The following is a 57,194-nucleotide window of genomic DNA, read 5'->3' on the forward strand; positions in this document are numbered from 1 at the left end:
CAGTGCCGGCGGACAAGCCACAAGAAACGCACCACAAAAAGTACATCAACACACTATCGAGTTCTCACACAACACAAGCACGCCGGTAGCCACCGTCTCCTGGACGGTCACTGCCTTGCGGCCCGGATCCTGGAGTGTACGCTCGGGCTCGACTCGAAGTCAACCCGGTGTCTCTCCCCGGTCACTGCGGGCCCCGGAATAACCGCGGCCCCGGCGACGAGGTGATAAGTTACCCACCTCCGTCGCCGGGGCCAAATCGGCTGGTCAGAGCGCTAGACTCGACGCACTCCCGCGAAGTTCTTCTTGCCGCGGCGCAGCACCAGCCAGCGCCCGTGCAGGAAGTCCTCGGCGGCCGGCTCCCAGTCCTCGCTCTCGACGCGCACGTTGTTCACGTACGCACCGCCCTCCTTGATCGCGCGGCGCGCAGCGCCGCGGGAGGCGACGAGCCCGGACTCGACGAACAGATCCACCGCCGTGCGGGGCGCGGCGTCGTCAAGCTCGAGCACCTCGGTCTCTCCGACCGCAGACGCGAGCGTCGCCTCGTCGAGGTCGGCGAGCTCGGCGCGGCCGAAGAGCGCCTGGCTGGCCAGCTCCACCGCCTTGGTCGCCTCCTCGCCGTGGACGAGGTTGGTCATCTCGCGGGCGAGGGTGCGCTGGGCGACGCGCTTGTGCGGGTTCTCCTCGACCTCGCGCTCGAGCTCGGCGAGCTCCTCGCGGCCGAGGAAGGTGAACCAGCGCAGGTAGCGGATCACGTCGGCGTCGGCGGTGTTGATGAAGTACTGGTACCAGCGGTACGGGCTGGTCATCTCGGGGTCCAGCCACAGCGAGCCGCCGCCGGTGGACTTGCCGAACTTCTTGCCCTCGGAGTCGGTGACCAGCGGCACGGTCAGCGCATGCACCGTGGTGCCGTCGACGCGGCGCACGTAGTCGACGCCGGCGACGAGGTTGCCCCACTGGTCGCCGCCGCCGACCTGCAGGGTGCAGCCGAAGCGGTGGTTGAGCTCACGGTAGTCGTTGGCCTGCAGCAGCATGTAGGAGAACTCGGTGTAGGAGATGCCGTCGTTCTCCAGGCGGCGCTTAACCGTGTCGCGGGCGAGCATCGTGTTCAGCGAGAAGTGCTTGCCCACGTCCCGCAGGAACGGGATGACGTTGAGCTCGTTGGTCCACTCCGCGTTGTTGACCAGCTTCGCGGCGTGCTCGCCCTCGAAGGTGACGAAGCGCTTGAGCTGGCCGGAGATGCGGCCGGCCCAGTCCGCGACCGTCTCGGCGGAGTTCATCGAACGCTCGCCGACGTCGCGCGGGTCGCCGATCATCCCGGTCGCGCCACCGGCGAGCACCAGCGGGTTGTGACCGGCGCGCTGGAAACGCGCCAGCATCAGCAGCGGCACCAGGTGGCCGGCGTGCAGCGAGGGGCCGGTCGGATCGAAGCCGCAGTACAGGGTGACGGGGCCGGCCTCGGTCGCCTTGCGCAGCTCGTCGAGGTCGGTGGACTGGTTGATCAGCCCGCGCCAGGACAGTTCGTCGATGATGTTCTCGGTCATGTCTTCTCTAGTCGTCTCTTCCCGTGGTCAAACGTCGGTCAGGTGCTCGCGTCTACTCCCCCGCCGTGTCCGGCGGCCAGGCCTCGGCCTCGTCGACGAGCAGGACGGGGATGCCCTCGTCGATGCGATAGGCGATCCCGAGGCGCTCGTTGACCAGACGCTGCTCCTTCTCCAGATAGACCAGCGGGCCCTTGTCCTTCGGGCACACCAGCACGTCCAACAACTTCGGGTCCAGGCTCATGAGCCCAGATACTACCCGTGGCCCCGGCCCGGGGCGGGTCAGGGTGACCGGCGCGGCGGGGCTCACCGGCCCCGCGGCAGCCGGCCGAAGCGCAACCGCAGCGCCTCGGCGTGACTGCTCAGCTCCGTCAGGCTGTTCTCGAGGACCGCGGCGCGGATCTTCTCGCTCTCCTCGCGCAGGACCGCGGCGGACTCGACGGTCTCCTCCACCGCTCTCGGGTGGCGCAGGTCCGGCACCTCGAGGTAGCCGGAGATGACGGCGGGCAGGTGCTCTTCGGCGATCTCCCGGACGGTCAGCTGCTGCTCGGGGACCTCGGCCAGCTCGTCCCACTGTGTCAGGGTGCTGCGCAGCGACGTGCCCAGTGCGGCGACGGCCCGCTGGACCTCGGGCGCGGCGCCGTTGGCGTAGGCCAGGCGCTGCTCCTCCCGGCGGGTGGCCGCCGCCAACGCCTGGGGGTCGCCGGCGCGCGGGTGTGACCAGGGCGCCGCCGAAGTAGGCGCCGACGACGAAGAAGGGCACGCCGGGCCGAGACCGACGACGACGTGCAGGACGAGCACGACGAGCGCCAGCACGGTGGCGACGATGTTCTTGCGCGAGCCGAGCCAGTCCGCGACCGCCCCGCCGGCGCCCCGGTCACTGGTAGGCACGGATCTCCTTGAAGACCTCGCCGATGCCGTCCTCGCGGGCGTCGAAGACCTTGCCGCCGGTCAGCTCGGCCAGACGGGTCATCTCGTCCTCGTCGGCGGCGCCGTAGAGCACGGTGAACACCGGCACCTTCCGCGCCTCCGGGCTCAGGCCCTCGCGGAAACGGACGAAGTCCTCGTAGCGCGGTTCGACCACCCCGTCGGTGAGCACGACGATCGTGGCGATGCGGTTGTCCTCCGGGTCCTCGCCCCTGCGGTCCTCGATGTCGCGGTAGGCATCCTCGAGCGCCGGGTAGAGGTCGGTCCCACCCCCGGCCTGGAGCTCGTCGATCCGGCTCTCGAGCTGCGCGCGGCCCTTGCCGCCGGTCTCCGCGAGGTCGGTCTGCGCCGGTTCCTGCGGGGCGGTGTTGAAGGGACGAAGCGTCACGAACTCCTGGTCGCGCAGGCCGACCTCGCCGGTGGTGGTGCGGGCGCTGCCGTCGATCAGCGAGCTCATCGTCGACTTCAGCTCGTCGAGCGGCCCGCCGCTCATGGAGCCGGAGACGTCCAGGATGAACGTGGTGTCGCCCCGTGGGCGCCAGCGGTTGAGGTAGCTGTCGATGAGCTGGTCGGTCACCGCCAGGTCCCCCGGGAAGGGCGCCTCGACGAGCAGCTGGTCCGAGAGTTCCTCGGGCACCTGGGCGGTGGCGTCCACCGGGCGGCGGTGGGTCTCGTTGACGCGGTCCTGGTTCTCGAGCAGCCACTCGGCCAGCTGGGCGGTCTGCTCGGCGGTCGCGGCGTCCCCGGGCGCGGCGAGCTCGGAGAGCGGGTAGTCGGCGGTGACCACGCCGTCGGCGGGCAGGATGACCTCGAGGTCGGCGCCGTCCTCGGCGCGAATGCCGTGCAGGACCGACTCGTAGTTGACCACGGCGTCGGCACGCTCGGGCTGGTTGAGGAAGGTATCGCGCAGCCAGCCCGAGGAGCCCGAGCTCATCGTTTGCCCGGCGAAGAACTCCTCGAGGCGCGGCCCGATCTGCTCGAGATCCCCGGTGGTCAGCGCCTGGCCGGTGCCGGCGAAGGCGGTGGCCACAGACACCAGCGCGGAGAACCCGGAGTTGGACGACGACGGGTCGGTCATGCCGTAGGTCAGCTCGCGGTCGGCGGCCGCGGTGCCGATCTCCTCCCAGGTCGGCTGGTGGTCGGTCCAGCCCAGTTCCCGGGCCTTCTCCGTGCTGACGCCGAAGGCGACCGGCGAATTGGCCACGGAGGTCTGCTCCCCCAGCTTGTCGCCGGCGCCGATGAGCTCGACGTAGCGGTTGGTGGCGAACCAGGTGGCGTCGTACTGGCCGTCCATCTTCCCGGCCTTGAGCGCCTGGCTGTTTTCCACGGTGCCGCCCGGGTAGTGCATCTCGATGTCGAAGCCGAGGTCGGCCTGGGCGTCCTCGAGCACCGGGGCGAGGTCCTCGAGTTCGGTGGCCGCGGCGATGGTCGGCGTGCCCTGGTCCCCGGGCTTGAGCGCGTCACCGGTCGGGTCGGAGGACCCGCCGCCGGTCTCGACGCAGGCGGTGAGCAGCAGGCCGCCGAGGGCGGCGGTGGTCACGGTCGCGGCGGCGCGGGTGAATCTGTTCATTCCTCGTGCTCCCCCTCGGGCGGCTCCGGGCTGGTGTAGTGCGAACCGACGGTCTCGATGAGTGTCTCGAGCAGGTGGTAGTCCGGCGGGTCGACGGAGTCGATGAACTCCGGCAGTCCGGCGTCCTGGTAGCGCTCGGTGAACACGGCCGGGTCCGAGGTGCGGAAGCCGTGCTCGGCGGCCAGGCGCTGCAACTCGGCGTCGTTCTCTAGCAGCCGGCCCAGCTCGGCGCCGCCGTCGGAGAGGGCGACGACGGTGTGGTCGCTGAGCACGGTCGGCTCCGGGTAGGCGAGCACCATGTCGTCGCGGAGACGGGGCTGCTCCCGGTTGAGCTTGCCGAGGAACTGGGCCTCGTAGACCATCACCATCGGCTTGGCGCCCATGCCCTTGGACAGGTAGTCGGCGAAGGGGCCGGCGGAGCTGGACTCGGTGTAGCCCTGGCCGTAGAAGAGCGGGGTGAGGCCGTCAGCGACGCGTCGCGCCTCGTCCTCGGTGCTGACCTGGTTGCCCTCGGAGGCGACCCAGCACATCAGCGCCAGGTACATCGCCGCCGAGTTGGAGGTGCGCACGTCCGTCGTCGAGATCTGCACGGTGCGCTGGCTGGGCAGGGCGTCGCCCAGGTCGCGCCACCGGGTGTCCTCACGGGTCAGGTCCAGGTAGGCCTGCATGTCGATCCACCAGGTGCCGCCCTCCTCGCGGGTGACCCCGCGTGCGGCGAGCTCCTCCATGACCGGCTGGAAGGACGCGACGGCCATCGGCGAGTAGAACGGCGTGAAGATCCCCTTCGAGTCCGCCTGCTCGGCCACCGAGCGTGCGGCCGGTGCCGAGGAGGGGAAGGCGAAGTCGTAGGCGCTCAAGTCCGTGTCGGTGGCGATGTGCCTCGAGCCGGCGGTCTTCACGGTGACGGTGTAGCCCAACTCGTCGAGGCGGTCGATGACGGCCGGGTCCTCGAAGAAGTCGCGCTTCTCGGAGCCGATGACCCCCGTGAGCTCCGTGATGCCGCCACGGCCGCCCAGACCACCTGATCCGTCGCCGCCGTCGCCGTCTCCCCCGCCGAAGCCGAATCCCCCGAAGCGCACGACCACGATGCCGATGACCACGGCGGCGAGCAGGAGGGCCCGATCACCGTCGTGGCGCGCCGGGACCCGGTGCCGGTGGCACCGGTGGCAGCATTCATGACCGAAAGATTATGAGGCCCGTACCGGTCCTGCAACAGGAACGCCGGAAACGACGGAGAGGGTGCCCCCCGGTTCGGGGGCACCCTCTCAGGCCCGGCACCCAAGCGCGCGCTGATCAGCGCTCAGGCGCCTCAGGCGCAGGTCACTTCCCGGCGGGGATGACCGGCGTTTCGGCCCAGGTGCGGGCCTTCGCGTTGGCGGCGTCGACGCGCTCGCGCTGCTCGGCGACCCGCACGCCGGCGGTGCCGCCGTGGGTCGAGCGGGAGGCGACCGCACCGTCGATGGTCAGCACCTCGCGGACCTCCGGGGTCAGGCGGGTGTCCACGCCCGCGAGCTCCTCGTCGGTCAGGTCGACCAGGTCGACCCCGCGGGACTCGGCGATGCGCACGCACTGCCCGGAGGCCTCGTGGGCCTCGCGGAAGGGCACGCCCTGGCGGACCATCCACTCGGCCAGGTCGGTGGCCAGGGTGAAGCCGCGCGGGGCGAGCTCGCGCATGCGGTCCTCGTGGAAGGTCAGCGTGCCCACCAGGCCCGTCATCGCGGGCAGCAGCAGGTTGAGCTGGGCGACGGCGTCGATGACCGGCTCCTTGTCCTCCTGCAGGTCGCGGTTGTAGGCCAGCGGCTGCGCCTTGCAGGTCGCCATCAGGCCGGTCAGGTCGCCGATCAGGCGTCCGGTCTTGCCGCGCGTGAGCTCGGCGACGTCCGGGTTCTTCTTCTGCGGCATGATCGAGGACCCGGTCGACCACTCGTCGGCCAGCGTGACGTAGCCGAACTCGGGGGTGGACCAGGCGATGATCTCCTCGGCCAGACGCGACATGTCGACGGCGATCTGGGCGAGCACGTACGCGGCCTCGGTGGCGAAGTCGCGCGACGCGGTGGCGTCCAGCGAGTTCTCCGCCGCCGACTCGAAGCCGAGCTCCTCGGCGATCGCGTCCGGGTCGAGGTGCAGCGAGCTGCCGGCCAGCGCGCCGGAGCCGTAGGGCGACACCGCCAGGCGGTCGTCCAGGTCCCGGATGCGGTCCAGGTCGCGCAGCAGCGGCTGGGCGTGCGCCAGCAGCGAGTGCGCCAGCAGAATCGGCTGGGCGGCCTGGAAGTGGGTCTTGCCCGGCATGATCACGTCCGGGTGGGCTTTGGCCTGCGCAGACAGCGCCGCGACCAGGTCGGTAACCTGGACGGCGACGTCACGCATGGCGTCGCGGAGCCACATGCGGAACAGCGTGGCCACCTGGTCGTTGCGCGAACGCCCGGCACGCAGCCGGCCGCCGACCTCGGGGCCGACGCGGTCGATCAGGCCGCGCTCCATGGCGCCGTGGACGTCCTCGTCGGTCGGCTCGGGGCCGAAGGTGCCGTCGGCGACGTCCCGGCCGAGCCGGTCGAGGCCGTCGAGCATCGTGGCGAAGTCGTCGTCGGTCAGCAGCCGGGCGTTGTTCAGCACGCGCGCGTGCGCCTTGGAGGCGAGCACGTCGTAGGGCGCGAGCACCCAGTCGAAGTGGGTGGACACGCTCAGTGCGCTCATCGCCTCGGTGGGGCCGCCGGAGAAGCGGCCGCCCCACAAGGCTCCCTGGTTGGTTCCGTGCTTGGCCGGCACTCTAGCGGGCCTCGCGGTCGCGACGGTTGGCGATCTTGCTGGACAGGCCGTGCAGCTGGACGAAGCCCTTGGCCAGGGTTTGGTCGAAGGTGTCGCCGGTGTCGTAGGTCGCCAGGTTGAAGTCGTAGAGCGAGTGGCTCGAGCGGCGGCCGTTGACGGTGACCTTGCCAGCGTGCAGGACCATGCGGATGTCGCCGGTGACGTGCTCCTGGGTGGACTCGATGAAGGCGTCCAGGGAGCGCTTGAGCGGGCCGAACCAGAGGCCGTCGTAGACCTCCTCGGACCAGCGGGCCTCGACAAGGCGCTTGTAGCGGGCCAGCTCGCGCTCGAGGGTGACGTCCTCGAGGGCCTCGTGGGCGGCGATCAGGGCGATGGCACCCGGAGCCTCGTAGACCTCGCGGGACTTGATGCCGACGAGGCGGTCCTCGACCATGTCGAGGCGGCCGATGCCCTGGGCGCCGGCGCGGCGGTTGAGCTCCTCGATGGCCTGCAGCATGGTGACCTTGCGGCCGTCGATGGCGACCGGGCGGCCGGCCTCGAAGGAGATGATCAGCTCGTCCGGGGCGGCGGACAGCGACGGGTCCTCGGTGTAGGAGTAGAGGTCCTTCGTCGGCGGGTTCCACAGGTCCTCGAGGAAGCCGGTCTCCACGGCGCGGCCCCAGACGTTCTGGTCGATGGAGAACGGGGATTGCTCGGACTGCTCGATCGGGAGCTTGACCTCCTCGGCGAAGGCGATGGCCTTGTCGCGGGTCCAGGCGTAGTCACGCGCCGGGGCGACGATCTCAAGGTCCGGGGCGGTGTCCATGAAGCCGACCTCGAAGCGGACCTGGTCGTTGCCCTTGCCGGTGCAGCCGTGGGCTACGTGCGTGCCGCCATGCTCCTTGGCCGCCTGGACCAGGTGGTTGACGATCAGCGGGCGCGAGATCGCGGAGACCAGCGGGTACTGCTTCATGTACATGCCGTTGGCCTTGACGGTCGGCAGGCAGTACTCCTCGGCGAACTCGTCCTTGGCGTCGACGACGACGGCCTCGACCGCGCCGCAGTCCAGGGCGCGCTGGCGCACGGAGTCCATGTCCTCGCCGCCCTGGCCCAGGTCCAGGGAGACGGCGACCACGTCGGCGTCGAGCATCTTGCCCAGGTACGGGATGGCCACGGAGGTGTCCAGGCCTCCGGAGTAGGCCAGAACCACGCGATTCTTCATGTCTTTCGTCTCTTTCCTTAACGTGTGGACAATGTTTTCAAAGTGCCTGCGGCGACCGCTGCCATTCTAGCGACGGCCGTCCGCTCCCCCGGCGAGGAGGTCGCCGAGCTCGGCGCCCGAGACGGGTTCGCGGGCGAGCACGAAGACCGTGTCGTCGCCGGCGATGCAGCCGACGACCTCGGGCATGCCGACGCGGTCGATGAAGCTGGCCAGGTACTGCGCCGCCCCGGGCGGGGTGCGCAGCACGGCCGTCTGGCCGGAGTGGTCGACGCCGGCGACGAGCTCGTCGAGCATCCGTCGCAGCTTCTGCCGGGGCCCGGCCGGCCCCGCCACGGCCCCGTCGGCGGTCCCGCCGACGGCGTAGTGGGCGCGGCCGCCCTCGGGCGGGCGCACCTTGCGCGCGCCGAGTTCGTCGAGGTCGCGCGAGAGGGTCGCCTGCGTGATGTCGATGCCCTCGTCGAGCAGCAGCTCGGAGAGCTGCACCTGGCTGTGCACGCGGGTGCGCCCCAGGATCTCGAGGATGCGCGCCTGGCGGGCGGTGCGCGTCACCGGCGTGCTCACGCCTGCTCCCCCGCCGCCGGCTGGTGCTCGAGTAGCCAGACCAGCAGTGCCTTCTGGGCGTGCAGGCGGTTCTCCGCCTCGTCGAACACGACGGACTGCGGGCCGTCGATGACCCCGGAGGTGACCTCCTTGCCGCGGTAGGCCGGCAGGCAGTGCAGGAAGATGGCGTCGTCGGCGGCGGTGGCCATCAGCTCCTCGGTCACGCGGTAATCGACGAAGGCCTCCTCGCGGTTGAGCCCGTCGTTCTCCTGTCCCATCGACACCCAGGTGTCGGTGATGACGACGTCGGCGCCGGCCACGCAGCCGGTGTCGGCGGTCACGGCGACGGTCGCGCCGGTCTCGGCGGCGCGCTTCTCGGCGCGGGCGACGAACTCCTCGGCCGGGTGGAAGCCCTCCGGGGCGCAGACGGTGATGTCCATGCCCGCGGTGGCGAAGCCGATCAGGTAGGAGTTGGCCATGTTGTTGGCGCCGTCGCCGAGGTAGACCGCGCGGCGTCCCTTCAGTCCGGCCGGGCCCTGCTCAGGGCAGAGCTTCTCCACGCACGTCTGCAGGTCGGCGAGGATCTGGCCGGGGTGCAGGTCATCGGTCAGCGCGTTGACGATCGGCACCCGCGAGGTCTCGGCCATGTCGACGAGGTTCTGCTGGGCGTAGGTGCGCCACACGATCGCGGAGACGAACCGGGAGAGCACCGCGGCGGTGTCCTGCAGGGTCTCGCCCTTGCCGATCTGCGCGTTCTTCGTCTCGACGACGATCGCGTGCCCGCCCAGCTGCGCCACCCCGGCGTCGAAGGAGAAGCGGGTGCGCGTGGAGGTCTTGTCGAAGAGCACGGCGACGGACTGCGGTCCGGCGAAGGTCTGCTTCGAGTAGGGCTCCGCCTTCAGCGCGGCGGCGAGCTCGAGGACCTCGGCCTGCTCGGCCGGGGTGAGGTCGTCGTCTGCCAGGAAGTGCCTGACGGCGGCGGTCTCGGTGCTGTTCTGTGTCATGTGTATCTGTTCCTTCCCGGTCCTGCTCAGTTCTTCCGGTCCGTCTCGCCGGCCTCCGCGACGGCGGCGGCGATCGCGGCGGCCGTGGCCTTCACCCCGGCGTCGATCTCGGCGTCGGTGACCACCAGCGGCGGCACGAAGCGCAGCACGCCTGCACCGCAGGCGTTGAGGACGACGCCGTGCTCACGTCCCAGTTCCACGGTTCGCTTGGCGACGTCGCGTTCGAGGACGACGGCGCGCATCAGTCCGCGTCCGCGCACCGACGCCACGCCCTCGACCTGCCCGAGGGCGGCGGCGAGGCGCTCGCCGCGGGCGCGGACCTGGGCGAGGAAGTCGTCGTCGACGGTCTCGAGGACGACGCGCGCCGCGGCGCAGGCGACGGGGTTGCCGCCGAAGGTGGTGCCGTGGTCGCCGGGCCGGAAGAGCTCGGCGGCCTCACCCGCGGCGAGCACCGCGCCGATCGGCAGGCCGGCGCCCAGTCCCTTGGCCATGGTGACCACGTCGGGGACCACGCCCGAGTCCTCGAAGGCGAAGAAGGTGCCGGTCCGGCCCACACCGGTCTGCACCTCGTCGACGATCATCAGCAGGTCGAACTCGTCGCAGAGCTCACGCACGCCGCTGAGGAAGCCCTCGGGGGCGGGCACCACGCCGGTCTCACCCTGGACGGGCTCGAGGATGACCGCGGCGGTGTCACCCGGGTCCATCTCGATGAGCTTGCGCAGGTAGTCGAGGTCGCCGTAGGGGTAAAACTCGGCGCCTCCCGGCAGCGGGGCGAAGATGTCGCGCTTGGCCGGCTGGCCCGTGATCGACAGCGCGCCCATGGTGCGCCCGTGGAAGCCGTGGTGGGCCGCCAGGATGCGGGTCTTCCCTGTCTTGCGGGCGATCTTGAACGCGGCCTCGTTGGCCTCGGTGCCGGAGTTGCAGAAGAAGGCGCGGGTCGCACCGGGCTCGGCCGGGGCACCGGCGGCCACGAAGCGCTCGACCAGGCCGCGGGCGACGTCGACGACCGGCCGGCTGCCCAGCAGGTTGGAGACGTGGGTGAAGTGCCCGGCCTGCTCGGTGACGGCCGCCACGAGGCGGGGGTCGCCGTAGCCCAGCGAGTTGACGGCGATGCCGCCGAGGAAGTCGACCAGCTCCTTGCCGTCGGCGGTGGTCACGGTCGCGCCGTGGCCGTCGACGATCTCGACGGGCGGGACCGGGTAGGTGTGCATGAGGTAGCGGTCCCAGCCGGCGAGAGTGGTGTCGGGGGTGTCGGTCATGAGTTGTCGTCCTTCCTGAAGACCTTGCCGTCGGGGTAGTCGGCGGCGTCGTAGCCGTCGGGCAGCACCATGGTGCCCACGCCGCCCATGGTCAGAAGCTCGAGGAGCACCGAGTGCGGCACGCGGCCGTCGATGACGTGGGCGGCGTTGACGCCGGACTCCACGGCCCGCAGGCAGGCCTCCATCTTCGGGATCATCCCGGAGTCGAGCTTCGGCAGCGTCTCGCGCAGCTCGGAGACCAGGATCTTGGAGACCAGCGACTCGTGGTCGGGCCAGTCGGTGTAGAGGCCCTCGACGTTGGTGAGAACGAGGATGCGCTCGGCGTCCAGGGCGGCGGCCAGGGCCCCGGCGGCGGTGTCCGCGTTGACGTTGTAGACCTCGCCGTGCTCGCCGGGGGCGATCGTGGAGACCACGGGGATGCGCCCGGCGTCGATGAGGTCCATCAGCGAGGAGGCGTCGACGTCGACGATGTCGCCGACCAGGCCGATGTCGGTGGGCGTGCCGCCGACGTTGACCAGGCGCTTGCGCGCGGAGAACAGCCCGGCGTCCTCGCCCGAGGTGCCCACGGCGTAGGGGGCGTGGGAGTTGATGCGCCCTACCAGGTCGCGGCCGACGTGGCCGAAGAGGACCATGCGGGCGATCTCCATGACCTCGGGCGTGGTCACGCGGAAGCCGCCCTTGAACTCGGGCTCGAGGCCGACGCGGGTGAGCATGTCCGAGATCTGCGGTCCCCCGCCGTGCACGACGACGGGCTTGGCGCCGACGGTGCGCAGGAAGACCATGTCCTCGGCGAAGGCGTCCTTGAGGGCGTCGTCGACCATGGCGTTGCCGCCGTACTTGACCACGACGATCTTGTCGCGGAAGAACTGCAGCCACGGCAGGGCCTCGGCGAGCACCGCGGCGCGGTCCGCCGAGCTCAGCGCCGCGCGCCGGCTCGCGGCGGGTTGCGCGCCCGCCGCCGAATCAGTTGCTGGTGTCATCTGTCTGCTCCGTGTTCCCTGTCCGCTAGCTGCTGTAGGCGGAGTTGATCTCGACGTAGGCGTGCGAGAGGTCCGTGGTGCGCACGGTGCCGTGGCCGTGGCCGCCGAGGCCCAGGTCGACCTGGACGTCGATGTCGGCGCCGCTGAGGTCCACGTCGCGGGCGCCGGGCGCACCGGCGGAGTCGACGCAGACCGGGGTGCCGTTGAAGGTCACGGTGATGTGGTCGGGGTCCATCTCCACCGGGGCCATGCCGACGGCGGCGAGCACGCGGCCCCAGTTCGGGTCGGATCCGAACATGGCGCACTTGACCAGGTTGTCGCGCCCGATCACGCGCGCGGCGGTGCGGGCCTGGTCGTCGTCGACGGCGCCGGTGACGGTGATGGCCACGCGCTTGGTCACGCCCTCGGCGTCGGCCTGCAGCTGGGCTGCCAGGTCGCGGCAGGCGGCCAGCACGGCGGCGTCGAAGGTCTCGGCGTCGGGGGTGATCCCGGAGGCGCCGGAGGCCATGGCGACCACGGTGTCGTTGGTGGAGGTCGAGCCGTCGACGTCGAGGGTGTCGAAGGTGACCTCGGCGGCGGCGCGCAGGGCGGCGTCGAGCCGGGCGGCGGGCACGTCGGCGTCGGTGGTCAGGCAGACGAGCATGGTCGCCAGGGACGGCGCCATCATGCCCACGCCCTTGGCCATGCCGCCGACGGACCAGCCGTCGCCGGAGACGAGGACCTCCTTGCTGCAGGTGTCGGTGGTCAGGATCGCGCCGGCGGCGGCCGCGCCGTGCTCGGCGTCGGCGCCCAGCCCGGCGGCCAGCGCGTCGACGCCGGAGCGGACCTCGGCCATGGGCAGCGGCTCGCCGATCAGCCCGGTCGAGCACACGCCGACCTCGGCGGGCTCGAGCTCGAGCGCGGCGGCGGCGCGGGACTGGATCTCCTCGGCGTCACGGTCGCCGGCCACGCCGTTGCAGGCGTTGGCGTTGCCGGAGGTGTAGACCACGGCGCGCAGCGTGCCGTCGGCGACGGCGGCACGGGTGACCTTGACCGGGGCGGCGACGACCTTGTTGCGGGTGAACAGCGCGGCGGCGGCGGAGCCTACGGTGTTGACCACCAGCGCCATGTCCGGGTTGCCGGAGGGCTTGATGCCGGCGGTGACGGCGGCGGCCGAGAAGCCGGCCGGCGAGGTGACGTGACCGTCGCGGGTGACGGTGAGATCCATGGGGATTAAAGTCCTTTCGGGAAAAGTGGGGCGGGCGGGGGTGCGCCGGAGAAGGCGGGACGGCGCTAGGGGGCGACGGCGGTGGTCGGCAGCCCGGCGGTCTCGGGCAGGCCGAGCGCGAGGTTCATGCACTGCACGCCGGCGCCGGCGGTGCCCTTGGTCAGGTTGTCGATGGCGCTGGTGGCCAGCAGGCGCCCGGAGGCGGCGTCCACCTCGACCTGCACGTGGCAGGTGTTGGCGCCGAGCACCCACTGGGTCTGCGGCTGCACGCCCTCGGCGAGCAGGGTGACGAACGGCTCGTCGGCGTAGAACTTCTCGTAGGCGGCCCGCGCTGCGGCGGTGTCGGTGGCGCTGTCCGCCAGGGGCGCGGAGGCGACGGTGAGGATGCCGCGCGGCAGGGGTGCCAGCACCGGGGTGAAGCTCACCGAGACAGGCTGACCGGAGTACTCGCCGAGGTTCTGGGCGATCTCCGGGGTGTGGCGGTGGCGCCCGGCGGTGTTGTAGGCGCGCAGCGAGCCCATCGTCTCGGCGCCGAGGTTGGCCACCAGCGGCTTCTTGCCGGCGCCGCTGACTCCGGAGACGGAGGTGACCGCCACCTCGGGGGCCACCAGCCCGGCGGCGACGGCGGGCAGAAGGGCGAGGGTCGCGCCCGTCGGAAAGCAACCGGGAAGGGCAATGCGCGTGGCACCGGCGAGGGCCTCGCGGTGGCCGGGCATCTCGGGGATGCCGTAGGGCCAGGAGCCGGAGTACTCGCCGCCGTACCAGTGGGCCCAGTCCCCGGCGTCGGTCAGACGGTGGTCGGCGGCGCAGTCGATGACGGCGGTGTCCTCGGGCAGCTGCGCGGCGATCTCGGCGGAATGGCCGTGCGGCAGGGCGAGGAAGACGACGTCGTGGCCGGCAAGGTGCTCGGCGTCGGTGGGCTCGATGGTGCGGCCGAAGAGCTCGGGGGCGTGCGGCAGCGCCACGGAGACGGGGGTGCCCGCGGAGCTGGCGCCGGTCAGCGCGCCGATCTGGAGGTTCCCGGCGAGGTGCTCGGGGTGGCCGAGCAGGAGGCGGACGAGTTCGCCGCCCGCGTATCCTGTGGCGCCGGCGATTGCTACGGAGACTGTCATGTGGGTCACCCTACACTCTATGCAGGCCCTTGCAAATTATTCATTAACGACGGCGCGTCGGTTCCACCCCCGGTCCCCACCCGCGACGGCGCCTGCGGCGCCGTCGCCGAAAGAAGACGCGACGCCTGTGGTACCGCACCCAGGGAAGACGAGACCGCCGGACGGAAGAACCCCGCACCCGGGGTGTCCGGGTGCGGGGTCAGGTGAGCGGGCGGTCAGGCACGCAGCTCGGCGCCGAGGCGTTCCTTGGCCAGCGCGGCGGCGGCCAGGCGGGCCTCGTTGGCCTCCTCGTCGGTCAACGTGCGGTCGGCGGCGCGGAAGTGCAGCGAGAACGCCAGCGACTTCAGCCCCTCCCCCAGGCGCCCGCCGCGGAAGACGTCGAAGAGGACGGCCTCCTCGAGCAGCGGACCGGCGCCCTCGACGATGACGCGGCGGACGTCCTCGGCCGGCGTGTCCTCGGCGACGACCAGGGCGATGTCCTGGTGCAGCAGCGGGAAGGCGGAGAGCACCGGGGCGGGCAGCTCGCCGGTGATTGGCAGCGCGTCCAGGTTGATCTCCATCGCGCAGGTGCGCGCCGGAAGACCGGCGGCCTCGAGCAGCTGCGGGTGCAGCTCGCCGGCGTGGCCGACGATCTCGCCGGCCACGCGCAGCTCGGCGCAGCGGCCCGGGTGGAACGGCAGGTACTCGGCGTTGGCGACCTCGAGTTCCACGCCCGCGGTCCGCGCGACGGTGCGGGCGGCCTCCACGGCGTCGGCCCAGCCGTAGGCGCGGCCCTCGCCCCAGGTGCCGGTGGTGTCCAGCTCGCCGACGCCGACGGCGGCCACGTGCAGCGGCTGGGCGGGCAGCGAGTCGAGGACCTGGGAGACCTCGTCGTCGGAGGGTCGGCGGCTCACGTCCAGCATCGGGGTGTGCTCGGCGCGGGCGAAGGAGACCTGCTGCAGGCCGAAGACCTGCAGGTCCACGCGGCCGCGGGCGACGTTGCGGGCCACCGCGTCGAGCAGGCCCGGGATCAGCGTCGTGGCGATCAGGTGGCGCTCGGACTCCAGCGGGTTGCGCACCGTGACCGCGCGGCGGCGCGGGTCGTCGGCGGCCAGGCCCCAGTCGTCGGCCTGGGTGCCGCGCATGAACGGGTCGGGAAGGACCTCGGTGTAGCCGGAGTAGGCCAGGGCGTGGCCGACGGCGCGGCGACGGCGCTGGCGCGGGGAGAGCCCGCGGCCGCCGCGCGGGGTCGGCAGCACGGTCGGGATGTCCTCGAGGCCCTCCAGGCGCAGCACCTCCTCGACCAGGTCGACGCCCATGGACAGGTCGCCGCGCCAGCTCGGGGCGGTCACGGTCAGGGTCTCGTCGCCGGTGACGGTGCAGCCGACCTCCCCGAGGCGGGCGACGACGGTCTCGCGGGCGTAGTCGACGCCGGCGATGCGGGAAGGCATGCCGGCGGGCATCTCGATGACGGTGGGGGCGGGCACCTCGCCGACGATGGTGCGCCGGGGGTCGACCTCGCCGCCGCCGAGGGTGGCCAGCAGGTGGGCGGCCAGGTCCAGGGCGGGCTCGACCAGCGCCGGGTCCACGCCGCGCTCGAAGCGGCGGGAGGACTCGCTGGAGAGCTTGTGGCGGCGCGAGGTGCGCGCGACGGTCAGGGTGTGCCAGGTGGCGGCCTCGAGGTAGACCTCGGTGGTCTCGTCCGAGATCTCGGAGGTGGAGCCGCCCATCACGCCGGCCATCGACTGGATGCCGTTGTCGTCGCAGATGACGACGTCCTCGGCGGAGAGCTCGCGGTCGACGTGGTCGAGGGTGGTCAGCTTCTCGCCGTCGGCGGCCAGGCGGATCTTCAGGTCGCCGGAGATGACGCCGGCGTCGAAGGCGTGCATCGGCTGGCCGAGCAGGAACATCACGTAGTTGATCACGTCGGTGGCCAGGTTGACCGGGCGCGCGCCGCACAGCAGCAGCTCGCGCTGCATCCAGAACGGGCTCTGCACGCTCGGGTCGATGCCGGTGACCTTGCGCAGGCCGAACCGCCCGGCGCGGGTGGCCGGGTCCAGCGAGATGTCCATCAGCTCGCCGGAGACCGCCGGCACGCTCTCCGAGACCTCGTGGCCGGCGGCCTCGGGGTGGGCGGCCAGGTCCTCGAAGGTGATGTCGAAGGCGCTGGCCAGCTCGCGGGTCAGGCCGCGCGCGGAGAGCGCGTAGCCGCGGTCCGGGGTGATGTTGACCTCGAAGACGGTGTCGTTAAGCCCCAGCACCGGGCGGGCGTCGTCGCCGGGCACGGCGCCGATGGCGTCGGTCGAGCGGCCCAGGTTGATGATGCCGGAGTTCTGCTGCTCGCACATGCCCAGCTCGGCGGCCGAGCAGATCATTCCGGCGGAGATGTGGTCGTAGGTCTTGCGGGCGGAGATCTCGAAGCAGCCGGGCAGCACGGCGCCGGGCAGGGAGACGGCGACGAGGTCGCCCTCGGCGAAGTTGCGCGCGCCGCAGATGATGCCCTGCTTCTCGCCGGTGCCGTTGGCCTCGCCGACGTCGACCTGGCAGTAGCGGATCGGCTTCTTGAAGCCGGTCAGCTCCTCGATCTCGTCGACGCGGCCGACCACCAGCGGGCCGGTCGTCTCAGGGATGGCGGAGTAGCCCTCGGTCTCGAAGCCGACGCGGACGAAGCCGCCGTCGAGCTCGGCGTCGCTCACCTCCCAGCCGGGGTTGGCGTGGTCGAGGATGCCGGTGAGCCAGTTCTGCGAGATGAACACGGGAGTTCGTGGAACCTTTCGGAAAAAGCGGGGGTGACGGGGCGTCGGAAAGCGTGGCGGCGGTCTAGGCGTGGACGCCGAAAGGCAGCGTGAAGCGCACGTCGCCCTCAACCATGTCGCGCATGTCGGACAGGCCGTTGCGGAACTGCAGGGTGCGCTCGAGGCCCATGCCGAAGGCGAAGCCGGTGTACTCCTCCGGGTCGACGCCCACGGCGCGCAGGACGTTGGGGTTGACCATGCCGCAGCCGCCCCACTCGATCCAGCCGGCACCGCCCTTCTTGCCGGGGAACCAGACGTCGACCTCGGCGGAGGGCTCGGTGAACGGGAAGTAGTTGGTGCGCATGCGGGTGCGCGTCTCCGGGCCGAAGAGCACCTTGGCCAGGTGGTCCAGGGTGCCACGCAGGTGGGCCATGGTCAGGCCTTTGTCGACGGCCAGGCCCTCGACCTGGTGGAAGACCGGGGTGTGGGTGGCGTCGAGCTCGTCGGTGCGGAAGACACGGCCCGGGCAGGCGATGTAGAGCGGCACGTCGCGCGAGAGCATCGTGCGCACCTGGACCGGGGAGGTGTGGGTGCGCATCAGCTGACCGGAGTCCTCGGTGCCGACGTAGAAGGTGTCCTGCAGGGTGCGCGCGGGGTGGTCCGGGATGAAGTTGAGGGCGTCGAAGTTGAAGTACTCCGCCTCGATCTCGGGGCCGTCGGCGATCTCCCAGCCCATGCCGAGGAAGATGTCCGCGATCTGCTCCGAGAGCGCGGTGATCGGGTGCAGCGCGCCGGTCTGGCGGCGGGTGGTCGGCACGGTGACGTCGACGCGCTCGGCGGCGAGGACCTCGCGTACGCGGCGGGCCTCGAGCTCCTTCTTCACGCCGGCGTAGTGCTTCTCGACGCGACCACGTGCCTGGTTGACGATCTTGCCGGCGTTCTTGCGCTCGGTCTTGGGCAGCGAGCCGATGCCCTGGCGGGCACGGGCGATCACGGAGGCGTCGCCCAGGTGGGTGCGACGGGCCTCGGCGAGATCCTCGAGCGAGTCGGCGGCGTCGAAGGCCGCCACGGCGGCATCGGCCGCCGCGTTCATCGCCTCGTCGGTGATCTCCGGGACCTCAGCTGCCCCGTCCTTGTCTTGCGCCACGGCACTCCCCTGTTCTCGACGGAAAATAGATTGCGACGTAGACAGGGTACACCGCGGCGGATCGCTCTCTAGTCGACGGCCACCATGGCGCTGGACGCCTTGATCACGGCGGTGGCCCGGGAGCCGACCGTCAGGCCGAGCTCGTGGACCGAGTCCATGGTGATCGACGAGGAGACGACGACGTCGGTGCCGTCGAGACGGATCTTGACCACGGCGTTGACCGCGCCCTCCTCGATCTCGACGACCTCACCGGCGAGCTGGTTGCGGGCGGAAATGCGCATGACGGAGTCCTCCTTGGGTGAAACGGGTGTTGCGGTCCAGGTCACGGCGCAGGTGTCGCCGGGGACCGGCCGGCCCGCTCTACCCGCGCAGGTCAGTCCAGGCCGTGCACGCGCTGGGCGCGGGCGGACTCCCAGAGGCAGATCGAGGCGGCCGTGGCGAGGTTCAGCGACTCGGCGCGCCCGGCGATGGGGATGGCCACCCGGTGGTCGGCGGCCTGCTGCAGCTCGGCGGGCAGCCCGTGGGCCTCGTTGCCGAAGAGCCAGGCGGTCGGTCGGGTAAAGAAGTCCGGCTCGGGCGGGGCTGCCAGGTCCACCTCGCCGTCGGCGGCGGTGGCCAGGATCTGCAGGCCGCGGGCGCGCAGCGAGTCGATCACCGACTGCGGGTCGCGCTCGCGCGCCACCGGCACGTGGAAGAGCGAACCGGCCGAGGCGCGCACCACCTTGCCGCCCTGCGGGTCCACGGAGTCGCCGGCGAAGACGACGGCGTCGGCGCCGAGGGCGTCGGCGACACGGATGAGCGTGCCGGCGTTGCCGGGCTCGCGGGTCTCCACCGGCACCGAGACCAGCGTCGGGCCGGCTGCCAGGGCCTTCTTCAGCGGCCAGGTCACCGGGCGGCACACGGCGAAGATTCCGGTGGTGGTCACGGTCTCGGCCAGCGACTCGGCGGCCCGGTCGGTGACCGGGTGGAGGTAGACGCCGAGGTTGACCGCGGCCGAGAGCAGCTCGCCGAAGCGGCCGGCCGCCGCCTCGGTGACGAAGACGTCGGTGGCCGCGCCGGTGGCCACCGCGGCCTCCACGGAGTTCTCCCCCTCCGCGAGGAAGACACCGGCCTTGCGGCGGGCCGCCGCGCGGTGCAGCTTGGCCGCGTGCACCACGCGCGGGGTGCGCTCGGTCAGGGGCTCCGAGAAGTCGAGGTGGTCGGGGGTGCGCGGACTCATGAAAACGGCCTTCCGGTGGCGTCGTGGGCGTACATGCCCCAGACATGCACGCGGGCCCCGTTCGGGCCCGTGCCCCACACTTTACCGACGGGGCCAACCGGGAAGCACCGGCCTGGTCAGACCAGTGGGACGCCGTCCGCGTCCCGCTGGTAGCTGTCCGCTCCGGCGAGGATCATGATGCCCTCGATCAGGCCCCAGATCGCCGTGACGGCGACCATCAGGAATCCGATGAGGATGATCATCGTGACGTAGCCGATGATTGTGATGACCAACTGGGTGATCGCACGCTGCTTGTAGCCGAGGTAGAAGTTGTGGACGCCGTACTCCCCCAGGAAGATGCCGAGCAGGCCGGCCGCGACCTTGCTCTTGGGCGCCGGCGGGAACCCCTTGGACGCGTAACCGTACTGCTGCCCCGCGTAGCCCGCCTGGTCGCCGTACCCCTGCTGCCCGTAGGAGCAGTAGGGGTCATCGGACCCGTAACCGCCGCCCTGCCCGCCGTGGAAACCGTCGGGCCCGTAGCCGCCGTTTCCGGGGTTGTGCGTCATCGTAATGAACCTTTCGTTGTGGATGCGCCGCGCGGGACCACCTGGTGTCACGCGCGACGTCGTCAATCTATTGCCCGCAAAGCATACGACCGCAACGGTCGGGCCACACCTGCACCGGGCGAAATAGGTCAAGACAGAGGCAGGCCTTTCTCGTCGACGCCGTAACGGCCCTTGCGCATGAGGATCAGGACGAACTCCACCAGGGCCCAGACGCAGACGCCCATTATCAGCAGAAAGCAGACGGCGGTGACGACGAATCCCAGGATCGCCCCGATGACCCCGTCGGCATTGGTGGCGATGAGGCCGGCGAACATGCCGACGAACACCAGGACGAACCCGCCCACGACCGCCGCGAACTTGATCAGCCCCTGCCTCGTCTGACCGAGGTAGAAGTTGTGCACGCCGAAGGCGCCCAGGAACCAGGCGAGGACGGCGGCCAGGACCATGGACTTGTTGCTGACCGGCCCTCCCGGGCCGTGGCCCGGTGGCGTGGCCTGGCCCTGATGGAACTGGCCTTCCGGTGCCGTGTACGGACCGGGGCCGGAGGTGTAGTTGGACATCGGTTCCCCTTCGAGGTCTCGGATCGGGCGCTCACCGTAGCTAGACCAAATGAGCGTGTACGAAGAATAACCGAGATCGCACGCGGGGCAGCCGGAAACGGGCGAATTCCCGCGGAACCTGTGTCCGGTTTCCCGCGCACGGACGGGCACCCCGACCTAGCTCAGGCGGAGGCCGTGCTCGTCGACGCCGAAGCGGCCCTTGCGCATCAGGATCAGGATGAACTCGACGAAGGCCCATACGGCGTTTCCGATCACGGCGAGCAGCCCCACGCAGTAGATGCACACCCCGACGATCGCGGCAGTCTCACTGACGAATTCCGAGGAGAAACCGGCGACCACGCCGCCGGCGAACGCGAGGAGGAAACCTCCCGTGCCGAGCACGAGCTTGACCACCCCGAGCAGCATCTGGCCCAGATAGAAGTTGTGCACGCCGTAGCTGCCGAGGAGGAACGCCAGGACCGCGGCGATGACCACCGACTTCGGGCTGGCCGTCACCCAGTGGTCCGGTCCCGGGTCGGCGTAAACGGTGTTCGCGCCGTGCGGGGTGGCGGGACCACCGGCCGGCCCCGGGAACGGACATTGAACCTCCCTCGGGTGGTGCACCACTGCCCGGCGGTGGGTCAGCTCAGGGGAAGACCGTGCTCGTCGACGCCGTAGCTGTCCTTACGGATCAGGATCAGAATGAACTCCACGAAGGCCCAGATGCCGTTGACGGCGCTGACCACGGCACCGAGAACGTAGATGATGCCGCCGACCGCGGCGCCGGAACCGCCGTCCAACGCGGCCCCGACGGCGATCATGCCGATGAACACGAGTATCAGGGCGACGACGACCATGCCGATGTGGATGAGGCCCTTCTGCTTCTGGCCCAGGTAGAAGTTGTGCACGCCGATGCCGCCGAGGAAGAAGGCGAGGACGGCGGCCAGGACCATGGACTTCTCGCTGACGGGGCCGCCGGGGCCGGGGCGGCCCTGCTGCGCGCCGTAGCCGAGCTGGGAACCGTACCCGGGCTGTCCGCCGTAGCCGGGCTGAGAACCGTACCCGGACTGGGAGCCGTAGTCGGGCTGTCCGCCGTAGCCGGGCTGAGAACCGTACCCGGGCTGTCCGCCGTAGCCGGGCTGAGAACCGTACCCGGACTGGGAGCCGTAGTCGGGCTGAGAACCGTACCCGGACTGGGAGCCGTAGTCGGGCTGACCACCGGTGTGGCCCTGCTGGTCGCCGTAGCCGTACTGGCCGTTGTGGCCTTCCTCGGGACGCTGGTTCGGGTCGGAGATGGGGCTCGACATCGGGAATCCCTTCGGTTGCGGCGCCGGCGAGCGCCGGAACCTGCCAATAACTTGTTGCGCATAGATTAACCCCGACACAGCCACGCGCAAGCCGAAATGAAGAGAACCCGCAGCGCACTCCCCGAGGTGCGCCTCCGTTGAAGCCGTCCCTAGTCAGCGCAGCGGTCGTCCCTGTGCGTCGAGGCCGTAGCGGCCATTGCGCATCAGAATCAGGATGAACTCGACGAAGGACCAGACACCGATGGCGAAGCAGATGAGCAGCGTCACGATCACGGTCAACACGCTGAGATAGAAGAACGTGTCGGACACGTAGGAACCCTCATCCACGAGATCGAGCGCGCCGTTCACCATGAAGAAGCTGAAGAGGAAGACGACCAGGGCATCGGATAGACCACCACCTTGGCCACCCCGCGCTTAGTCTGGCCGAGATAGAAGTTGTGCACGCCGATCTGCCCGAGGAAGAACGCGACCAAGGCCGCCACCAGCATCGACTTTTCGCTCGGCGCCGCGGACTGCCTGGGAAGGCCGCCGCCGGGCTACTGGCCGTAGCCCTGGTACCCGTAGGCGTTCTGCTGCCCTGACCCCGGATGGTTCTGCTCCCCCGTACCCGGGGTTGCCGGCGGGCTGCCCCGCTCCGTCGTCGGCGTTCGTCACAGTGGTCTTCCTTTCACAGACGGCGTCGACGTCTGATGGCTCTCACGAAAAGTTCCCGCTCTGCGTACCGCGACACCGTCCCGGGGTGCCCACCCATGGGGACCAGTCCCCGCCGCACAGGCTCCTCCCCGCCAACCCGGCCACGCCCGAGCCCCGCGCACCCACCGGACACGAAAGACCCGCCGCACCAGAAACGGTGCGGCGGGTCATTTCTTCCGCGCGGGTGTGAGTCCGCGCGGGCTCCCGAAGGTCTTAGGCGACGGCCTTGGGGGCGTTGACGTCCTCCGGCAGGGCGGCCTTGGCGGCCTCGCACACGGCGGAGAAGGCGTCGAAATCGCTGACGGCCAGCTCGGCCAGGATCTTGCGGTCGACGTCGATCTCGGCCAGGCGCAGGCCCTGGATCAGACGGTTGTAGGTGATGCCGTTCATGCGGGCGGCGGCGTTGATGCGCTGGATCCACAGCTTCCGGAACTCGCGCTTGCGGGCGCGACGATCGCGGTAGGAGTAGGTCATGGAGTGCAGCCACTGCTCCTTGGCCTTGCGGTAAAGGCGGGAGCGCTGGCCGCGGTAGCCCTTCGCGGACTTGAGGATCTCGCGACGCTTCTTCTTGGCGTTCAGGGAGCGCTTGACACGTGCCACAGTGGAACTTCCTTACTTATTCATTCGGGGGATGAGTGTTTGGCGGCGGTTCTGACGCTTCGTGTCAGGCGCGGCCGAGGAGGCGCTTGACGCGCTTCTGATCCGACTTGTGCACGTCCACGGTGCCCTTGAGCCGGCGGGTGCGCTTGGAGGGCTTGCTCTCCATCAGGTGGCGGCGGTTGACCTGCTCGCGACGCAGCTTGCCGGAGCCGGTGACCTTCACGCGCTTGGCCATCCCCTTGTGGGTCTTCTGCTTCATGGCTTCGTCCTCGTCAATCCCTGTTGCGGTTTACTTCTTCTTGTTGTTCTTCTTGCGAACTGGCCCGAAGACCATCGTCATGTTGCGGCCGTCCTGGCGCGGACGGGACTCGACGACGCCGTACTCGGCGATGTCATCGGCCAGCCGCTCCAGCAGGCGGTAGCCCAGCTCGGGGCGGGACTGCTCGCGACCGCGGAACATGATGGTGACCTTGACCTTGGAGCCCTTCTCGAGGAAGCGCACCACGTTGCCCTTTTTCGTCTCGTAATCGTGCTCGTCGATCTTGGGACGGAACTTCTGCTCTTTGACCACAGTCCGCTGCTGGTTCCGGCGAGCTTCACGGGCCTTCTGGTCCTGCTCGTACCGGTACTTTCCGTAGTCCATGATCTTGCAGACCGGGGGCTTCGCCTTGGGGGCCACCTCGACCAGGTCGAGGTCGGCGTCGTAGGCGAGCTTGCGGGCGTCGTCGGTACGGACGACGCCGACCTGCTCGCCACTGGGTCCTACCAGGCGAACTTCGGGAACTCGGATTCGCTCATTGATGCGAGCTTCAGCGCTGATGTGTACTCCTCAAATAGCAGGGTAGATAGGGTCTGTACCGCGCCACTTGAGGGATCCCCCAACAAAAATCCTGCGCCACGCGGTACGTGACACAGGAGATGCGTTGCGCTCCGCGGCCCGGCACGCCGTGCCGCGGGGTGTGGACCTGTGACCAGCCGGTCGCCCGGCGGCTGAAGGTGGGATGATCTCCTCTTGTGGCCCAGGACCGTCAGGTGGACGGTCTCGGGCGGTAGTGGCACGTACGTTACATGCACCGCCGTGTGCGTCCAAATCGGCGCGCGTGGCGCCCCCTTTCAATTGACGACGCCCGCGCCTACCGCGCGCGCAGCGCCACCACCGCGCCCGTGTCGTTGCGGCAGTCCATCGCGCCGTTACCGGCCGGCGTGCACTGCATGGTGTAGGTCTCGCCGGTCACGGGGCTGACGGCCTCGAACTGGGCGGTGTCGCCGTTGCCGGCGCGCAACGCGACGTTCTGGGCGAACGGGCAACTGGTCGCCTCTGAGGCGGCGTAGACGGACCAGCGCCCGCTGGCACCGCAGGAGCGCGCACCCTCGGGCGCCGGCTCGGCGCTGGTGGTCGTCGAGGTCGTCGGCTCGGAGCTCGATGTCGTCGTGCTCGTCGTGCTGCTCGAGCTGGTCGTCGTCGAGGACCGCGTGGTCGAGCTCGGCGTCTTCGACGTCGTGGTCGTCGACCGGCTGGTGGTGGTCAGCGACTGGCTCGTGGAGGTCTGCGGGGCCGCGGCGCGGTCCTCGTGGGAGCGGTTCGGACCGATGAAGACGACGTAGAGGAAGGCCCCGAGGATCATCACGCAGACCAGCAGGGCGGCGAAGATCGCGACGGCGGCCCACGGGTGGCGCTCGTCCGCGCGCGGCACGCGGTAGGAGTCGCGCGTGCCGGAGTAATAGCGCGGCCCGCCGCGTCGGGGCGAGGCCTCGCGGCCGTCGTCGTCGACGCGCGACAGGTCGGCGATGTCGTCGTCGCGGGGGTCCATGGTCCGCGTGATCCTCCGATCTCTCGGACGTGGCGGTCGTCGACCGCCAGGTGAAATCGGCACCATCTTAACCGCACCACCCCCGTCGCCCTGATTCCCCGTCCGCCGGGACGCCGGGGTCGGGGCCGGCAACTAAACTTTGGCCCATGACACCACCGCCGAAGACCAGCGACGCCGCCGGTGCCGGGGAGCCGCCACGCCCCGAGCTCACCGACCTGGTGCGGCGCCTGGCGGAGCTCAACGCAGAGACCGCCCGCCTCAGCAACGACCTGCTGGACTACCTGAGCTCCGTGGACGAGGACGCGCGCCCCGCCCGTCCCGCCGTCTCCGGGGAGCCCGAGGCCACGGAGTCGGGTGTCGGACCGGAGCCGCAGCCGCACCCGGATGTCGCGGCCGGGGCGGTCGCGCCTGCGCCGCGCCCCCGTCCGGGCGCACCCGTCGCTCCCCGCCCGGCCCCGCGTCCTCGCGGGGCCGGTGCCCCGGTGCCATCCGGTGCCGCGGTTCCGCGTCCCGATGCGCACCAGGGGCCGCCCGCACCGCCCGGCCCTCCCGCACCACCCGGACCTCCGGGGCCGACCGGTCCCCCGCCGCGCGGGCCCAAGCCCCCTCGCCCGCCGCTCGACGCCAGGACGATCCGCGCCTCGGCTCCTGCGGGGCAGCGCCCGTGGGCGGCCTCCCGGCCCGCCGGTCCGCCGAAGCCGCCGCTGACGACCGAGCAGATCGTCATGCGTGTCGCCGCGGTCACCGGCGGCCTGATCGTCATCGCGGGTCTGGTGTTGCTGCTCGCGCTCGCCATCCAGCGCGGCTGGCTCGGCCCGCTGGGACGCGTCATCCTCGCCTACTTCGCCGCCCTGGCACTGCTGCCCGCGGCCGTCGCCGTCGACCGGCGCAACCGGGACGGTGAGAAGGACACGGCCGTCGCCGCGCTGTCGATCACTTCTTACGGGGGCGTGCAGGTCACCACGATCGGAGTGCTGACCTGGCTCGACTGGTGGCCGGACGCCGTGGGTGGCCTGGTCGCGGTGGTCACCTTCACCGCCTACCTCGTCATCGCCGTGCGGCTGCGGTGGCCCCGCCTGCTCGTCGCGATGGCCGTCATCGCTCCCCCGCTCGCCTGGATCCTCGGCAGCACCGCCAACTTCCTCCTGCCGCTGCTGTGGCTCCAGGGCGCCGCGCTTTTCCTCGTCTCCGTGTTCATCCCGCGCTTCGACCGCCCGCTGCACGCGGCCGCCGCGGCCTCGACCGTGCTCTGCCTGGTGCCCTTCCGGGCCGTGACCGCCAACGCCCTCTACCCCCTCTGGGTCCCGGTGGTCGTCATCCTCGGCCTCGGCCTGGCGTTCCTGACGCTGCGTCGTCGGCCCGCCAATGGCGCGGGTCCGGGCGGCGGGGTGTCCGTCTGGTCGTTCTCGGCGCCCCTGGCCCTGCTGGGGATGGGGCTCATGCCACCGGGCTCCACGGTCCCGTCCGCGCTGGTGGTGCTCACCGTTCTGGTCCCGCTCACGCTGTTCGGGGTCCACCTGTTAGCCCGCCCGGCGCTGCCGGAGCGCCACGCCTTCCTGCTCGGCGTGATCACCCTGGTGCTGATCCCCCTGAGCGCGGCCGTGGCCGCGCACAACATCGCGGACCTCGGCTTCTCGCCGCTGGACCGGCCGCTGGCCGACGGCCTGCGCGACCTCGCCGTCCACCTGGTCGTCGCCGTGTGCGTGGTGTTGGCCGCGCGGACCTTCCAGATCTACCCGCCGGCCCCGACACCGGGGCCGGACCTCGACCCGGAGAACCGCCACACCACCGGATCCGTCCCGTGGTGGGTCTGGCTGGCGCTGGTCTCCGTGCTGGCCGCCGTCCCGACGGCGGACGCCCTCGATCCTCTGCGCCCGGACCGGCTCGGCGACGCCTACCATGTCCTCACCGTGCTCGGCCTCATCGCGGTGACCGTCGCCGTCCTCACCCAGGCGCGCCGACTGACCGGCCTGCCGGTCGCGATCCGCTGGGTCGCCGCGCTCATCGTGCTGGGCCTGAGCATGACCGTGACCGTGACGCTGATCTGCGCCGCGGTCTTCGCCCTCGCCCCCGCCGCGGTCTCGACGGCGTTCCTCGTCGCCCACGGCCTCGTCTCCGTGACCTGGATGGCCCTGGGCGCCTGGATCCTGATCGTCGGCCCGCGGATGAGCGACAACGTCTCGCTGACCGTCGGCGGGGTCATCGCCGGCGCCGCGGTGGTCAAGCTGATCATCTACGACCTCTCCGCGATCAGCGGCCTGCCGCGCGCCCTCGCCTTCATCGCCTGCGGCCTCATTCTCCTCGGCGTGGTGGCCCTGCGCCGCAGCTACGCCGATCACCGCAACGCCGGACGGCCCGCGGAGGCTCAGGACCCCGCGGACCGAGAGATCCCGGACCACCCCACCAAGGGGTGGGGCGCACCCGCGGCGACCGACGCGACGTCGTCAATCGAGGCCGGCGAGGCGGCGCCGGAGTCCGGGTGGGGCACTCCCCCGCGCGACTGACTCCGCCCGGCCGGGTCAGTTCTTCGCGGCCCTCTTCACACCGAGGACGTCTGCGAGGAACTTGCCGGTGTAGGAGCCCTCGACCGTGGCCACCTGCTCCGGGGTGCTCTGCGCGACGACCATGCCGCCGCCGTCGCCGCCCTCGGGGCCCATGTCGATGATCCAGTCCGCGGACTTGATCACGTCGAGGTTGTGCTCGATGACCACCACTGAGTTGCCCTTCTCCACCAGCTCCTGGATGACCAGCAGCAGCTTGCGGATGTCCTCGAAGTGCAGGCCCGTGGTCGGCTCGTCGAGGATGTAGATCGTGCGGCCGTTGGAGCGCTTCTGCAGCTCGGCGGCGAGCTTGACGCGCTGCGCCTCGCCGCCCGAGAGCGTCGTGGCCGCCTGGCCCAGGCGCACGTAGCCGAGGCCGACGTCGACGAGCGTGTTGAGGTAGCGGTGGATCGAGGTGATCGACTCGAAGAAGCCGGCGGCCTCGTCGATGGGCATGTCGAGGACCTCGGCGATGTTCTTGCCCTTGTAGGTCACCTCGAGGGTCTCGCGGTTGTAGCGGGCGCCGTGGCAGACCTCGCAGGGCACGTAGACGTCCGGCAGGAAGTTCATCTCGATCTTGATCGTGCCGTCGCCGTGGCAGGCCTCGCAGCGGCCGCCCTTGACGTTGAAGGAGAAGCGGCCCGGCTTGTAGCCGCGCACCTTCGCCTCCGGGGTCTCGGCGAAGATCGTGCGGATCTTGTCGAAGACGCCGGTGTAGGTCGCCGGGTTCGAGCGCGGGGTGCGCCCGATCGGCGACTGGTCGACCTGGACCAGCTTGTCCAGCAGGTCGACGTTCTCCACGCGGCGCACCCGACCCGGCACCTGGCGGGCTCGGTTGAGCTCGTTGGCGAGCACCTTGGCCAGGATCTCGTTGACCAAGGTCGACTTTCCGGAGCCGGAGACACCCGTGACACAGGTGAACAGGCCCAGCGGGAACTCGACGTCGATGCCCTTGAGATTGTTCTCGCGGGCGCCGACCACGCGCAGCTTGCGGTCCGGGTCGACCGGGCGGCGCTCGGCGGGCACCGTGATCTCGCGGCGGCCGGCCAGGTAGGCGCCGGTCAGCGAGTTCTCGGCGGTGAGGATGCCCTTCGGCTCGCCCTGGTAGACGATTTCGCCGCCGTACTCGCCGGCGCGCGGGCCGACGTCGACGATCCAGTCCGCGGCCCGGATGGTGTCCTCGTCGTGCTCGACGACGATGAGCGTGTTGCCCAGCTCGCGCAGGTTCTCCAGGGTGGCGATCAGGCGCTGGTTGTCGCGTTGGTGCAGGCCGATGGACGGCTCGTCGAGGACGTAGAGCACGCCCGCCAGGCCCGAGCCGATCTGGGTGGCCAGGCGGATGCGCTGGGCCTCGCCGCCGGAGAGCGAACCGGCGGAGCGGTCCAGGGTCAGGTAGTTCAGGCCGACGTCGAGCAGGAAGTGCAGGCGGGCCTGGATCTCCTTGAGCACCGCGCCGGCGATCTTCTCCTCGCGGTAGCCCAGCTTGAGGTCGTCGAGGAAGGCCGAGGCCGCCTCGATGGACAGCTCGGTCAGCCCCGCGATCGAGAGCTCGGTCCCGCCGCCGGCCAGGCGCACGGCGAGGATCTCCGGGCGCAGGCGCGCGCCCCCACAGGTCGGGCAGGCGACCTGGCGGGTGTAGGCGAGGAAGCGTTCCTTCTGGTGCTCGCTCTCCGCCTGGTCGAGCTTGCGGTGCAGGTAGCCGCGCACGCCCTCGAAGGGGGCGGTCCAGCTGCGCATGCGGCCGAAGCGGTTGCGGTAGCGCACGGAGACCTCGGCGTCGCTGCCGTCGATCACGGCGCGCTGCTGGGCGTGGGTCAGCTCGTTGAAGGGCGTCTTCGGGTCGAAGCCCAGCGCCTTGGCCAGGCCCTCGATGAGTTTGACGAAGTACTTCTTGTTCGGGCTGGAGTGCCACGGCTGCACGGCGTCGACGACCGGGGCCTCCGGGTCCGGGATCAGCAGGTCCTCGTCGACCTCGGTGCGCGTTCCCAGGCCGTCGCAGGCCGGGCAGGCGCCGTAGGGGCTGTTGAAGGAGAAGGCGCGCGGCTCGAGCTCCTCGACGTCGATGTGGTGGCCGTTGGGGCAGGCGAGGTTCTCGGAGAAGCCGCGGGTCAGCGACTCATCGTCGATGAACTCCGCGATGACCAGGCCGTCGGCCAGGCGCAGGGCGGTCTCCACGGAGTCGGTGAGGCGCTGCTTCTGGCTGGCCTTGACCTGCAGGCGGTCGACCACGACGTCGATGTCGTGCTTGACCTGCTTCTTCAGCTTCGGCGGGTTACTCAGCTGGTGGACCTCGCCGTCGACACGCACGCGCACGAAGCCCTGGGCGGAGAGGTCCTCGAAGAGGTCCACGAACTCGCCCTTGCGGGTGCGCACCACCGGGGCGAGCACCTGGAACTTCGCCTTCTCCGGGCCGGAGAGGATCTGGTCGACGATCTGCTGCGGGGTCTGGCGCTCGATGACGGCGTCACAGACCGGGCAGTGCGCGGTGCCGGCGCGCGAGAAGAGCAGGCGCAGGTAGTCGTAGATCTCCGTGATCGTGCCGACCGTCGAGCGCGGGTTGCGGTTGGTGGACTTCTGGTCGATGGAGACCGCCGGCGAGAGCCCCTCGATGAAGTCGACGTCGGGCTTGTCCATTTGCCCGAGGAACATCCGTGCGTAGCTGGACAGCGACTCGATGTAGCGGCGCTGCCCCTCCGCGAAGATGGTGTCGAAGGCCAGCGAGGACTTGCCCGAGCCGGACAGTCCGCTGAAGACCACCAGCGAGTCGCGGGGCAGGTCGACGTCGACGCCCTTGAGGTTGTGCTCGCGCGCTCCGCGCACCACCAGCCGATCGGCCAATTTCCGTCCCACCGTTCCTGAGAAGATTGTCGGGTCCGTCGGTTCTCGAACATAGCATCGAGCCAGCTCACGCCGCCAACGCGCGTCGTTAAGCTGGGGGCATGACCGAGCCGAACGAGAACGACCAGACGAAGTCGAACGAAGCGAAGACTACCGACCGGACCGACCGGACCGCCACGCCGCTACAGCTGGCGGAGGTGTCCGTCTCCGCGATGGACAACAACTGCTACCTCCTTTACGCCGACGGCGAGGGCCTGCTCGTCGACGCCGCCGACGACGCCCCGCGGCTGCTGCGCCTGGCCGCCGACAACGACGTGACCATCACCAAGGTGCTGACCACCCACCGCCACGCCGATCACACCCGCGCGCTGGCGGAGGTCCTCGACGCCACCGGGGCCACCCACTACGCGCCCTTCCTCGACGCCCCGGCGCTGCCCGCGCCCGTCGACGTCGAGCTCAACCACGGCGACCACATCGACTTCGCCGGCCACGAGCTGCCGGTCGCCATCCTGCGCGGGCACACCCCGGGCGGGGCCGCACTGACCGCCGAGATCGACGGGCGCACCTGCCTGTTCGTCGGCGACTCGCTCTTCCCCGGCGGGCTGGGCAAGACCTCCGCGGAGGCCGACTTCCTGCGCCTCTACAACGACGTCACCTCGCGCATCTTCGACGTCTACGACGACGACACCGTGGTCTACCCCGGTCACGGCGCGGCGACCACGCTCGGGGCGGAGCGCCCGCATCTCGAGACGTGGTACCGCCGTCGCTGGTGACGCGGAACAAGTACAGTGAGACGGGTAGCGAACATCTACCTGTGAACCGAGGAGTGGTACACATGATCCGCAAGCTGGCCCGCCCCATGCTGGCGTCGGTCTACGTCATCGACGGCGTCGACACGCTCGTGAACACCGAGGCCCACATCGACAGCGCGGAGTCCGTGATCAACCGGACCCGCTCCCTGCTGCCGCGCAAGTACGCCCGCAAGGTCCCCGAGGACCCGGAGCTGGTGGCCCGCGCCCTCGGTGGCGTCAAGGTCGGCGCCGGTTCCCTGCTGGCCCTGGGCAAGCTGCCGCGCACGGCCGCCACCGCCCTGGCGCTGACCGCGGTGCCCACCCTGGTCGGCCGTTACGCCTTCTGGGAGACCCAGGACGAGAGCGAGAAGGCGGACCGTCGCTCCGGCTTCATCACCCACCTGGCCCTGCTCGGCGGCCTGGCGATCACCTCGGTCGACACCGAGGGCAAGCCGGGTGTCGCCTGGCGCGCCAACGACGCCGCCCGCCGTGGCAAGAAGAAGGTCCAGGCCGCGCTGCCGACCCAGTCCGAGACCGAGGAGTTCTCCGAGAAGGCGAACAACTGGATCCAGGACAAGGCCACCACCGTCCAGGACTACGTCGAGGACAACAAGGACGACTGGATCGACGCCGCCCGCGAGGGTGTCCAGAAGGTCGGCGAGACCGCCTCCGACCTGGCCGAGAAGGCCCAGGACTTCTTCGAGGACAACAAGGACCAGTGGCTGGCCGACGCCAAGGACAACGCCGAGACCGCCAAGAAGGGCGTGGTCAAGGCCGCCGCCAAGGCGCAGGACCGCTTCCAGGACGCCGCCGAGAAGGCGGAGAAGAAGGCCGACAAGAAGGCCAACTCCCGTGGCGCCAAGAAGGCCCGCAAGCGCGCCGACAAGCTGCGCAAGCGCGCCGACAAGGCGATCTCCAAGGCGCAGAAGAAGCTCGGCTAGTTCTCCGGCGCATTTTATTGCCGACGTCGCGTCGGCCCCGCCCCCGCACCACCGGTGCGGGGGCGCGCGCATGTCCGGGTGCCTGCGGCACCCGGAGGCTGGGCCGCCGCGTCGCCGGGGGGCCGACGCCGTGTGCCGATGCCTCGCCGTGGGCCGGTGCCACCCGCGGCGGGAAACGGGTATCCTGGTCGCTCTGTTCGTGACATGCGCACATCCGACGAGACCGGGAGGAAGGAAACAAGCGTGACCAGCCGGGACAGCGAGAAAGACACCGACTACGCCGCGGAGGTCGCGGCGGAGCAGGCTTACGCCGACGGCCTGTTCGCCCGGTTGGACGACGAGATCGCGCAGGCACGCGCCCGCCTCGACGAGGTGCAGGCCAACGTCGACCCCGCCAACCCCAAGGCCGAGGCCCTGGTCCAGCGCGAGACCGAGTACCACGGGCTCAACGAGCGCCTCGACCGCCTGGCGCTGGCCCAGCTGGGCCTTGTCTTCGGCCGCATCGACGTCGAGGACCCCACCGGCGACGGCGACAACCCCGTCCCCGGCGCGGACGGTCTGGACCGCCGCTACATCGGGCGCATGGGCCTCGACGCGCGCGAGGACAACTACCGCACGCTGCTGCTGGACTGGCGCGCGCCGGCCGCCCGGCCCTTCTACCTGGCCACCACCGCGCACCCGGAGGGGGTGCGCACCCGCCGGCACATCCGCATGCGCGGCCGCGAGGTCACCGGCGTCGACGACGAGCGCCTCTCCGGAGAGGCCGCCGCGGAGCTGCCGGCCGAGCAGGCGGCGAGCCTGCGCGCCGGTGTCGGCGGCGAGGCCGCGCTCTACGAGGCGATGCAGGCCGCGCGCACCGGGCGGATGTCCTCGATCGTGGAGACGATCCAGCGCGAGCAGGACCAGATCATCCGCGACCCCACCCGCGGCGTGCTCGTCGTCGAGGGCGGGCCGGGCACCGGCAAGACGGCCGTGGCCCTGCACCGCGTGGCCTACCTGCTCTACACGTGGCGCGAACAGCTGTCGCGCTCCGGCGTGCTCATCGTCGGGCCCAACCGCGTCTTCCTCGACTACATCTCGCACGTCCTGCCGGAGCTCGGCGAGACGGGCGTGGTGCTCTCCACCCTCGGCGAGCTCTACCCCGGGGGTGAGCCCGGTGGCCGAGGAGCCGATGCTCGGCCGGGAGATCAAGGGCTCCGAGGAGATGGTCACCGTCCTGCGCGAGGCCGTGCGCGACCTGCAGGTGGTGCCCGACGACCCCCGCGAGCTGCGGGTCGGCTCGCTGACGCTGACCGTCGAGCCGGCGATGGTCAAGACCGCGCGCACCCGGGCGCGGCGCTCGCGGCGCCCCCACAACGAGGCCCGCGGCGCCTTCGCCGAGTCGCTGATCGACCAGCTGGCCGCGCAGATGGCGCAGCTGATCGGTGCGGACCCGCTCGGCGGCGAGAACCTGCTCGGCGCGGCGGACGTCGACCAGCTCCACGACGACCTCGCCGAGGAGCCGGTCGTGCGCGACCTGGTCGAGGAGCTGTGGCCGAGGCTGACCCCGACCGGGGTGCTGGCGGGCCTGCTCTCCTCGCGGGCGGCCGTGGACTCGGCGGCGCGCGCCTACGACGAGGAGACCCGCGAGGCGCTGCTGCGCGAGGACGGCGAGGCCTGGACGGCCTCGGACGCCGCCCTGCTCGACGAGCTCGCCGAGCTGCTGGGCGAGGCCGGCGAGCGCGACGACGACCCGGAGGAGAAGGCCGAGCGGCGCCGCCTGGAGGCCGCGCAGGCCGCCCTGGACGTCCTCGAGGGCTCGGCCGTCACGGACAACGACGACGACCAGTTCGACGCGGAGTACCTGGGCGCCTACGACGTCCTCGACGCCGAGGCCCTGGCCGCGCGCCAGGAGGAGCGAGACACCCGCACCACCGCCGAGCGCGCCGCCGCCGACCGCGGCTGGGCCTACGGCCACGTCGTCGTCGACGAGGCCCAGGAGCTGACCCCGATGGAGTGGCGCGCGGTCTTCCGTCGCTGCCCGGCCCGGTGGATGACGCTGGTCGGCGACATCGCGCAGAACGGCTCGCCGGCCGGCGTGGACAGCTGGGCGGACACGCTCGAGCCCTTCGTCGGCTCCCGGTTCCGCCGGCACTCGCTCAGCGTCAACTACCGCACCCCGAGCGAGGTCATGGAGGTCGCCGACGAGCTGCTCTCCCGCATCGACCCCGAGGAGCGGCCGGCCGAGGCCATCCGCTCCACGGGCATCCCGGTGCGTCGGCTCCCGGCGGGCACGGACCCCGAGGAGGTCGCCGACGGGCTGCGACGTGCGGAGCCGGAGCGCTCGGTGGCGGTGGTGCGCCCCGGAGCGGTGGGGGATCTCAAGGGCCTCGAGTTCGACCACGTCATCGTCGTCGACCCGGACGGCGTCGAGGAGGCCTCGCCCCTGGGCCTGCAGGACCTCTACGTGGCCGTCACCCGGGCGACGCGGTCGCTGACGCTGATCGGGTGACCCGGAAACCCGCCGAGAGCATGACGAAAGGCCGCGCGGTGATCCGCGCGGCCTTCTCTTTGATTCCCCCTCTCCCCCGGCCCGCCCGCCTCCCGCCCTCGGGACGGCGGAACGGGCGGAGCGGCGGAGATGTGGCCGGGGAGCCCTAGTCGACGGTGTGGACGATCATCACGTCGCAGTCGGACTGGCGGGCGACGTCGGCCGGCACGGAGCCGAGCAGGCGGCCGGTCAGGGAGTTGATGCCGCGGTTGCCCACCACGAGCAGGTCGGCGCCGAGGTCGGTGACGATCTGCATCAGGGCGGAGACCGGGGCGCCGGGGCGGACCTCGGTCTCGATCTTGTCCACGCCGAACTTGCGGGCGTGCTCGGCGGCGGTCTCGAGGTTCTTCTGGGCCGGGTCGTCGCCGAGGATGGTGACGGACTCCTGGCGCAGGGTCTTCGACGCCTCTTCCTTGTTCTCGTAGTACGCGCACCCGATGACGAGGGTGGCGTCGAAAGCGGCCGCGATACGGGCGGCGCGCTCGACCGCGAGCATCGAGGAGTTGGAGCCGTCGGTGCCGACGACGATCTTCTCGTACGTGTCGCTCATGTGACCTTCCTTAGACTGCTGTCAACTGGGCAAATTCTAGCACCGGGAGGTCCCGGTGCACCGTCACTTGACGGCGTCGGTGTTGACCACCATGACGTCGACCGGCGAGTGCCGGAGGACCTCCATGGCCACGGAGCCGAAGAGGCGCCCGGCCAGGGAGTGCACGCCCTGGCTGCCGATGACGATCAGCTCGATGTTCTTCTCGTCGACGGCGTCGATGAGCGCGTTGGCGGCGGGGTTGCGCACCGTGTACGTCTCGACGTCGGTCGCGCCCTCCTCCTCGGCGATGGCGCGCGCGGCCTCGGCGTACTCCTCGGCGTTGCGCTGACCCATCACCGGCACGGAGGTGTCGGCGGTCGGAGGGTCGAGCAGGGCCCGGTTCTGGCCGTGCCAGGCACTGATGATGGTGAGCTTGGCGCCGGCGTCACGGGCGATACCGGCGGCGCGGCGGACCGCGACCTCGGCGGTGTCGGTCCCGTCCGTGCCGACGGCGATCGAAGAGTAGGAGGTCATGGGGCTATCAGGTCCTTTCGTCTTTGCTGGCCCCCTAAGGGTACCCCGCCAGGGAGTGTCGTGGGGCTCACCCCACACCGGGTCGTGGGTCCTCGCCCACTTCCGGGTGAGCCCGTGGACGCCCCCGGCCCCGGACGCACGCCCACCCGGCCTAGATCCCGGCCTCCTTGACGCCGCGCAGCTCCTTCTTCAGGTCGAGGATCTCGTCGCGCAGGCGCCCGGCGAGCTCGAACTTCAGCTCGCCGGCGGCGGCGCGCATCTGGTTGGTCAGGTCGTCGATGAGCCCCTGGATCTCGTCGGCGGCCATGGAGCCGGTGTCGCGGCGGCCGGCCACCGCGGCGTCGGCACCCGCGCCGGAGGCGCGCGAGGCGTCGGTCTCGCGCGCGCCGTCGCCGGCGGTGTCGGCGTCGTTCTCGTAGACCTGGTCGAGGATGTCGGCGATCTTCTTGCGCAGCGGCTGCGGGTCGATGCCGTGTTTCTCGTTGTAGGCGATCTGCTTCTCGCGGCGCCGCTCGGTCTCGTCGATCGCGTACTGCATCGACTCGGTCACCGAGTCGGCGTACATGATCACCTCGCCGGAGACATTGCGGGCGGCACGGCCGATCGTCTGGATCAGGGAGCGGTCGGAGCGCAGGAAGCCCTCCTTGTCGGCGTCGAGGATGGCCACCAGCGAGACCTCGGGCAGGTCGATGCCCTCGCGCAGCAGGTTGATGCCGACGAGCACGTCGAACTCGCCGAGGCGCAGCTGGCGCAGCAGCTCGACGCGCTGCAGGGTGTCGATGTCGGAGTGCAGGTAGCGCACCTTCACGCCGTTCTCGAGCAGGTAGTCGGTGAGGTCCTCGGCCATCTTCTTGGTCAGGGTGGTCACCAGGACGCGCTCGTTCCTGTCGGCGCGCTCGCGGATCTCGGCGATCAGGTCGTCGATCTGGCCGGTCGTCGGCTTGACGGTGACCTTCGGGTCGACCAGGCCGGTCGGGCGGATGACCTGCTCGACGAACTCCCCGCCGGCCGCCGCCATCTCGTAGTCGCCGGGGGTGGCGGACATGTAGACGGTCTGGCCGACGCGGTCCTCGAACTCGTCGAAGGTCAGCGGGCGGTTGTCCATGGCCGAGGGCAGGCGGAAGCCGAACTCGACGAGGTTGCGCTTGCGCGACATGTCGCCCTCGAACATGCCGCCGATCTGCGGGACGGTCACGTGGGACTCGTCGATGATCGTCAGGAAGTCCTCGGGGAAGTAGTCGATCAGCGTCGCCGGCGCGGAGCCGGCGGGGCGCCCGTCGACGTGGCGCGAGTAGTTCTCGATGCCGGAGCAGAAGCCGACCTGCTCGATCATCTCGAGGTCGTACTCGGTGCGCATGCGCAGGCGCTGCGCCTCGAGCAGCTTTCCGCGGTTCTCCAGGCTGTCGAGCCGCTCGGCGAGCTCGGCCTTGATGTCCTCGATCGCCTTGGCCATGCGCTCGGGCCCGGCGACGTAGTGGGTGGCCGGGAAGATGCGGATCTCGTCGACCTGGCGGATGATGTCGCCGGTCAGCGGGTGGATGTAGTAGAGCGAGTCGATCTCGTCGCCGAAGAACTCGACGCGGACGGCGATCTCCTCGTAGGCCGGGATGATGTCGACGGTGTCGCCCTTGACGCGGAAGGCGCCGCGCTCGAGGGAGTAGTCGTTGCGGTCGTACTGGATGTCGACGAGCAGGCGCAGGAAGCGGTCGCGCTCGACCTCCTCGCCGACGCGCAGCACCAGCGAGCGGTCGAGGTAGGACTGCGGGGTGCCCAGGCCGTAGATGCAGGACACCGAGGAGACGACCACGACGTCGCGCCGCGAGAGCAACGCGGAGGTCGCTGAGTGGCGCAGGCGCTCGACGTCCTCGTTGATCGAGGAGTCCTTCTCGATGTAGGTGTCCGTCTGCGCGATGTACGCCTCGGGTTGGTAGTAGTCGTAGTAGCTGACGAAGTACTCGACGGCGTTGTTGGGCAGCAGTTGGCGCAGCTCGTTGGCCAGCTGCGCGGCCAGAGTCTTGTTCGGGGCCATGACCAGGGTGGGCCGCTGCTGCTTCTCGATCAACCACGCCGCCGTCGCCGACTTGCCGGTACCGGTCGCGCCCATGAGCACCACGTCGGACTCGCCGCGGTTGAGCCGTTCGTCGAGCTCCTTGATCGCCTTCGGCTGGTCGCCGGCGGGCTCGTAGTCCGAGATGACCTCGAACTTGCCGTCGGATCGTTCCACCTCACCGACGGGGCGGAACTCGGAGTGGGACAGCACGGGGTGTTCAGCAGCGAATGCCATGCGCCCCACTCTAGCCACGCCGCGGCGTGGGCTTTGCGCCCCGATTGACGACGCCGCGTCCCACCCGCCCGCGCTTCCCGCACGGTGGGCGCGTGGGAAGGCGCCGCTGCGCGTCGCCGGGAGCTACCGGGCGGCGCAGGCGATTTCGCGCAACCGGGAGCCGTGTGGGGGGACGGTGGCCGGTCAAAGAAGGTACGGGGCACGCGCGCCGCGCACACCGGTGTGGGCCGCGCGCCCGACCCGACAGAGACCGACGACCCGCCGCAGAGGAGAGCGACCGTGACCGACGCCGACAGACAAGCCCGCAAACTGGACAAGAAGATCATCCCGCGCCTGATCAAACGAATCAACGCCGCCGGTATCGGGGATTGCTCGTCGAGCGCCACGCAGATGGATCTGTGATCAGCACCGCCGAGGGGACTCTGCACACCGCTGACCTGCACAAGCGCTTCGCCGCGTCGACGCTGGCCGAGCGCGAGACAATGCTCGACGAAGCCGCGGCCGGGCTGATCGGGGATCCCGGGACAGACTCCGCCGGTGCGGGGCTGGACTTCGACGACCCGGACGTCTTCCTCAACCTGCGCCTCGACATCCTGCACGAACCCTGGCGGGAGCACCCGGACGCACGGTTCTCCAATGTCTCCCCCGAGTACCGTCTCGACGGCCATCTCACGGTGCTCGTGCTGTACGACGGCGAGGACACCACCGTGCTCACCGACGACGACGTCCACGGAGACGTCGACGAGCTCTACGCGCTGGCGATCGACAACATGCGGATGCTCGACACGGACATTGACCTCGTAATGCTCAACGGCGGCAGCCGCAGGATCCCGGCCTTCTGGTTCCATGCCGCCGGCCCACACGTCCGGTGCCTGATCGGCGACATCCCCCGCCGCGTCGCCGAGATCCGGAGCGACCCCGATCATGTGCGGGAGTCATTCCTCTTCTACGTGCCTGACTGCAAAAACATCTTCGTCATCGACTGCGAGGACTATCTCATGCTCACCCCCGACGCACTCCGGGAGTACCACGGGGTCCTCATGCAGGCTCGCCACTGCGGCCACGGCCTCGGATGGCTCTGCGTGGGCGACGACGATGTCCCCTGGCTGGTCAAGGCCGAGTGGAACGACGTCCTCGAGGAGATGCGCGGCCACCGCCACGACGACGCCGCCTGCGCGCGAACCGGCGCCCCTCCCCCGTTCAGTCCTGGATCAAACCCCGATCAACCCCTGTTCAGGAGAGGTCGACCCAGCTCTGCGCCTTCCACTCGAGCAGCTGGCCGTCAGAGAGCTGCCAGCGCTCGTAGAGGCCGGAGACCGACGCGTCGGCCAGCACGGCCTCGAGCGACTGGCGAAGCCGCTCGCGGTTGGCGGGCTCGCGCAGGCCGGCGACGGCCGCGGGTTCGATGCCCTCGGGCAGGTCGGCGTCGTCGGCGGCGGCGAGGGCGGCCAGGGCGACGATCACCTGCCCCTCGTCGGCGTTGAGGTGGCGCTGGGAGCGGTCCGGCAGCAGGTGCACCGGGTCGAAGACCCCGGAGGCGATGTCCTCGAGAAGCTCCTTGGCCTCGGAGTTGTCGAAGGGGCCGGTGCCCCAGATCTCGTCCTGTGCGTGCTGCTCCTGACTCATGGGCTACGAGGTTACTCGGCCGGTTCCGCGGCGGCCATCCGGTCCACGCGCTCGACGAGCTCGGCGACCTGGGCGTCGAGCGCCTCGCGCGGGCCGGAGTTGTCAAGGACGACGTCGGCGGCGGCGCGCCGGCGTTCGTCGGAAATCTGGGCGGCGATGCGGGCACGGGCGTCACTCTCGTCCATCCCACGCTGCGCCACCAGGCGCTGCACGCGGGTCTCGGCGGGGACGTCGACGACGACGGTGAGGTCCATCCTGGCGTCGAGTCCCTGCTCGATGAGCAGCGGCATGTCGTAGACGACGGCCCGGGTGCCGGCGGCCTCGGCCGCGGCGAAGCGGCGGGCGGTCTCGGCGGAGATCCGCGGGTGGGTGATCGAGTTGAGCAGTTCAGTGTGCTCGGGGTCGACGAAGGCGCGGCGGGCGAGCTCCCCGCGGTTGAGCGTGCCGTCGGTGCTCAGGATGTCCGCGCCGAAGGCCTCGGCGAGCTCCGCCAGGGCGGGCCGCCCCGGCTCGACGACCTCGCGGGCGATGCGGTCGGCGTCGACGATCTCGAGGCCGGCCTCGGCGAGCAGTGCGGCGACGGTGGATTTGCCGGAGCCGATTCCCCCGGTTAGTCCGATCTTGAGCATGCGCCCATGCTAGCCGCGTGCGGCCGGACAGGTACCGCCCGCCGAGAGAACACGTCCGCAAGACCCCGGCGACGACAAGGGAGGACCCGGGCCCGCGTGGGGGCCGGGTCCTCCGGAGGGTCGAGGGCGGCTCAACCGCGTGGTGTCAGTGCACTACTGCTGGGCGGCCTTGACCTTCGGCGTCGCCTCGATCAGCGCCTGGCCGACCTCGACGGTGCCACCGCTGAGCAGCGGGGTGACGTCGGCGAGCTTCTTGTGGTTGGTCACCAGGACCGGGGTGATCGGCGAGTAGCCGGCGGCCTCGATCTTGGCGCGGTCGAAGCTGACCAGCGGGGTGCCGGCCTCGACGCGCTCGCCCTTCTTGACGTGGAGGGTGAAGCCGTCGCCCTCCATGTTGACGGTGTCGATGCCGATGTGGATCAGCAGCTGGACGCCGTCGTCGAGCTTGAGGCCGATGGCGTGGCCGGTCGGGAACGCGGCCATGACCTTGCCGGCGGCCGGGGCGTAGACGGTGTCGCCGGTCGGGTCGACGGAGACGCCCTTGCCCACGGCGCCGGCGGCGAAGGCCTCGTCCGGGGTGTCGGCCAGCGGCACCACGGCACCGGCCAGCGGGCAGCCGACCTGGACCGGCTCACCGGCGACCTCGTCGGCGGCCAGCGCGGTGCCTGCACCGCCGGCGGCGCCGGCGGCGGCGACGCGCTGGTCCTCGGCCTCGTTGGCGGCCTCGCGCTCGGCGGCGATCTGGGCGCGCATCTCCTCGCGCTCTTCCGGGGTGCGGTAGTCGAGGAAGACGACCAGCAGGAAGGAGGTGAAGAAGGCGACAACGATGCCGATGACGTAGCCGGCGATCGGGTCCATGGCCGGGATGGTCAGCAGGGAGGTGAACACGAAGGCGTAGGCCTTGATGTTGAAGATGCCCATGACCACGCCGCCGAGGAAGCAGCCCGGCAGCAGGCGGTAGTAGGAGCGGCGGTAGCGCAGGAGCACGCCGTAGAGGCTGGGCTCGGAGATGCCGCCGAGCAGGCCGGCCATCGAGGCGCCGAAGGACAGCTGGCGCATCTGCTTGTTGTGCTCACGCCAGGAGACGACCACGACGCCGGTGATGACGCCGAAGCAGGCGAAGTTCCAGGCGCCCATGGGGCCCTGGATGTAGTCGAAGCCCAGGGTGTTGATGTTGACGATCATGATGGCGTTGAGCGGCCAGTGCAGGCCCAGCGGCACCAGGAACGGGTAGAGCAGCGGGATGATCACCGACAGGATGAACGGCGAGACGCCGTTGACCCAGCCGAGGAAGTGCGCGATGCCGTTGCCCAGGCCCACGCCGAACGGGCCGACGACCAGGGCGGTCAGCGGGATCATGATGAGCAGGCAGATGAAGGGCACGAAGACCATGTGCACCGCGGACGGGATGATCTTCTTCAGGCCCTTCTCCAGGAAGTACAGGATGATCGCGGCGAAGATCGGCGGGAAGACCTGGCCGCCGTAGTCCTGGATGTACATCGGGATGTTGAAGATGTGCACCACGTAGTTGTACTGGCCCTCGATGGCGGTCGGGACCTCCTCGGCGACCTCCTTCATCCCGAGGAACTCCGGGGTGAACAGGGCCGCGGGGATGGCCGCGCCGACCCACTCGTTCGCGCCGAGCTTCTTGGCGGCGGTGGCGCCGACCATGATCGGCAGGAAGTAGAACACCGAGCGCCACATGGCGTGGCCGAGCTGGTACTCCGGCGGCTGCTCGGTCATCTCCTGGCGGAAGTCCTGGAGGCCGAAGGTGTCGGCGAGGACCAGCAGGGTGATGATCAGCGAGGCGCCCAGCAGCGCCCACAGGACGGGGCGGAAGGTGTCGGAGAGGAACTCGAAGGCGTAGTCGACGCCGGCGAACTTGCCGCGGACACCGCCGTACTGCTTCTTCTTCGAGCCGTTGTCCGCGGCCTTCTTGTTGTCGCCCATCCCGGGCAGTTTGTTCAGGGCGTTGTAGTACTCGGCCACGCCGCCGCCCATGATCACCTGCATGCCGGTCGAGCCCTGCTTGACCACGCCGAGGACGGCGGGGTCGCTGTCGAGCTTGTCGGTGTCGATGATGGACTGGTCGGCGACCTGGAAGCGCAGTCGGGTGGCGCAGTGGGTCACCGACGTGATGTTCTCGGGACCGCCCAACTCGCGGAGGATGTGCTCCGCGGTGGTGGTCGTGGATGATGCCATGTGTTGGCTCCCCTTTCGATGCCACGGGCGATGTTCGCGCCCGCTCACAACGTATGCCCAGACAACTTTACGCCCGTTCGGTGCGAAACGGGCAATTGAAATGTGCCCGGTCCCCGCTTGAGGGGCAATGGCAATGATCACATTCCCACACACCCGGAGCATGCTCACAGTCTGATGTTCCCCCTATTCGGGTAAAAAATCGAAAGAATCGCCCGCTCCTCCGATCTCTTAAATTCCACCAGATCGGACATAACCACCCCCGATGACGTCTGAAACGATCCCGTTCCCACATCCGCGGGAGTCGGCACCGCTCCCCCGTGCCCGGACCGGGGGATTGACGACGCCGCGCCGCTCCCCCGGCTGCACCTCCCCCGCGTGCTTCGTTCCCCGACGTGCGCTCCGATGCGCCGTGGCGAATATCACCGCGCATGTGCAGCTCCCGGAGCCTGCGTGGCCCGTTCTCCCGCGCGGCCACGCGCCCCCGGAGACGCTAAAAGCGGCCCCGTCCCACCGTGGGGACGGGGCCGCTCGTGCCGCCGGCGGGACTCAGCCCGGTGTCACCGGGAGGTCAGCGCCGGAGGCGGCGGACCGATCAGTTGCCGGTCAGCTTCTTGCGCAGCTTGGCGAGCTGCTCGTCGGAGGCCAGGGTGCCACCGTGGTTCTCCTCGGGCTCGGACGCCGGAGCCGCGTCCGAGGTGCGCGAGGAGTAGTTGGCGGAGGCGGAAGCCTCGTCGGCGGCCTCGGCGGCCGCGGCGTGGTGACGCTCGACCTGCGCGGAGTGCAGCTGGTGGCGACGCTCCGACTCGGCGTAGCGGGCCTCCCACTCCTCGCGCTGGGTCTCGTAGCCCTCGAGCCACTCATTGGTCTCGGCGTCGAAGCCCTCCGGGAAGATGTAGTTGCCCTGATCGTCGTAGGAGTCGGCCATGCCGTACTTCGACGGGTCGAACTCCTCGGAGAAGTCCTCGTCGGCCTGCTTGAGCGACAGCGAGATGCGGCGACGCTCGAGGTCGATGTCGATGACCTTGACCATGAGCTCCTCGCCCACGGTGACGATCTGGTCCGGCACGTCGACGTGACGCTGGGCCAGCTCGGAGATGTGGACCAGGCCCTCGATGCCCTCCTCGACGCGGACGAACGCGCCGAACGGGACGAGCTTGGTGACCTTGCCCGGGACGATCTGGCCGACCGCGTGGGTCCGGGCGAAGATGCGCCACGGATCCTCCTGGGTCGCCTTGAGCGACAGGGAGACGCGCTCGCGGTCCAGGTCGACGTCGAGGACCTCGACGGTGACCTCCTCACCCACGGTGACGACCTCGGACGGGTGGTCGATGTGCTTCCAGGACAGCTCGGAGACGTGCACCAGGCCGTCGACACCGCCGAGATCGACGAAGGCGCCGAAGTTGACGATGGAGGACACGACGCCCTTGCGGACCTGGCCCTTCTGCAGCTGGTGCAGGAACTCGGAGCGGACCTCGGACTGGGTCTGCTCGAGCCAGGCGCGGCGGGACAGCACGACGTTGTTGCGGTGCTTGTCCAGCTCGATGATCTTGGCCTCGAGCTCCTGACCGATGTAGGGCTCCAGGTCGCGCACGCGGCGCATCTCGACCAGGGAGGCCGGCAGGAAGCCGCGCAGCCCGATGTCGAGGATCAGGCCGCCCTTGACGACCTCGATGACGGTGCCGGTGACCGGCTCGTCCTTCTCCTTGAGGTCCTCGATGGTGCCCCAGGCGCGCTCGTACTGGGCACGCTTCTTGGAGAGGATCAGGCGGCCTTCCTTGTCCTCCTTGGTGAGGACAAGCGCGTCGATCTCGTCGCCGACCTCGACGACCTCGTCCGGGTCGACGTCGTGCTTGATCGACAGCTCGCGCGTCGGGATGACGCCCTCGGTCTTGTAGCCGATGTCGAGCAGGACCTCGTCGTGATCGACCTTGACGACGGTGCCTTCGACGATGTCACCGTCGTTGAAGTACTTGATGGTCTGGTCGACCGCGGCGAGGAAATCCTCAGCGGAGCCGATGTCGTTGACGGCTACCTGAGGGACGTTGGTGTTGGGCATATGTTCGTGTGCTCCGAAATGGGATAGGACTCGTAGGTGTACAGGATCGCGCATCTCTCGGTGCCGGTCACGGCTGCTCCGGGTCCGAAGGTCCCGGCCGCGCGGCCGCACCGATCCCGCGACGCCCGCCCCGCCCCACCTATCACTGGGTCGTGGGCGCGCGCGCACAGATACGCCCGGTAGATACTAGTCATCTCCGGCGCCTATTTCAACCGCGACACGGCACGTCGCGGCCGAGTTTCCCACCCGGCCGCTCCCCGGCACCCGGCCCCGGCCGCGGTGTCTGCTTCCCCGGCCGCGGCGTCAGTTTTCACGGCCGCGGTGACGAAGTCGCCGCGGCGCCTAGTGCGCGGCGGCCTCCCAGTTCTCGCCGACGCCGACGCTGACCTCCAGCGGCACGCGCAGCTCGATCGCGCCGTCCATCTCGGCGCGCAGGATGTCGGTGACCTCCTCGCGCTCACCGGCGGCGACCTCGACGACGAGCTCGTCGTGGACCTGCAGCAGCACCCGCGAGGAGAGCCCGCGCTCGCGCAGGGCCCGGTCGACGCGGATCATGGCGACCTTGATGATGTCGGCGGCCGTGCCCTGGATCGGGGCGTTGAGGGCGGCGCGCTCGGCGTTCTCGCGGGCGATGCGGTTGGTGCTGGCCAGCTCGGGTAGGTAGCGGCGCCGGCCGAAGACGGTGGAGGTGTAGCCGTCGCGGCGGGCGACCTCGACCACGCCCCCGAGGTAGTCCTTGACCCCGCCGAAGCGCTCGAAGTAGCTGTCCATGATGGACTTCGCCTCGCCGGGCGCGATGCCCAGCTGCTGGGAGAGCCCGTAGGCCGACAGCCCGTAGGCCAGGCCGTAGCTCATGGCCTTCACGCGCCGGCGCAGCTCCGGGGTCACCTGGTCGACGGGCACGTCGAAGACGCGCGAGCCGACGAAGTTGTGCAGGTCCTCGCCGCCGCGGTAGGCCTCGATCAGCCCGGCGTCACGTGAGAGGTGCGCCATGACACGCATCTCGATCTGCGAGTAGTCGGCGGTGACCAGGCTCTCGAAGTCCGGCCCGACGGTGAACGCGGAGCGGATCTTGCGCCCGGCCGGGGTGCGCACGGGGATGTTCTGCAGGTTCGGGTCGGTCGAGGACAGCCTGCCGGTCGAGGTGACCGTCTGGTGGAAGGTGGTGTGGATGCGGCCGTCGGAGCCGACCGACTTGATCAGGCCCTCCAGCGTCGACTTCATCTTCTGGTACTCGCGGTGGGCCAGCAGGTGGTCGAGGAACGGGTGCGGGTGCTTGACCGCCAGCTGCTCGATCTCCTTGGCCGCCGTGGAGTAGCCGGTCTTCGTCTTCTTCGTCTTGGGCATGCCGAGGGTCTCGAAGAGGACGACCTGGAGCTGCTTGGGGCTCGACAGGTTCAGCTCCGGGTCGCCGGCGATCTCGCGGGCGGCCTCCTCCTCGTGGGCCACGGAGTCCTCGAAGCCGGCGAGCTGCTCGCGCAGCACGTCGATGTCCACGGCGATGCCGGTGGACTCCATGCGCGCCAGGATGCCCACCAGCGGCAGCTCCATGTCGAGGTAGAGCTCGTAGGCGTCGATGCCCTGCAGCTCCTCGACCAGCTCGGCGGAGAGCTCGAGGATTGCGGCGGCCCGGTCGACGTCGCGCTCGCCGAGCGAGCGGCGCAGGTGGCGCTGGTAGACGTCGTCGAGGGCGTAGGTGCGCTGGCCGGGGTGCAGCAGGTAGGCGGCCAGCAGGGTGTCGTGGGCCAGCCCGCCGAGCTCGAAGCCGCGCTCGGCCAGGCGGTGGATGAGGTCTTTCGCGCCGTGGACGAACTTGGGCGAGTCGCCGGCGAGCCACTCGGCGAGCCTGGCCTCCTCGGCGGCGTCCAGGTCGGCCAGTTCCAGCACCACGGCGCTGCGCGCGACGTCGGCAAGCACCAACGTCTCCTCGCCCACCAAGTCGAGCGCGGTCGGGCGCTCGCCCAGCCACGCCACGCCGTCGTCGGAGACGGTGACGGCGTCGGGGGTGTCGTCGGCGGGCAGCTCGCCGTCGTCGTTCGGCACGACGGCGAGCACGCGCTCGCGCAGCTGGGTGCCGAACTCGAGCTCGTCGAACTTGGCGGCCACCTCGGCCACCTTCGCCTCGCGGAAAGTCAACTCCTCGGGCTTGACCCCGAGGTCGAGGTCGGTGACCATCTGCGTCAGCCGGCGGTTCATCCGCACCTGGTCGAGGCGCTCGCGCAGGTTGTCACCGGTCTTGCCGGTGATCTCGTCGGCGTTGTCCAGCAGGCTCTCGAGGTCGCCGTACTTGAGGATCCACTTCTGCGCGGTCTTCTCGCCCACGCCCGGGATCTTCGGCAGATTGTCGGAGGGGTCGCCGCGCAGCGCGGCGAAGTCCGGGTACTGCTCGGGAGTGAGACCGTACTTCTCCTCGACGGCCTCCGGGGTGAAGCGGTGCAGCGTGGAGACACCCTTCGTCGGGTAGAGCACGGTCGTGTTCTCGTCGACGAGCTGCAGGTAGTCGCGGTCGCCGGTGACGATCAGCGTCTGGCCGAGCGCCTCGTCGCCGTCGGCGGCCGTGGCCAGGGTCGCAAGGATGTCGTCGGCCTCGTAGTTGTCCACGCTCAGCGTCGTGATGCCGAGGGTGCCCAGCACCTCGCGGATGATGTCCACCTGACCGCGGAACGCCTCCGGGGCGGCCTCGCGCTGGGCCTTGTACTCCGGGAAGAGGTCGGTGCGGAAGGTGTGGCGCCCGACGTCGAAGGCGACCGCGATGCGGGTGGGTTCCTCGTCGCGCAAAAGGCCGGCGAGCATGGACAGGAAGCCGTAGACCGCGTTCGTGTGCTGGCCGCCGGAGGTGGAGAACTTCTCCACCGGCAGAGCGTAGAAGGCGCGGAAGGCCATGGAGTGGCCGTCGATGAGCAGCAGTCGTTCCGTCACGCCCGCCCAGTCTAGACAGCCGCGTTTATTCCGCGCGGGCCCGGTGCGCTAGCATTCTTCGGCAGGCCCCTGTGGCGGAACTGGTAGACGCGCCGCACTCAAAATGCGGTATCCGCGAGGATGTGTGGGTTCGATTCCCACCGGGGGCACCGCCGGAGGCGCCGCACCACGTGCGGCGCTTTTCGGCGCTTGGGGCCCGCCCCGCTTGCCGACGCCGCGCCGGTCGCCGTGGGCGCGTCCCCTCCGGCGCGGCGGCGCTGGGCCGTGGGGTCACGCTGCTAGGCTGGTCGGGTCAAGATCCGCCCGAAACTGGAGGTAGCCGTGCGTCGCCCCCTGTCCATGACCCGCCCTCCCGGGAGCGTGGTGCGCTAGATGTCCCGTCCGGTATCCGTCGTCCTCGACGTCGTCCGCGGCGGCCTGATCGGCCTCGCGGAGCTCGTGCCCGGCATCTCGGGCGGCACCGTCGCCCTGATCGTCGGCATCTACGAGCGTGCCCTGCACAACGGCAGCCTGCTGCTCGACCTGGCCAAGGAGCGCACCCGCGAGGCCGCCCGCCGCATCGACTGGCTGTTCCTGGCCGCCGTCGGCATCGGCATGGTCACCGCCGTGTTCACCATGTCCTCCGTGCTGCACGGCTTCGTCGACGGCCACCCGCAGGTCGCCCGTGGCCTCTTCCTCGGCATGGTCGCTGTCTCCCTGCTCGTGCCGGTCGGCATGATGGACCGCCGGCACGTCCGCCGGCGCCTGCCGTTGCTGGTGGTGCTTTTCCTCCTGGGCGCCGCGGCGGCCTTCTTCGGCACCGGGGTGACCTCCGCCCCGCGCGAGGACCCCTCGCTGGTCGTCCTCTTCTTCGCGGGCATGATCGCCGTGTGCGCCCTGGTGCTGCCCGGCCTGTCGGGCTCCTTCCTGCTTTTGGCCTTCGGCCTCTACCAGCCGGTGATGGGCTCGCTCTCGGCGCGCGAGTGGCCGGTGATCATCACCTTCGCCCTCGGCGCGCTGCTCGGCCTGGTGCTCTTCGTGCGCGTTTTGGACCACCTGATGTCCGAGCACCGGACGGTGACGCTTACTGTCATGGCGGGGCTCATGGCCGGCTCGCTGCGCGCGCTGTGGCCCTGGCAGGACGACGACGCCACGCTGCTGGCCCCCTCGGGCAACGTCGGCCCCGTGCTGCTGGCCGTCGCGGCCGGCGCGGCGGTCGTCGCCGCGCTGCTGATCACCGACCATGTCCTGGAGTCGCGTGGCTCGAAGGTCGTCACCCAGAAAGAACCGGAGGCCTGACCCATGACCGCCTCAACGCTGCGCCGCCCGCTGCGCGCCCTCGCCGGTGTGCTCACCGCGCTGGCGTGCGCGTTCGGCCTGAGCGCGTGCGTGACCAACGAGGAGACCGGCCACCCCGAAGGCTGGGAGGAGATCACTCCCCCGGCCGACCCGCAGGTGCAGGCGCTGGTCCCCGAGGAGATCGCCGCCCGCGGCTCCATCTCCATCGGCACCAACCCGCCCTTCGCCCCCTTCGAGTTCAAGGACTCGCAGGGCAACATCATCGGCTTCGAGATGGACCTCGCCGCCGCCGTGGCCTCGGTGATGGGGCTCGACCTGGAGATCCGCCAGCAGGACTTCGCCATGATCCTGCCGGCGATCAACGGCGGGACCATCGACTTCGGCGCGACCGGGTTCACCGACACCGAGGAGCGCCGCCAGGGCTTCGACTTCATCGACCACCTCTACGCCGGCATCCAGTGGGCGCAGCAGTCCGGTGAGCCCCCGGTGGACCCGGACCACGCCTGCGGGCTGACGGTCGCGGTGCAGCGCACCACGGTCGCCGAGACCGACGACGTGCGCCCGAAGTCCGCCGAGTGCGAGGCCCGCGGCGAGAAGCCGATCGAGATCCTGTCCTACGAGACCGCCGACCAGGCCGCCACCGCCCTGGTGGTCGGCCGCGCCGACGCCCTGTCCGCGGACTCCCCGATCACCGCCTGGGCCATCGAGCGCGCCGACGGCAAGATCACCACCACCGGTGAGGTCTTCGCCGCCGCCCCCTACGGCTTCGCCACCCCGAAGGGCTCGCAGCTGACCGACGCGATCGCCGCCGCCATGCAGGTGCTCATCGACTCCGGCGACTATGAGCGCATCCTGGCGCAGTGGAACATCACCGACGGCCTGGTCGACCAGGCCCTGATCAACGAGGAACCGGCTGATATCCGATGACTGAAACCGCACAGACTCAGCCCGCGCCCATCCGCGCGGTGCCGCTGAAGCACCCGGGCCGCTGGGTGACCGCCGCGATCGTGGTCGGGCTGGCCGCCTGGTTCCTCATCGGCGCGGCCACCAACGAGGCCTACGGCTGGGACACCTACTTCGCTTACCTCTTCGACACCCGCATCATCACCGCTGCGGGCCACACCATCGCGATCACGACGCTGGCGATGGTCCTCGGCGTGGTCGGCGGCGTGCTGCTGGCCGTGATGCGCATGTCGCCCAACCCGGTGCTGCGGGTGGTCTCCTGGGGCTTTTTGTGGGTCTGGCGCGGCACCCCGATCTACGTCCAGCTGGTCTTCTGGGGCCTTCTGGGGTCGATCTACCAGGTCATCGCCGTCGGCCCGGTGGAGATCAGCGTCGAGTCCGTGCTGAGCAACATGTTCCTGCTCGCCGTGCTCGGCCTCGGCCTCAACGAGGCGGCCTACATGGCGGAGATCGTCCGCTCCGGCATCCAGGCCGTGCCCGAGGGCCAGCTGGAGGCGTCCAAGGCCCTCGGCATGGGCTGGTGGATGACCATGCGGCGCACGGTGATGCCGCAGGCGATGCGCATCATCATCCCGCCGACGGGCAACGAGTTCATCTCGCTGCTGAAGACCACCTCGCTGGTCGTGGCCATCCCCTACACCCACGAGCTCTACGGCCGGTCGCTCGACATCGCCAACGCGCTGTTCGAGCCGGTGCCGATGCTGCTGGTGGCGGCCACCTGGTACCTGGTGATCACCTCGCTGTTCATGATCGGCCAGCACTACCTGGAGAAGTACTACGAGCGCGGGTCCACCCGCGAACTGACCGGCCGCCAGCTGGCCGCCCTCGCCGACGCCGAGGGCACGCTGCCCGGAAACGTCACCGTCATCCCCGAACCGGAACGGAAGGCCAAGAAGTGACCCAGCCCAGCAACAACCACGCCGCCGGCGCCGCGACCCCGATGATCGACGCGCAGCAGGTGTGCAAGTCCTTCGGCCAGCTCCAGGTGCTCAAGGGCATCGACATGACCGTGCCGGCCGGCTCGGTCACCTGCCTGATCGGCCCGTCCGGCTCCGGTAAGTCGACGTTTCTGCGCTGCGTGAACCACCTCGAGAAGGTCACCGCCGGGCGGCTCTACGTCGACGGCGAGCTGATCGGGTACAAGGAGAAGGACGGCACCCTCTACGAGATCTCCGAGAAGGAGGCCGCCCGCCAGCGCGCCGACATCGGCATGGTCTTCCAGAACTTCAACCTCTTTCCCCACCGCACCGCGCTGGAGAACATCACCGAGGCCCCGGTGCACGTCAAGGGCGTCGACGCGGGCGAGGCGGAGCGCCGGGCCCGGGAGCTGCTCGACATGGTGGGCCTGGCGCACAAGGCCGACGCCTACCCGGCGCAGCTGTCGGGTGGTCAGCAGCAGCGCGTGGCCATCGCGCGCGCGGTGGCCATGCGCCCGAAGCTGATGCTCTTCGACGAGCCGACCTCCGCGTTGGACCCGGAGCTGGTCGGCGAGGTGCTGCGCGTGATGAAGGAGCTGGCCGCCGAGGGGATGACCATGCTCGTGGTCACCCACGAGATGGGCTTCGCCCACGAGGTCGCCGACCAGATCGTCTTCATGGCCGACGGCCGCGTGGCCGAGCGCGGCACCCCGGCCGAGGTGCTGGACAACCCGCGCGAGGAGCGCACCCAGGCGTTCCTGTCGAGCCTGTTGAAGTAGACCAACCCGACAACGCAACGAGCCGTGTCAGGCCCCGCAACAGGGGACTTGACACGGCTCGATTCGACTGCGAACCCGTGGGTCACTGGGACTCACGGAGGGCGGCGACCTTGGCTTCGAAGATGAACTTTTCCTCGATGTCCCGGATCTCGTCCCGGATGAGAGAAATAGTATCGCCGACAGGCTCAAGCTTCTGGTCACTCAGCCCGTGGTCCCACAGCTCCGGATAGCGCAGCTGGTTCTCGCTGTCCGTAAAGTCACAGACGTCCAGCATGCCCCAGAGATCCGCCTCAAACCGCTCGAGTGTCGCCAGAGCCTCCCGGTGCCGCTCCAAGATCGCCTCTAGCCGCCGGATGAGTTCCGCCGGCTTCATCACGCCCTTCGACATCGAAGTATTCCTTCCTCCTTGTAGGTTCGAGCCCGCGGAAGCAGACCCCTACGGACACGCGATCAGCCGGCGTTCCAGTAAGAGTGGCAGGTACCGGAGGTCACGCCACCAGTCAGCGTGGCCTTTGCCCATTTCCCCCCAGGTTGAGTGGAATTGTTGGTTCGGCCACCCATGGTGACCGTGGCACCGTGGTTCTTGGTGCGGTGCATGTAGTGGGAAAAGCAGTGCTTCTCCGTGAAGTTCACCAGGTTCCACCCGTACTGCCAAGTGCCGCCACCGACGTTTTCGGTAGTAGTACCTGGCATAGCAAAGAGCGTGGCACCTTCACGATTGCGTTCAACATACCCTGAAAGATCCCCCTCAGGCGCAATCTCCGTGTCGATCGTGACTCTGCCCGACGTCGGAGCCCCGTGGTCATCAACAGAGAGGACCTCCTGCGTCACCCCGGGTGCAATCTCCACCGGGCCAGGCAGTTCGTCCGCCGCGGCGGACACAGCCACTCCTGCCCAAAAGCACAGCTCCAGCCGTGACGGTTGCTATTGTAGATTTGGCGCTCATTGCGATTCCTTTCTCGATCGGTGAGCGTCTTCCGTGGCCGCCCCGCCCCAACGGGGCGGCCACCACAAGCGTCCGCTATTGTTACCTGCACCGCAATCGCTTGGAACTAATCGTTACCCGTTCGTTATGGGTTGCCGCAGGTGTCGCTCAGCCGGTCAGAGCAGTCCGACGCCGCCGCGCACGAGCACCACCAGCCCGCCGAGCGCCGCCAGCGCGAGCGCCAGGGCGTGCGCCTTGTCCTTGGGAACCACCTGGGACAGCCGCGCGCCGTACGCGATGCCGACGACCATGCCGATCAATCCCACCGGCCAGATCCACGGGTTGACCACCCCCAGCGAACCGGCGCCGGTGACCAGCTTGATGATCACCGAGAGCGCTCCCCCGACCACGAACAGCGGCTGCAGCGTCGCCGCGTAGATCCGGTGGTCCCAACGGGCGGCCTGCGCGTACACCGTGATCGCCGGGCCTGCGATGCCGGCCAACGTGTTCATGAAGCCCCCGACCGCGCCGGCGACCAGCGCTGGAAAACGCCCGTGCGGGGTGGGCACCCAGCGCAGACCGAAGGTGACCACCGCGAGAGCCACGAGCAACGTGCCGCCGACGAGCACCTGCAGCAGGTCCGTCGAGATCGCCCGGATCACAAGCGCCCCCGGCACCGCGCCCAGGACCATCGTGGAGCCGACCGTGAGGAACTTCCGCAGATCGATGTTGCGCCACGTCGTCGCCGTGATCAGGGCCGCGTTGACCACCGCGAGCACGTTGACCACCAGAATGCCTTCCACCGGCCCCAAAAGCAGGCTGACCACCGGGCCTGCGACCAGGCCCAGGCCCATGCCGGAGAGCCGCTGCATGGCACAGCCGAAGACCACCGTGACCAGCAGGACCGCCAACACCGTCGCCCCGGCGCCGACCATCAGGTCTCCCCGCGGTACTTCGCGCGGACGGCCTCGACGACGTGCTCGGGCATCAGGCCGGAGACGTCGCCGCCGTAGCGGGCGACCTCCTTGCACAGCGTCGAGGAGACGTAGCCGTACTTCTCGTCGGTGAGCAGGAAGAAGGTCTCCACGCCGCTGAGCCGCCGGTTCATCTGCGCCATCGGCAGCTCGTAGTCGTAGTCCAGCGAGGAGCGCAGCCCCTTGACCAGGGCGTCGACGCCGTGGGCGGTGGTGTAGTCGACCAGCAGGCCGCCCCAGGTGTCCACGTCGACGTTGGGCAGGTGCTCGACGGCGCGGCGGATGAGCTCCATGCGCTCGTCGACGGTGAACAGCCCGGTGTTCTTGTTCGGGTTGGCGGTCACCAGCACCGTCAGCTGGTCCACGTGCGCGGCGGCACGCTCGAAGATGGACAGGTGTCCCAGGGTGATCGGGTCGAAGGACCCGGGGCAGACGGCTTTCACGGCTCTCTCGGCTTCCTCGTTCGGAAAAGTCAGTTCAACGGCACCCGCGCTCAGCTCTCGGCGCGCTCGAAGACGGCGACGTCCATGCGCGCGATGCCGTAGGTGCGCTTCTTCAGCTTCTGGCCCGTCGGCGTGAACCCCTCGGGCCAGGTGGTCTCCTCGTCGGCGGCGCGGCGCTCCACGGCGACCACCGCGACGTCGGCAAGCACAGGCTCGAGCGCGGCCAGCACCTTGCGCACGGTGGAGGCGCGCACGTCGTAGGGCGGGTCGGCGAGCACCATGTCGAAGCGCCCGCGCGGCGCGCGGCGCAGGTAGGCGAAGACGTCCTCCTGCTCGACGAGCGCCCCGGGAAGACCGACGGCCTTCGCGTTGGTACGCGCGACGGAACAGGCGGCCGCCGAGGAGTCGACGAGGACGGCCTCGGCGGCACCGCGGCTGAGCGCCTCGAGTCCCAGCGCCCCGGAGCCGGCGTAGAGGTCGAGCACGTGGCGGCCCTCGACGCCGAAGCGGGACTCCAGCGAGGAGAACAGGCCCTCCTTCGCACGGTCGGCGGTGGGTCGGGTGCCCTCGGGCGCCTCGGCGAGCCTGCGGCCGCGGGCGGCGCCGGCGACGATGCGCGGCATTACTTCCGCTCGCCCAGGGTCAGGATGCGGTCGCCGCCGCCCACATCGGTGAAGTCCTCGCGGTCGACGTCGGTGACGACGCCGGGGCCCGGGGCGCTGACGCTCGCCTCCAGCTTGGCGGCCTCGATGGTCGCCAGGTGGTCGCCCGTCTCGACCGTGTCGCCGACGGCGACGTGATACCGGATGGTTCCGGCGAAGGGTGCGTGAATCTCCATGGGCACAAGCTTAACTTTTCTCGATGTAGTCCTGGCTGTCCGGGTTGATCTCCGCGGCGAAGCTCTCGGCGAGTCCCCGGTCGCGCGCCACCAGGGCGTCCGCCTCCGCACGGGCCAGCTCGATGAGGTCGCGGTCGGCCTTCATGTCCAGCAGGCGCAGGCTGTTGCGGCCCGACTGGCTGGCGCCCAGGATGTCGCCCTCCTGGCGCAGCTCGAGGTCGAGCTCGGCGAGCGCGAAGCCGTCGTCGGTGTCGGCCACCGCGGCCAGGCGCTGCAGCACGCGCGGCTGCTCGGACTCGGTGTAGAGGAAGCACACGCCGGGGCGCGCGCCGCGGCCGACGCGCCCGCGCAGCTGGTGGATCTGGCTGACGCCGAAGTGCTCGGCGCCGCGGATGAGCATCACGGTCGCCTCGGGCACGTCGACGCCGACCTCGATGACCGTGGTGGAGACGAGCACCTGGACCCGGCCCGCGGCGAAGTCCGCCATGACCCGCTCCTTCTCCTCGGGGCGCATGCGCCCGTGCAGGACACCGATGCGCAGCCCGCTGAGCGCGCCGTGCTTGAGCTTGGTGGCGACGTCCTCGACGCCGCCCTCCTTCTCGATGCGCGGGCAGACCACGTAGGCGCGCCCGCCGGCGGCGACCTCTTCGCGGATGCGCCCGGGCACGCGGGCGACCCAGTTGGCCTGGTCGCGGCGCACCAGGAAGCTCTTGACGTCGCGGCGCCCGTACGGCAGCTCGCGCAGGGTGGAGACCTCCAGGTCGCCGAAGACGGTCATCGCGATGGTGCGCGGGATCGGGGTGGCCGTCATGACCAGCAGGTGCGGGTGCCCGCCCTTGAGGCGCAGCCGGTCGCGCTGCTCGACGCCGAAGCGGTGCTGCTCGTCGACCACGGCCAGGCCCAGGCGGAAGAACTCGACGGTGTCCTGCAAGAGCGCGTGGGTGCCCACGACGATATCCGCCTCGCCGGTGACGGCCGCCAGCAGGGCGGCGCGCTTCTCGGCCACGGACATGCTGCCGGTGAGCAGGCGGACGGTGACGTCCAGGCCGGCGCGTTCGAGGGTGGACGCAAGCGAGCGGGCGTGCTGGGCGGCGAGCACCTCGGTCGGCGCGAGGAAGGCGCACTGGTGGCCGTTGTCGATGACCTGCAGCATCGCGGCGAGCGCGACGAGCGTCTTGCCCGAGCCGACCTCGCCCTGCAGCAGCCGCGACATCGGCTCGGTGGAGTCCAGGTCCGCCGAGATCTCGCCGAGCACCTCGAGCTGGCCTGCGGTCAGCTCGAAGCCGAGGCCCGCGAGCAGCCGGTCGACCAGGCCGTCGGGTCTGGGTGCGCAGCGCACGGCGTGGAGGCGGCGGTTGTCGTCGCGGCGCAGCGCGGTCACGCACGCCAGGGTGAACGCCTCGTTGTACTTCAGCCGGCGCACGGCGGCCTCAGGCCCCTCGGGCCCGGGCAGGTGCACCCCGCGCACGGCGGCGTCGAAGCCGATGAGCCCCTCCGGCACCCGGTCGAGCGGCTCGTCCAGCGGCTCGGTGGCGCGCAGCAGGCAGTCGGCGGCCTGCAGGATGCGCCACGAGGTGATGCCCTGCTTGACCGGGTAGACGGGCAGGTGGCGCTGCTGGGCGAGCAGGCGGCGGATCTCGGCGTCGGCGTCCTCGTCCTTGTTCTTGCCCGTGCCGCTTGACGACGTCGCGTCCGTCGCCGCGACGGTTCCGTCACCGTCGCCGGCGCCTGCGGCGCCGGGCAGCTCGATGAACTTCGGGTGCTGCAGCTGGACCTGGCCGCGGAAGAAGGAGAGCTTGCCGGAGAACATCGCCCGGGTGCCGGGCAGCAGGCGCTCGGCGACCCACGGGCTGTTGAAGAAGGTGACTTCGATGTGCGAGGTGCCGTCGGTGACGAGCACCTTGCTCAGGAACCGGGGGCGCTCCTTGGCGGAGCGGCGGCGCAGCTGCTGGGTCTTGACGGTGATGACCTGGGCGACGCAGGTTACGATCTCGCCGGCCTCGACCTCGTCGAGGTTCACCGCCGAGCCCGACACGGAGTAGGCGCGCGGCAGGTGCGCCCACAGCTGGTCGGCGGTCTCGTAGCCGAGGGATCGCTTCAGCCCGCGCGAGAGCCGGGCCGGCAGGATCTCCTTCAGCGGCCGCTGGTCCCTCCACCCGAGCACGGCGTCACTCCACGCCGATCTCGACCAGCTCGTCGATGTCGCCGGCCGGGAAGGCCATCACGTCGACGCCGAGGCGCTCGGCGAGCTCCAGCTCGTCGAGATCGACGGACTCGTGCAGCAGCAGGCTGACCTGCTCGCCGCCGGCGGAGAGCAGGCGGCGGCAGGTGGACTCGACGGCCTCTGCGACGTCCTCGGCCACGGCGGTGACGGTCTCGCCCTCGAGGACGAGGACGTCGTCGCGGGCGCAGGGCCCGGCCGGGGTCAGGCGGGCGGACTCGGCGCGCACGAGCACGGCGGTGCGCATGCCGGCGGCGGCCTCCTGCATGACGTAGGCGGACACGCCGACCGGCTGGCCGGGGTCGTGGACCGCGAGCGCGGCGATGCCGGAGAGCAGCCGGGCCGTGGGCAGCAGGGTGATCTCCTGCTCGAAGGCGTGGCCGGCGCGCTCGACGGAGACGAGCTCGCGGTGGTTGAGCAGCCCGTTGGGCAGCAGGATGACCTCGTCGGCGCCGCTGGTGCGCACGGTGCGCGCGATCGCGGAGACGATGTCGTCGTCGCCCTCGGGCGCCGGCGGGGTGACCACGGCGGCGCCGGCCTCGCGGTAGAGATCGGCCACGGGGCCTGCCGGGGTGACGGCGATGACGGCGCGGCGCGGGGCCTGGGTCTGCTCGGGCAGCACCTCCAGGCGCAGCGCGGTGACGGTGCCGGCGGCGAAGAGGGCCTCGATGACGGAGCCCGCGGCACGGGTGTGGATGTGCACCCCGGCGGCGTGATCGCCGTCGCGGGCGAGCACGAGGCTGTCGCCCATCGCGGCC

The 57,194-nt window shown here is 70.3% G+C and carries 52 protein-coding genes, 1 tRNA gene and 1 pseudogene (1 of these 54 running past the window's edge); 10 read left to right on the plus strand and 44 right to left on the minus strand.

All coding sequences use genetic code 11. The annotated features are described in order from the left end of the window. Positions 1-272: 272 nt before the first annotated feature. The 27 genes from tyrS to QP119_RS08190 form a co-directional block, all read right to left on the minus strand. The gene (tyrS, locus tag QP119_RS08060) at positions 273-1,541 is read right to left on the minus strand and encodes a tyrosine--tRNA ligase (RefSeq protein WP_284775132.1); all 1,269 of its coding nucleotides are present in this window, start codon (positions 1,539-1,541) and stop codon (positions 273-275) included. A gap of 52 nt (positions 1,542-1,593) precedes the next feature. Continuing rightward, entirely contained in the window at positions 1,594-1,782 is a 189-nt protein-coding gene (locus QP119_RS08065; RefSeq protein ID WP_284775134.1) for a Trm112 family protein, read from the minus strand. Between the two features lie 62 nt (positions 1,783-1,844). Next, positions 1,845-2,429 (minus strand): hypothetical protein, encoded by a 585-nt coding sequence (locus QP119_RS08070; protein WP_284775136.1) that lies wholly within the window; start codon positions 2,427-2,429, stop codon positions 1,845-1,847. Beyond that, positions 2,416-4,035, minus strand: a complete 1,620-nt coding sequence (locus QP119_RS08075) for a VWA domain-containing protein (RefSeq protein ID WP_284775138.1) — start codon at positions 4,033-4,035, stop codon at positions 2,416-2,418. Before QP119_RS08075 ends, QP119_RS08070 begins: the two co-directional genes overlap by 14 nt. Next, positions 4,032-5,135 (minus strand): hypothetical protein, encoded by a 1,104-nt coding sequence (locus tag QP119_RS08080; RefSeq protein WP_284775140.1) that lies wholly within the window; start codon positions 5,133-5,135, stop codon positions 4,032-4,034. The genes QP119_RS08075 and QP119_RS08080 overlap by 4 nt, the downstream gene beginning before the upstream one ends. A gap of 220 nt (positions 5,136-5,355) precedes the next feature. Then, positions 5,356-6,801 (minus strand): argininosuccinate lyase, encoded by a 1,446-nt coding sequence (gene argH / locus QP119_RS08085; RefSeq protein ID WP_284775142.1) that lies wholly within the window; start codon positions 6,799-6,801, stop codon positions 5,356-5,358. 1 nt (position 6,802) lies between these two features. Next, positions 6,803-8,002: an argininosuccinate synthase gene (locus tag QP119_RS08090; protein ID WP_284775144.1), complete on the minus strand. Its 1,200-nt coding sequence runs from the start codon at positions 8,000-8,002 to the stop codon at positions 6,803-6,805. A 66-nt stretch (positions 8,003-8,068) separates the two neighbouring features. Continuing rightward, the gene (locus QP119_RS08095) at positions 8,069-8,563 is read right to left on the minus strand and encodes an arginine repressor (RefSeq protein WP_284775145.1); all 495 of its coding nucleotides are present in this window, start codon (positions 8,561-8,563) and stop codon (positions 8,069-8,071) included. After that, on the minus strand, positions 8,560-9,546 hold the full coding sequence (argF, locus tag QP119_RS08100; RefSeq protein WP_284775148.1) for an ornithine carbamoyltransferase: 987 nt from the start codon (positions 9,544-9,546) through the stop codon (positions 8,560-8,562). The genes QP119_RS08095 and argF overlap by 4 nt, the downstream gene beginning before the upstream one ends. A gap of 26 nt (positions 9,547-9,572) precedes the next feature. Further along, positions 9,573-10,805 (minus strand): acetylornithine transaminase, encoded by a 1,233-nt coding sequence (locus QP119_RS08105; protein WP_284775150.1) that lies wholly within the window; start codon positions 10,803-10,805, stop codon positions 9,573-9,575. After that, positions 10,802-11,785, minus strand: coding sequence for an acetylglutamate kinase (argB, locus tag QP119_RS08110; protein ID WP_284775151.1), 984 nt, complete (start codon positions 11,783-11,785; stop codon positions 10,802-10,804). The genes QP119_RS08105 and argB overlap by 4 nt, the downstream gene beginning before the upstream one ends. Positions 11,786-11,810: 25 nt before the next feature. Beyond that, positions 11,811-12,992 (minus strand): bifunctional glutamate N-acetyltransferase/amino-acid acetyltransferase ArgJ, encoded by a 1,182-nt coding sequence (gene argJ, locus QP119_RS08115; protein WP_284775152.1) that lies wholly within the window; start codon positions 12,990-12,992, stop codon positions 11,811-11,813. 65 nt (positions 12,993-13,057) lie between these two features. Next, entirely contained in the window at positions 13,058-14,104 is a 1,047-nt protein-coding gene (gene argC / locus QP119_RS08120; protein WP_284775153.1) for an N-acetyl-gamma-glutamyl-phosphate reductase, read from the minus strand. 215 nt (positions 14,105-14,319) lie between these two features. Next, a complete protein-coding gene (gene pheT, locus QP119_RS08125) occupies positions 14,320-16,839 on the minus strand; it encodes a phenylalanine--tRNA ligase subunit beta (protein ID WP_284775155.1) in 2,520 nt (839 codons plus the stop codon). Positions 16,840-16,903: 64 nt separating this feature from the next. Beyond that, positions 16,904-17,911, minus strand: coding sequence for a phenylalanine--tRNA ligase subunit alpha (gene pheS / locus QP119_RS08130; RefSeq protein WP_284775241.1), 1,008 nt, complete (start codon positions 17,909-17,911; stop codon positions 16,904-16,906). 122 nt (positions 17,912-18,033) lie between these two features. Further along, the gene (locus tag QP119_RS08135; protein ID WP_284775157.1) at positions 18,034-18,246 is read right to left on the minus strand and encodes a TOBE domain-containing protein; all 213 of its coding nucleotides are present in this window, start codon (positions 18,244-18,246) and stop codon (positions 18,034-18,036) included. A 92-nt stretch (positions 18,247-18,338) separates the two neighbouring features. Then, positions 18,339-19,184 (minus strand): TrmH family RNA methyltransferase, encoded by an 846-nt coding sequence (locus QP119_RS08140; RefSeq protein WP_284775160.1) that lies wholly within the window; start codon positions 19,182-19,184, stop codon positions 18,339-18,341. A 116-nt stretch (positions 19,185-19,300) separates the two neighbouring features. Continuing rightward, positions 19,301-19,729: a TM2 domain-containing protein gene (locus QP119_RS08145; protein WP_284775162.1), complete on the minus strand. Its 429-nt coding sequence runs from the start codon at positions 19,727-19,729 to the stop codon at positions 19,301-19,303. Between the two features lie 128 nt (positions 19,730-19,857). Further along, entirely contained in the window at positions 19,858-20,289 is a 432-nt protein-coding gene (locus QP119_RS08150; RefSeq protein WP_284775163.1) for a TM2 domain-containing protein, read from the minus strand. Between the two features lie 156 nt (positions 20,290-20,445). Then, positions 20,446-20,892, minus strand: coding sequence for a TM2 domain-containing protein (locus tag QP119_RS08155; RefSeq protein ID WP_284775166.1), 447 nt, complete (start codon positions 20,890-20,892; stop codon positions 20,446-20,448). A gap of 17 nt (positions 20,893-20,909) precedes the next feature. After that, positions 20,910-21,575, minus strand: coding sequence for a TM2 domain-containing protein (locus QP119_RS08160; RefSeq protein ID WP_284775168.1), 666 nt, complete (start codon positions 21,573-21,575; stop codon positions 20,910-20,912). A gap of 153 nt (positions 21,576-21,728) precedes the next feature. After that, the gene (locus QP119_RS08165) at positions 21,729-21,923 is read right to left on the minus strand and encodes a hypothetical protein (protein ID WP_284775170.1); all 195 of its coding nucleotides are present in this window, start codon (positions 21,921-21,923) and stop codon (positions 21,729-21,731) included. After that, on the minus strand, positions 21,920-22,057 hold the full coding sequence (locus tag QP119_RS08170; protein ID WP_423777782.1) for an NINE protein: 138 nt from the start codon (positions 22,055-22,057) through the stop codon (positions 21,920-21,922). The genes QP119_RS08165 and QP119_RS08170 overlap by 4 nt, the downstream gene beginning before the upstream one ends. A 424-nt stretch (positions 22,058-22,481) precedes the next feature. Further along, positions 22,482-22,868 (minus strand): 50S ribosomal protein L20, encoded by a 387-nt coding sequence (gene rplT / locus QP119_RS08175; protein WP_075663904.1) that lies wholly within the window; start codon positions 22,866-22,868, stop codon positions 22,482-22,484. Positions 22,869-22,932: 64 nt separating this feature from the next. After that, positions 22,933-23,127 carry a 50S ribosomal protein L35 gene (rpmI, locus tag QP119_RS08180; RefSeq protein ID WP_075663905.1) on the minus strand — a complete coding sequence of 65 codons (195 nt, stop codon included), beginning with the start codon at positions 23,125-23,127 and terminating at the stop codon, positions 22,933-22,935. A gap of 30 nt (positions 23,128-23,157) precedes the next feature. Next, complete coding sequence (gene infC, locus QP119_RS08185) at positions 23,158-23,688, minus strand: translation initiation factor IF-3 (protein WP_075663906.1); 531 nt, start codon at positions 23,686-23,688, stop codon at positions 23,158-23,160. A 313-nt stretch (positions 23,689-24,001) separates the two neighbouring features. Continuing rightward, on the minus strand, positions 24,002-24,679 hold the full coding sequence (locus QP119_RS08190) for a hypothetical protein (protein ID WP_284775174.1): 678 nt from the start codon (positions 24,677-24,679) through the stop codon (positions 24,002-24,004). 725 nt (positions 24,680-25,404) lie between these two features. Between QP119_RS08190 and QP119_RS08195 the strand changes: the two genes are divergently transcribed. After that, positions 25,405-27,183 (plus strand): DUF2339 domain-containing protein, encoded by a 1,779-nt coding sequence (locus QP119_RS08195; protein ID WP_284775175.1) that lies wholly within the window; start codon positions 25,405-25,407, stop codon positions 27,181-27,183. 15 nt (positions 27,184-27,198) lie between these two features. Here the strand turns inward: QP119_RS08195 and uvrA are convergent, their stop codons facing one another. Further along, positions 27,199-30,057 (minus strand): excinuclease ABC subunit UvrA, encoded by a 2,859-nt coding sequence (uvrA, locus tag QP119_RS08200; protein ID WP_284775177.1) that lies wholly within the window; start codon positions 30,055-30,057, stop codon positions 27,199-27,201. 212 nt (positions 30,058-30,269) lie between these two features. Here uvrA and QP119_RS08205 point away from each other — a divergent pair, with 212 nt between their 5' ends. The 3 genes and pseudogenes from QP119_RS08205 (at position 30,270) to QP119_RS08215 (ending at position 34,280) form a co-directional block, all read left to right on the plus strand. After that, positions 30,270-30,830: an MBL fold metallo-hydrolase gene (locus QP119_RS08205; RefSeq protein ID WP_284775243.1), complete on the plus strand. Its 561-nt coding sequence runs from the start codon at positions 30,270-30,272 to the stop codon at positions 30,828-30,830. A gap of 62 nt (positions 30,831-30,892) precedes the next feature. Beyond that, positions 30,893-31,789 carry a DoxX family membrane protein gene (locus QP119_RS08210; protein WP_284775179.1) on the plus strand — a complete coding sequence of 299 codons (897 nt, stop codon included), beginning with the start codon at positions 30,893-30,895 and terminating at the stop codon, positions 31,787-31,789. Positions 31,790-31,993: 204 nt separating this feature from the next. After that, positions 31,994-34,280, plus strand: a pseudogene (locus QP119_RS08215) (HelD family protein). Positions 34,281-34,425: 145 nt separating this feature from the next. Here QP119_RS08215 and QP119_RS08220 read toward each other — a convergent pair. The 3 genes from QP119_RS08220 to uvrB all read right to left on the minus strand — a co-directional run bounded on the left by QP119_RS08220 (position 34,426) and on the right by uvrB (position 37,666). Further along, a complete protein-coding gene (locus QP119_RS08220) occupies positions 34,426-34,869 on the minus strand; it encodes a universal stress protein (RefSeq protein ID WP_284775181.1) in 444 nt (147 codons plus the stop codon). A gap of 63 nt (positions 34,870-34,932) precedes the next feature. Beyond that, positions 34,933-35,382 (minus strand): universal stress protein, encoded by a 450-nt coding sequence (locus QP119_RS08225; RefSeq protein WP_284775183.1) that lies wholly within the window; start codon positions 35,380-35,382, stop codon positions 34,933-34,935. A gap of 151 nt (positions 35,383-35,533) precedes the next feature. Continuing rightward, positions 35,534-37,666 (minus strand): excinuclease ABC subunit UvrB, encoded by a 2,133-nt coding sequence (uvrB, locus tag QP119_RS08230; RefSeq protein WP_284775185.1) that lies wholly within the window; start codon positions 37,664-37,666, stop codon positions 35,534-35,536. Positions 37,667-37,945: 279 nt separating this feature from the next. On the opposite strand from uvrB, the gene QP119_RS08235 reads away from it, so the two are divergent. Then, a complete protein-coding gene (locus QP119_RS08235) occupies positions 37,946-38,068 on the plus strand; it encodes a hypothetical protein (protein WP_284775186.1) in 123 nt (40 codons plus the stop codon). Between the two features lie 831 nt (positions 38,069-38,899). On the opposite strand, the gene QP119_RS08240 is transcribed toward QP119_RS08235, so the two are convergent. The 5 genes from QP119_RS08240 to polA all read right to left on the minus strand — a co-directional run bounded on the left by QP119_RS08240 (position 38,900) and on the right by polA (position 47,098). Next, positions 38,900-39,292: a DUF4259 domain-containing protein gene (locus QP119_RS08240; RefSeq protein WP_284775189.1), complete on the minus strand. Its 393-nt coding sequence runs from the start codon at positions 39,290-39,292 to the stop codon at positions 38,900-38,902. 11 nt (positions 39,293-39,303) lie between these two features. Continuing rightward, positions 39,304-39,921, minus strand: a complete 618-nt coding sequence (coaE, locus tag QP119_RS08245) for a dephospho-CoA kinase (protein WP_284775191.1) — start codon at positions 39,919-39,921, stop codon at positions 39,304-39,306. Positions 39,922-40,074: 153 nt separating this feature from the next. Next, positions 40,075-42,123 (minus strand): glucose PTS transporter subunit IIA, encoded by a 2,049-nt coding sequence (locus QP119_RS08250; protein WP_284775193.1) that lies wholly within the window; start codon positions 42,121-42,123, stop codon positions 40,075-40,077. Between the two features lie 592 nt (positions 42,124-42,715). Beyond that, positions 42,716-44,179 (minus strand): 30S ribosomal protein S1, encoded by a 1,464-nt coding sequence (gene rpsA, locus QP119_RS08255; RefSeq protein ID WP_284775195.1) that lies wholly within the window; start codon positions 44,177-44,179, stop codon positions 42,716-42,718. Between the two features lie 342 nt (positions 44,180-44,521). Further along, positions 44,522-47,098: a DNA polymerase I gene (gene polA, locus QP119_RS08260; RefSeq protein ID WP_284775197.1), complete on the minus strand. Its 2,577-nt coding sequence runs from the start codon at positions 47,096-47,098 to the stop codon at positions 44,522-44,524. Between the two features lie 65 nt (positions 47,099-47,163). Here polA and QP119_RS08265 point away from each other — a divergent pair. The 5 genes from QP119_RS08265 to ehuA all read left to right on the plus strand — a co-directional run bounded on the left by QP119_RS08265 (position 47,164) and on the right by ehuA (position 51,035). Next, positions 47,164-47,247 (plus strand) — tRNA-Leu (locus QP119_RS08265). Positions 47,248-47,470: 223 nt separating this feature from the next. Then, complete coding sequence (locus tag QP119_RS08270; protein ID WP_284775199.1) at positions 47,471-48,376, plus strand: DUF368 domain-containing protein; 906 nt, start codon at positions 47,471-47,473, stop codon at positions 48,374-48,376. 3 nt (positions 48,377-48,379) lie between these two features. Then, entirely contained in the window at positions 48,380-49,303 is a 924-nt protein-coding gene (locus QP119_RS08275; protein WP_284775201.1) for an ABC transporter substrate-binding protein, read from the plus strand. Further along, the gene (locus QP119_RS08280; RefSeq protein WP_284775203.1) at positions 49,300-50,238 is read left to right on the plus strand and encodes an amino acid ABC transporter permease; all 939 of its coding nucleotides are present in this window, start codon (positions 49,300-49,302) and stop codon (positions 50,236-50,238) included. The genes QP119_RS08275 and QP119_RS08280 overlap by 4 nt, the downstream gene beginning before the upstream one ends. Before the next feature lie 41 nt (positions 50,239-50,279). Continuing rightward, a complete protein-coding gene (gene ehuA / locus QP119_RS08285; RefSeq protein ID WP_284775245.1) occupies positions 50,280-51,035 on the plus strand; it encodes an ectoine/hydroxyectoine ABC transporter ATP-binding protein EhuA in 756 nt (251 codons plus the stop codon). Between the two features lie 82 nt (positions 51,036-51,117). On the opposite strand, the gene QP119_RS08290 is transcribed toward ehuA, so the two are convergent. The 8 genes from QP119_RS08290 to QP119_RS08325 form a co-directional block, all read right to left on the minus strand. After that, positions 51,118-51,423 (minus strand): hypothetical protein, encoded by a 306-nt coding sequence (locus QP119_RS08290; protein ID WP_284775205.1) that lies wholly within the window; start codon positions 51,421-51,423, stop codon positions 51,118-51,120. A gap of 62 nt (positions 51,424-51,485) precedes the next feature. Further along, positions 51,486-51,866, minus strand: a complete 381-nt coding sequence (locus QP119_RS08295; RefSeq protein ID WP_284775207.1) for a lactococcin 972 family bacteriocin — start codon at positions 51,864-51,866, stop codon at positions 51,486-51,488. Positions 51,867-52,136: 270 nt separating this feature from the next. Continuing rightward, positions 52,137-52,895, minus strand: coding sequence for a sulfite exporter TauE/SafE family protein (locus tag QP119_RS08300; RefSeq protein WP_284775208.1), 759 nt, complete (start codon positions 52,893-52,895; stop codon positions 52,137-52,139). Continuing rightward, positions 52,895-53,377, minus strand: a complete 483-nt coding sequence (gene coaD / locus QP119_RS08305; protein ID WP_284775210.1) for a pantetheine-phosphate adenylyltransferase — start codon at positions 53,375-53,377, stop codon at positions 52,895-52,897. The genes QP119_RS08300 and coaD overlap by 1 nt, the downstream gene beginning before the upstream one ends. Before the next feature lie 50 nt (positions 53,378-53,427). After that, positions 53,428-54,000: an RsmD family RNA methyltransferase gene (locus QP119_RS08310; protein WP_284775211.1), complete on the minus strand. Its 573-nt coding sequence runs from the start codon at positions 53,998-54,000 to the stop codon at positions 53,428-53,430. After that, complete coding sequence (locus QP119_RS08315) at positions 54,000-54,215, minus strand: acetyl-CoA carboxylase biotin carboxyl carrier protein subunit (RefSeq protein ID WP_284775213.1); 216 nt, start codon at positions 54,213-54,215, stop codon at positions 54,000-54,002. Before QP119_RS08315 ends, QP119_RS08310 begins: the two co-directional genes overlap by 1 nt. Positions 54,216-54,225: 10 nt before the next feature. Further along, the gene (locus QP119_RS08320) at positions 54,226-56,379 is read right to left on the minus strand and encodes an ATP-dependent DNA helicase RecG (RefSeq protein WP_284775215.1); all 2,154 of its coding nucleotides are present in this window, start codon (positions 56,377-56,379) and stop codon (positions 54,226-54,228) included. A 4-nt stretch (positions 56,380-56,383) separates the two neighbouring features. Then, positions 56,384-57,194, minus strand: the 3' portion of a protein-coding gene (locus QP119_RS08325) for a DAK2 domain-containing protein (RefSeq protein WP_284775218.1). It continues 713 nt past the right edge of the window; only the last 811 of its 1,524 coding nucleotides appear in the window; its start codon lies off the right edge, out of view; the stop codon is at positions 56,384-56,386.

Source organism: Corynebacterium frankenforstense, assembly GCF_030211955.1.
Lineage (GTDB): Bacteria > Actinomycetota > Actinomycetes > Mycobacteriales > Mycobacteriaceae > Corynebacterium > Corynebacterium frankenforstense_A.

Excerpts from the sequence above, each read along its gene's own strand:
- argB (WP_284775151.1), bottom strand. The coding sequence starts at position 11,785 with ATGACACCAGCAACTGATTCGGCGGCGGGCGCGCAACCCGCCGCGAGC.
- argJ (WP_284775152.1), bottom strand. The coding sequence starts at position 12,992 with ATGGATCTCACCGTCACCCGCGACGGTCACGTCACCTCGCCGGCCGGC.
- QP119_RS08105 (WP_284775150.1), bottom strand. The coding sequence starts at position 10,805 with ATGACCGACACCCCCGACACCACTCTCGCCGGCTGGGACCGCTACCTC.
- QP119_RS08205 (WP_284775243.1), top strand. The coding sequence starts at position 30,270 with ATGGACAACAACTGCTACCTCCTTTACGCCGACGGCGAGGGCCTGCTC.
- QP119_RS08195 (WP_284775175.1), top strand. The coding sequence starts at position 25,405 with ATGCGTGTCGCCGCGGTCACCGGCGGCCTGATCGTCATCGCGGGTCTG.
- QP119_RS08315 (WP_284775213.1), bottom strand. The coding sequence starts at position 54,215 with ATGGAGATTCACGCACCCTTCGCCGGAACCATCCGGTATCACGTCGCC.
- argC (WP_284775153.1), bottom strand. The coding sequence starts at position 14,104 with ATGACAGTCTCCGTAGCAATCGCCGGCGCCACAGGATACGCGGGCGGC.
- QP119_RS08290 (WP_284775205.1), bottom strand. The coding sequence starts at position 51,423 with ATGTCGAAGGGCGTGATGAAGCCGGCGGAACTCATCCGGCGGCTAGAG.
- QP119_RS08090 (WP_284775144.1), bottom strand. The coding sequence starts at position 8,002 with ATGAAGAATCGCGTGGTTCTGGCCTACTCCGGAGGCCTGGACACCTCC.
- uvrB (WP_284775185.1), bottom strand. The coding sequence starts at position 37,666 with ATGGCATTCGCTGCTGAACACCCCGTGCTGTCCCACTCCGAGTTCCGC.
- tyrS (WP_284775132.1), bottom strand. The coding sequence starts at position 1,541 with ATGACCGAGAACATCATCGACGAACTGTCCTGGCGCGGGCTGATCAAC.
- coaE (WP_284775191.1), bottom strand. The coding sequence starts at position 39,921 with ATGCTCAAGATCGGACTAACCGGGGGAATCGGCTCCGGCAAATCCACC.
- argF (WP_284775148.1), bottom strand. The coding sequence starts at position 9,546 with ATGACACAGAACAGCACCGAGACCGCCGCCGTCAGGCACTTCCTGGCA.
- QP119_RS08225 (WP_284775183.1), bottom strand. The coding sequence starts at position 35,382 with ATGACCTCCTACTCTTCGATCGCCGTCGGCACGGACGGGACCGACACC.
- rpmI (WP_075663905.1), bottom strand. The coding sequence starts at position 23,127 with ATGAAGCAGAAGACCCACAAGGGGATGGCCAAGCGCGTGAAGGTCACC.
- QP119_RS08135 (WP_284775157.1), bottom strand. The coding sequence starts at position 18,246 with ATGCGCATTTCCGCCCGCAACCAGCTCGCCGGTGAGGTCGTCGAGATC.
- QP119_RS08220 (WP_284775181.1), bottom strand. The coding sequence starts at position 34,869 with ATGAGCGACACGTACGAGAAGATCGTCGTCGGCACCGACGGCTCCAAC.
- QP119_RS08160 (WP_284775168.1), bottom strand. The coding sequence starts at position 21,575 with ATGTCGAGCCCCATCTCCGACCCGAACCAGCGTCCCGAGGAAGGCCAC.
- QP119_RS08140 (WP_284775160.1), bottom strand. The coding sequence starts at position 19,184 with ATGAGTCCGCGCACCCCCGACCACCTCGACTTCTCGGAGCCCCTGACC.
- QP119_RS08075 (WP_284775138.1), bottom strand. The coding sequence starts at position 4,035 with ATGAACAGATTCACCCGCGCCGCCGCGACCGTGACCACCGCCGCCCTC.
- QP119_RS08310 (WP_284775211.1), bottom strand. The coding sequence starts at position 54,000 with ATGCCGCGCATCGTCGCCGGCGCCGCCCGCGGCCGCAGGCTCGCCGAG.
- rpsA (WP_284775195.1), bottom strand. The coding sequence starts at position 44,179 with ATGCCCAACACCAACGTCCCTCAGGTAGCCGTCAACGACATCGGCTCC.
- QP119_RS08250 (WP_284775193.1), bottom strand. The coding sequence starts at position 42,123 with ATGGCATCATCCACGACCACCACCGCGGAGCACATCCTCCGCGAGTTG.
- QP119_RS08150 (WP_284775163.1), bottom strand. The coding sequence starts at position 20,289 with ATGTCCAACTACACCTCCGGCCCCGGTCCGTACACGGCACCGGAAGGC.
- ehuA (WP_284775245.1), top strand. The coding sequence starts at position 50,280 with ATGATCGACGCGCAGCAGGTGTGCAAGTCCTTCGGCCAGCTCCAGGTG.
- QP119_RS08280 (WP_284775203.1), top strand. The coding sequence starts at position 49,300 with ATGACTGAAACCGCACAGACTCAGCCCGCGCCCATCCGCGCGGTGCCG.
- QP119_RS08065 (WP_284775134.1), bottom strand. The coding sequence starts at position 1,782 with ATGAGCCTGGACCCGAAGTTGTTGGACGTGCTGGTGTGCCCGAAGGAC.
- QP119_RS08300 (WP_284775208.1), bottom strand. The coding sequence starts at position 52,895 with ATGGTCGGCGCCGGGGCGACGGTGTTGGCGGTCCTGCTGGTCACGGTG.
- QP119_RS08270 (WP_284775199.1), top strand. The coding sequence starts at position 47,471 with ATGTCCCGTCCGGTATCCGTCGTCCTCGACGTCGTCCGCGGCGGCCTG.
- QP119_RS08190 (WP_284775174.1), bottom strand. The coding sequence starts at position 24,679 with ATGGACCCCCGCGACGACGACATCGCCGACCTGTCGCGCGTCGACGAC.
- QP119_RS08210 (WP_284775179.1), top strand. The coding sequence starts at position 30,893 with ATGATCCGCAAGCTGGCCCGCCCCATGCTGGCGTCGGTCTACGTCATC.
- QP119_RS08145 (WP_284775162.1), bottom strand. The coding sequence starts at position 19,729 with ATGACGCACAACCCCGGAAACGGCGGCTACGGGCCCGACGGTTTCCAC.
- QP119_RS08240 (WP_284775189.1), bottom strand. The coding sequence starts at position 39,292 with ATGAGTCAGGAGCAGCACGCACAGGACGAGATCTGGGGCACCGGCCCC.
- pheS (WP_284775241.1), bottom strand. The coding sequence starts at position 17,911 with ATGAACGCGGCGGCCGATGCCGCCGTGGCGGCCTTCGACGCCGCCGAC.
- QP119_RS08275 (WP_284775201.1), top strand. The coding sequence starts at position 48,380 with ATGACCGCCTCAACGCTGCGCCGCCCGCTGCGCGCCCTCGCCGGTGTG.